The organism is Bradyrhizobium sp. CCBAU 51627, assembly GCF_028128765.1.
Taxonomy (GTDB): domain Bacteria; phylum Pseudomonadota; class Alphaproteobacteria; order Rhizobiales; family Xanthobacteraceae; genus Bradyrhizobium.
Genome location: NZ_LBJG01000086.1, coordinates 57,061 through 110,169, shown reverse-complemented (window position 1 = coordinate 110,169; position 53,109 = coordinate 57,061). Strand labels below are relative to the sequence as shown.

The window sequence follows — 53,109 nt, the reverse complement described above, 5'->3', positions numbered from 1 at the left end:
GCGGCGCCGAGGCCGCCGTGCAGCTCGCCGGCGGGCATATCGATTCCCATGTCAACAATCCCAGCGAGAGTCTGGGGCAATGGCGCGGCGGCACACAGCGTCCGCTCTGCGTCTTCAGCCCGAAGCGGCTCCCCGAGGGGCCCAAGATCACGGCGACCGAGGGCTGGAGCGATGTGCCCACCTGCGTCGAGCAGGGTCTCGACATCAAGCAATACGAGCAGCCGCGCACGGTCTGGCTGCCCGGCAAGGTCACGCCGGAGCAGGCCGCCTATTACGTCGACCTCATGAAGAAGGTGCAGGCGACGCCGGAATGGAAGGACTATATCGAGAAGACCTCCCAGGTGGACACCTTCCTGACCGGTGCCGAGTTCGACCAGTTCATCAAGCAGGATCTCGAGCACGTCAAACAGGTCGCGACCGAGCAGGGCTGGCTGGTCAAGTAGGGCGGGTATCGCACCATGATCTCACGCCGCGCCCTCGAGCTTGCCACCGCCATCCTGACCGGCAGTTTCGGTGTCGCGGTGGTGGTGCAGAGCCTGGACAACGGCATCGGCTGGTCGAGCGAGGGCGTCGATGCCGGCACGTTCCCGTTCCTGACCGGCATCATCATCCTCGCCGGCAGTCTCTACAATCTGGTGCGCGGAATCGTACCGGCCGCGACGCTGGCGAGTGTCCCCATCGCGATCACGTCGATCGAGCTGTGGCGGCTGGCCGGCCTGTTCGTGCCCGCCGCGATCTTCGTGGCGGTGATCCCGCTGCTCGGGATGTACATGGCCTCGGCGGCCTACGTCTTCGCGGTGCTCGCGTTCCCCCGGCATCAATCCGTGCCGTGGTCGGCGGCCACGGCCGTGGCGACGGCGCTCGCGCTCTACGTCGTGTTCGAGCGCATGTTCCAGGTCAGCCTGCCGCACGGCGCGCTCGCAGCAGTGCTCGGGTTCTGAGGGAGCGGGCAATGGGCAATCTCGCAGAGCTCCTGCACGGCTTCACCATCGCGGTCACCGTGCCGCATCTCGTCCTGATGGCCGTCGGCGTGCTGCTCGGCATTCTCGTTGGCGTGCTGCCGGGGCTGGGCGCCCCGAACGGGGTGTCGCTGCTGCTGCCGCTGACCTTCGGCATGCAGCCGGTCTCGGCGATTATCCTGCTCTCCAGCATGTATTGGGGCGCGCTGTTCGGCGGCTCGGTGACCTCGATCCTGTTCAACATCCCGGGCGAGCCGTCCTCGGTCGCAACCACTTTCGACGGCTATCCGATGGCGCGCGACGGCCGGCCGACCACGGCGCTCGCCACCGCCTTCGGCTCGGCCGCGTTCGGCGCGCTGATCGGCGTCATCCTGATCACCTTCCTGGCGTCATGGGTGGCGCAGGTCGCGCTCGCGTTCGGTCCACCGGAATATTTCGCGGTCTATTTCCTGGCTTTCGCGAGCTTCGTCGGCATGGGCGGCGCGGCGCCGATCAAGACCGTGGTGGCGCTCGCGATCGGCTTTGCCATCGCCGCGATCGGCATCGACACGGTGTCCGGCAGCGTCCGCCTCACCATGGGTATCGACGAGCTGGTCAAGGGCGTGAACTTCGTCGTCGCCGTCATGGGCCTGTTCGGCATCGGCGAGCTCCTGGTCGCGGTCGAAGAGGAGTTTCATGCCCGCGCCGTCTCCTCGAAGATCGATTGGCGCGAGGTGTTCCGCGCAGTCGGCCGCCTGCCGCGGCATAGCGTCGCGCTGCTGCGGAGCGCCGCGATCGGCTGCTGGATGGGGATCACGCCGGGCGGTCCGACCGCAGCCTCCTTCATGAGCTACGGCATCGCCCGCCGCTTCTCCCGCCGCGGCCGCTATTTCGGCACGGGCGAGGTCGAAGGCATCATCTCGCCGGAGACCGCCGATCATGCCGCCGGGACCAGCGCGCTGCTGCCGATGCTCTCGCTCGGCATTCCCGGCTCGGCGACCGCGGCCGTAATGATGGGCGGGCTGATGATCTGGGGCCTCAATCCAGGGCCGATGCTGTTCGTCGACCAGAAAGATTTCGTCTGGGGCCTGATCGCCTCGATGTATGTCGGCAACATCGTCGCGGTCGCGCTGGTGTTGCTGACCGTGCCTGTTTTCGCCGCCTTGATGCGGATTCCGTTCGTGGTGATCGCGCCACTGATCGTGATCATCTGCGTCGTCGGCGCATATTCGGTGTCGAACTCCTATCTCGACGTGGTCATGATGCTCGGCTTCGGAATCGTCGGCTATCTCTTCAAGAAGCTGTTCTATCCCCTGGCGCCCCTGGTGCTCGCGATCGTCATCGGCGACAAGGCCGAGGACGCGTTCCGGCAATCGATGCTGATGTCGAAGGGATCGCTCGGGATCTTCTTCGCCAACAAGCTGGTGACGTGCCTGGTGGTGGCGGGGATTGCACTGCTGCTGCTGCCGCTGGTCTTGCAGCTTGCGCGCCCCTTCCGCAAATCCACGTCGCCCGCCGCCGAGACGGCGGCCCAGGAAAAGGTGATCATATGACTGCAAAGCCGCTCATTGCCCTGGCGATGGGAGACCCCGCCGGCATCAGCCCGGAGTTGACCGCAAAACTCGTGTCGCTCGATGAAATCCGCGTCCGCGCGCGGCTCGTCGTGATCGGCGACCGCCGCATCTTCGACGAGGGTGCGAAGATCGCGGGTGTCACGCCGGAACTGACGGCGGTCGAGCAGGGCGCCGATTTCGATGAGCTGCCTGATGATACGCTATTCCTTGATCTCGGCCATCTCGATCCCGCGCGGGTCGAGCGTGGCGTGGCGAGCCTTGCGGGCGGACAGTTTGCGCTGGCCAATTACCAGCGGGCGCTCGAATTCGGCAGGGACGGCCGGGTCGATGCCGTCTGCTTCACGCCGTTCAACAAAGCCGCGATGCGACTCGCGCGTGCCGACTATGACGACGAGATCGCGTTCTCCGCGGAAGTCGCCGGCCTGAAGACGCCGGCCAGCGAATTCAACGTGCTCGGAGAACTCTGGAATGCGCGCGTCACCTCGCACATTCCGCTGAGGGATGTGGCTACGAAACTGTCCGTCGAGCAGATCCAGCGGGCGCTGAAACTGACCGATGCCTGCATGCGGAAAGCAGGCTTTGCGCGGCCTCGCATTGCCGTGGCGGGCCTCAACCCGCATGCCGGCGACGGCGGCAATTTCGGCCGCGAGGAGATCGACGTCATCGCGCCTGTGGTCGAAGCCGGCAAGCGAGACGGCATGGCCGTCGAGGGCCCATTTCCCGCCGACACCGTGTTCCTGCGCGCCAAGGCCGGCGCATTCGATGCGGTGCTGACCATGTATCACGACCAGGGTCAGATCGCGATGAAGCTGATGGGGTTCGATCGCGGCGTGACCCTGCTCGGCGGCTTTCCGTTCCCGATCTGCACGCCCGCGCACGGCACGGCCTACGACATCGCGGGCCAGGGGATCGCCTCGATCGGCGCCAGTCGGGCTGCGGTGCTGCTCGCGGCGGAGATGACAGCGCGCCGGGCTGCCTGGTAGGCGCTGCGCTTTCGCCCTTCAGGAAAAACTGGAAACTTCCGCCGCCGAGCCGAGTTGCCAATCCGACGAACGTTCCCACGTCGGAGCTGGACCATGGCCGAGGCGAAGCCGCTGCACGCGGTCGCGAAAATTGCATTTGCAGTCACGCTGCTCGCCTTCACGGCCACCCCGGTGCTCGCCGCCCGCATGGATCCGGCCGCCATCGCGGCTGCCCAGCCATTGAAGAAGACCCTTTCGAAGGACAAGCCGACCCCGGCTGGGGTGCGCCTGCAGGTCCTGCTGGATCGGGCCCATTTCTCGCCGGGCGAGATCGACGGCAAGTTCGGCGAGAACGCCAGGAAAGCGCTTCGCGCCTTTGAGGAAGCGCGGCAACTGCCTGCTTCTGACGAGGTGTCTGACGATGTCTGGAAAGCCCTCCAGACGGACGACCGGCCGCTGACGACCACCTACACCATCACCGACAAGGACGTCGCAGGTCCCTTCCTGCGCAAGCTTCCGGCCAAGATGGAGGACATGAAGGACATTCCGAAGCTCGGCTACACCAGCCCGCGCGAGGAATTGGCCGAGAAGTTTCACATGAGCGAGCAGCTGCTGGCGTCGCTCAATCCGGGGCGCCATTTCGACCGTGCCGGCGAGATCATCGCTGTGGTCGACACCAGCGAGGGCGGCAGCGCTCCGCCCGTTAAGGCCGACAGGGTCGAGATCGACAAGGTCAGGCAGACCGTCAAGTTGTTCGACAAGTCGAATGCGCTGATCGGCTTCTATCCGGCGAGCGTCGGCAGCGAGGAGAAGCCATCACCGTCAGGCACGCTGAAGGTCACCGAGATCGATCAAAACCCGACCTACCGCTATAATCCGGCCTATCACTTCAAGGGCGTTCATTCCCGAAAACCCTTCAAGATCATGCCCGGGCCGAACAACCCGGTCGGCACGGTGTGGATCAACCTGTCCGCCGAGGGTTACGGCATCCATGGTACGCCGTCCCCGCAGAACATCTCCAAGGGCCAATCGCATGGCTGCGTGCGGCTGACGAATTGGGACGCGCAGCGCGTCGCAGCAAGCGTCTCGAAGGGCACACCGGTCGTTTTCGTCGAGGGCACCAGCTGATCCTCACCCATGATGTACACGCTGCCGCAGCATTGACTGTGGGCTCCCTGTCCCGCTTGCTTGAGGGAGAGGGTTGGGGAGGGTGTCTCCGCGTCGGGATTGTCGAGGATTACGGCGGGCGTCATCGCGCGGCGAGAGCCCTTACCCGCCGCGCGCGGGACGGCTTTGCAGCGCCCCGGGGCTCTCTCGCAGGCTTTGGCGCAGGGCTGACGATGCAAGTTATTTCGACTATCCTTCGATGCAGACCGCGGCGGGCAGGACAGGGCGCACGAGGGGAAATCGATGACCACAGTAAGAAGCGCTCTGGCTCAGAAGAGTAGTGCCCTGACCCATGTTCGTTCCGGCGACATGGTCGTCGAAGCTTTACGCCAGATGCGCGACAACCGGGTCCGGTCAGTGCTGGTCATCGACGACGACGTGCTGGTCGGCATCGTGACCCAGGGTGACTGCGCTATCAAAGTGCTGCTGCCCGGGCTCGATGCGAAGCAGACGCCGGTGGGCCAAGTGATGACGGCCAACCCGGTGACGGTCAAGCCGGACGATCAGCTGGAAGGCTGCATGGCAATGATGGCTCAGCGCAGCTTTCGTCACCTGCCGGTGCTGGACGCGGGCAAGGTCGTGGGCGTGATCTCGATCGGAGACGTCGTCAAGAACGTCATCCGGGATTTGGAGCACAACGTGGACGACCTGATGGGCTACATCATGAAGGACGGCCCCGGAGGCTGACAAACGAACCGCGCGATAACATCGGCCCCGCGGAGGTCTGCAGGCCCTCATTGGACGTCTCGCGGATCAGGGCGCACGGACCTGTCCCCTTTCGAGGTCTACACCAACTTGGTGGTGTCGCCTGGATGAACGGGCCGATCCTACGAGCTGATAAAGGTGGCGATGCCCGCTTTCAGGGGACGAGCGGTCGTGACAGGCTGGCGGCCGCCCGCGCTCTTGGACCAGTGTCCAAACCTGCTTATCATCACCCACAGATATTGAGTTGGGGCCGGCAATGAAGCGACGCGAGCTCATCGGACTGATCGGCGGAGCGGCGGCGTGGCCGCCGGCGGCACGGTCTCAGCAGGCTGCGAGCCTGGCGCTCGTCGCTGTCCTAGTCATGGCGACTGAGGAAATTGCAACCGCAAGGAGCGCCAGTATTCGGGAGGGTCTCAAGCGCTCCGGCCTCATCGAAGGCAAGGACTATGTGATGACGGTGCGCTTCGCCGAGGGCGACTACGCGCGACTGCCTGAAATTGTCAAGGAACTGGATGGCTTGAAGCCCCGCGTCTATGTCACCGTGGCCAGTGGTCCTAAGCCAATCCACAGGCAAGTACCGAACGCGCCGGTGGTCTTCACGGGCATTGCAATCGATCCGGTCGCGTACGGCTGGGTAGAGAGCTATGCAAGGCCGGGCGGCATGGTGACTGGCAACGTCCAGAACGCCATGGGTGGGTTAGAGAGCCTGATGAGCAAGCAATTTCAATTTTTCAAGGATCTGGTGCCGAACCTGACGCGGCTTGGGTTCATTGGTCTTACCGACACTGCTCGTCAATTTCCCGTCGAGCGGACTGCCGTACAAAAGGTAGCCCAGCAATTGGGCTTCGCGGTTTCCATGTATGAGGTGCCGACGCTCGCTGACGTCGACAGCGCCATTGGGTCAGGGCAACGCGACGACGTCAGCGCGTTCTTTCTGTCCCTTGAACCAAGATTCGTGGCCCGCATCCCCCAAATTGTGGCCTCTCTCGCAAAGACCGGTAAACCGGCGTTCGGTCCCACCCCCGTCTGGACGCGGGGCGGGCTATTGATGTCATACTATACCGATTTCGATGAGCAGGCGCGCCGCGCCGGCGGCCAAGTCGCCCAAATCCTGAGGGGAGCGAAGCCCGGCGATCTGCCCATCGAGCAGGCCGACAAATTCACACTCATTTTGAACCTGAAAACGGCGAAGCGGTTGGGCATCACGGTGCCGCCAGCGCTGCTGGCGCAGGCCGACGAGGTGATCGAATAGAAATCGTGATTGCTGCGTTGCATGAGTCCGGTTGTGGCCCGCTGCAAAGTACCCCGTCTACCGGAGGTCCGCTCATCGCGCCCCAACCGACAAGATTTGCTCTACCTGAGCGGGCCTCGTGGACTGTTAACAAATCCGCTACCGACGCGAAACCCATGCCAGCATGCGCATCCTGATCGCTTCTATTGCAACTTTGGCACTGAGCCGCGTAGCGTTGGCGCTTGACGTTCAGGTAGGCGATCATGTTGTCGCGGTTAACGACGGCATCGGTTGCTCGGATTGGACCTCCTTTGAAGCTCTTCGCGATACTGATCCACGAGCGCTGAAGAGCAAGCTCCCCGCTGGATGTCTAATAGTACACGGCGCGCCGCCCGCTAGACGGTAGGTCGCGTAGTCCCCACTACGCGGCCCCACCCAAGCCGTCGGCTTCCCCAAGGCTGGCGGCTTTCTTTTGTCCCGCCTTCCGCTGTTACGGCTGTTACGGTGACAGTGCTGGACTGTAATCACCGTGGCTATGATGCCGACTGGATAAGAGAACTGGCCGTGAAAAAGGGAGCCTGGGCCAACATCCTCCGAAAAGCAATCGCAGCGATCTGATCTGCTTCAGCCCGTATCTTAATCGCGACCGCAACCAGGTCGAACGGTTCTTCAACAGGATCAAACAACGTCGTCGTGTGGCGCGCTACGACAGGCTTGCGGGAACTTACCTTGCCTACGTCCAACTCGCATCTCTCCGGCTATGGTTGTGGCTCCGAGAGATCTACGTCCTGCCCGCTCGGATTTGGCATCGGACAAATGCCTCGTTGGGAGCATCGGTGGTACGGCGTTTCGACCACCAACTCTTGCCGTCGGGCGAGATGCCGCCTCCGTTTTGCAGAGCGCAGAGACAGCCGAGCCGATCATGCATCCTGTCACATCGAGCATCTCCGCTCGGCTGTTGCGCCTGCTTGGCCGAACGCGATTGGTCCTCGCGCCTGACCATTGGCGAGGGCGAATTGGTCGAGAGCTCCTTCGGCTTTTGTGGGTGCTCCTTAGTATTTGAGGGAGAACTCACCGCCAGTGTTGGCTTGACTAACTGCCAGACCGGATAGAGATCGATGGTTGGCTGCTCTGTGGGATGATCGGGATTTGAATTCGATAAGCTAATTACGTTCTTTGCGTCGAATTTTACAGTGATCGTCTCGCGGTATTTCATCGAGAAAGCGTCTTTGTCAATGTACTCCGCGAACCGGGAGTAACCCGCAGGCGTTTTCACCCAGGATGATTTCGTGGGTGGCCCCCAGAGATAGAACCCGGTGGCTAGGCCGGTCGCCGAGACATCAGTAATGATCAGCATTGCATGTCGGCCTTTGCCGTCGCCCCATCCTTTCTTGCTGGACCACACTCCGACGAACTTCGAGTTCGCTCCCGCTGAATCCGACTTGCTGGGCGTGATGGTGAATTCCGGCATTTTCAATTGCTGTTTGGTCGCTATTGCCGTTACGCGTTGACCATCCTCGGGTGAGAACGCGCCGCGATCAGTAATGACTGCGCTGGCGGTCGGGGCTTGCTTTTGCGTGCTGTTGTCAGTGTTGGGTTTGGGCTCGAGGGGCGTAGGAACAACAGGTGAGGCCGGGACGCCTGAAGCCGGAGCATTGGGAGGACTCGCGGTCGGTCCTTTAAGATAAATCTCCTCTTTTGACAGTGACCCGTACACAAAGGGCTGCTGCTCGCGCTTGGTCGCGGTCATGACATCATCGCGAACTCGACGGAAAAGGAATGAGATCTCCAATCCGGGTGTCTCGATGTGTCGAAGAAGCGCAGTCGTGAAAGGGCTGTTCCTTCCGTCCCCATCACTTGCGGTAGTCCCGTCGCGAGCAGCATATGCAATGAGTACATTGTCTGTTGGTTCTGTCGGGGCCAGTCCACGGGCAACTGCGCGGCTGGCCAAGGACCGCCTCATCTTTGCTTCAAAAGGGTTGTTGCGGCACGCGTCCAGAATGATCAATCCCAACTGTCGCGCCTTGCTCACCTGGAGATTCACAGACCTCAGACTGACTGCTTCGCTCTCGACATCTGTGTCGCTCCTCAATTCGGCATCCGTTGGAATCAGCCAATTTTCTCCTCCGGCCTCCATGCCGTGGCCAGCGTAAAAAACGACGGCCATCATCGAGCCTTCGGCAGCGCGGCCAAACTCGACGATTGCTTTGCGCATGTCGACGGCAGTGCCATTGGTTACTTGAGTGACCTTGAAGTCGAGGCGCTCCAAAGCGCGAGCAACGTCAGCCGCATCTCGTGTTGGATTCGGAAGAGCTGGTACCGTCATGTACGCACCATTGCCAATTACCAACGCAACCCGCTCGGTGCCAAGTGCCGGTAGTGTTGTCAGGAGCAAGACTGAAATTAAGAAAGTAAAGCGTCCCAACATCGTTTCCACCCCCCGCAAGGCTGCACCTTGCTTTCAGCCCCTTCCGGTCGTCGTACACTAAACGGTGAATCGAGCTAGCGCCAACAAATGGAGCAGCCAAAGGTCTGCATCATCCAAATTTCAGCTTCAGGTGTTCTCCTTCGCTCGGCACCAACAGCCGGTCAGGAACGTTCCACTTCCGCGCTCCACCAGGGAGATGTGGGTCCGGTCAACACCGGCCTCTGGCGCATGTCATCTTGGGACAGGCCAGAACGTTCCGGCGCGCTCATCGTGGTTCATGTGCTGGAACGGACCGGGCGGGCCGACGTTCTCTGCTTCGACATCTGGGTGGGCGACATCAATGGACGACTGTCGTGACCTCGTGACGGTCAGTCTTGTGCTGCTCTGCGCCGGCATCATGCTGGTGGCAGGCCAGCTTTACATCGAGCGTCATGCGCCGGACTTCGGGCGCAAGGAGATCGAGACACCAGCCCAGCCGGCACCGCCGCCCATGGTCTCGCACGCGCTGCAGCCGAACGTCAGCGAGCCCGTCCAGGGTCTTATCGGAAAGCGGCCGACCTGACGCGGCGAGCAAGGTGCTCGCCGGCCGCAATAGGCTGGCAAATGCTGCGATAATGCCATTCTGCCAGTGTTTTGCCCGACGAGTCAAACGTCCCGCCAGTGCGATCGGGCGCACCGGGCCGTTGCGATCAGCTAACCCTTGCGGCGCTTGGTGCCGATCCATCGAAAGACGGCCGCTCGAAAAACCTTGTCGCCACAACAGTCCGGCTACTGTGCATGGGGTTGTTTTCGCGAACTGACGGGCTTCGGCTCACGCCCCGCAAACGATGACGCCGTACCAGCCGAGCCCGCGATAGGTCTCGTAGCCGGGCGTTGCATGGAATGCGATCATCGCGCCTGACCGGTCGTGGTAGAAGCCCGCGCGCTGGCCGCCCAGCGCCAGGGCGATGCGCTCGCTCAGAATGCCCTGGCCGTCGGAGGCGGCGATCACGCGGAAGTTCGAGTCGACCAGCAGCACGCGCGCCTTGTCATGGTCGCCGACGCGCACGCCCTGAACGATGGCGCGGGCCTGCGGCTCCCAGTCGAAATGGATGGCGAGCACGCCGATCGGCGCGCCATGGGCCTGGCCGCCGGCGCGAACGCTGGCGCAATAGGTTGCGACCTGCGCGTTGCCGAGCAGCGGCTGGTTCTCGACGTCGCCGGCGACATAGTCGTCGCCGGAACGCAAGGTTTTCGCCTCGCGAAACCATTTGGTGTGGGCGACGTTCTGGCCGACGACGCGGGAGCGGTCGGCGCGGCCGTTGGCGATGACATTGCCGTCGAGGTCGCAGAGCCAGAGGTCGAGATAGACGGTGTAGGCGCCGAGGATGACGCCGAGCCGCTGCGAGGCATAGGCGACGGCGGCCGGGGCCGGCGAGGCCGCGCAATCGACCACGGCGGAATCGGTCGCCCACCAGCGCACGTCGCAGGTGCGCTCATAGAGGTTGCGGTCGATCAATTCGACCGCGTTGAGCGACAGATCCATCATGCGCTCGCCGCGTGAACGCTGGCTCATACGCTCGATCGAGGCGACCAGGTCGCCGGTGCGTTTCGTCAGCTGGGTCTCGAGCTCGCGCGCGATGGTCTCGACCTGCTGGCCGACGCCGCGCACCTCCTGCGCCACCACGGCGAATCCCGCGCCTTGTGCGCCGGCACGCGAACTCTCGATCAACGCGTTCAGCGCCAGCATCTTCATCTGGTTGGTGATCTGCTGGATCGATTTGGTCTTGTCGACCGCGATCTGGTTGACCTCCGCGGTCAGGCGGTTGATCAGCGCGGAGATGTCGGAATCGTCGTCGCGGGGGCCGGTGGTGACAGGCTTGGTTTTCAGACCCAGCGCAGCAGACATCGGGGACTTCCCTTGGCAATGCGGTCTGATCTGCAATGAACTGGGAACAACGGGTTACAGATCGAATAAGACTCGTTGTCGAAGATTCCGGCTAACGCCCACTTAATTTGCTGGGCGTGCGGCTGCTCAAATGGTAGTCAATCCGCTCGGTGTTCCGGCAATCCACCGCTTTCTGGGCCGCTGACATTGCAAATGGCCGAGGATTCCCGCCGAATCCTGAAAAGATGCGGCCATCGCCGCTGCCAGGCCCGTACCACTCGAACCCGCGAATCATGACGCCGCCCGCCATCGCCTTACCTGTCGAAATGCCCCAGACCTTTCTGGGCGTGGCGCGCTCGCTCACCGACAAGCTCTGGCGCGACCGGCTGGATGCGCGCGGCGCGGCCAAGGCGCTCGCTATCGTGCAGCAGCACCAATTGCCGGAGCTGCTGGCGCGGGTGCTGGCCGGCCGCGGCGTCGATATCGACGCCGTACCCGATTTCCTCGATCCGACCATCCGCAAGCTCATGCCCGATCCGTTCACGGTGACGGAGATGGAGGCCGCCGCGAAACGCATCGCGGATGCGGCCGCGAAGAGTGAGACTGTTGCGATCTTCGGCGACTACGACGTCGACGGCGCCACCTCGGCGGCGCTGCTCGCCTGGCACCTGCGCCATTGCGGGCTCGATCCGCTGATCCACATTCCCGATCGCATTTTCGAAGGCTACGGCCCGAACGTCGAAGCCGTGCGTGGACTCGCGGCGAAGGGCGCGACACTGCTCGTCACCGTCGATTGCGGCACCACCAGCATCGAGCCGCTCGCCGAAGCGAAGCGTCTCGGCATGTCCGTGGTTGTGATCGATCATCACCAGGCCGGCACCGAGCTGCCGGAGGTGGATGCACTGGTCAATCCGAACCGGCTCGACGATCTCTCCGGCCTCGGTCATCTCGCCGCTGTCGGCCTCGTGCTAGTGACGCTGGTCGCGGTCAACAGAGAGCTGCGCCAGCGCAGCTTCTGGACGGCGGAGATGCCCGAGCCCGATTTGCTCGGTATGCTGCATCACGTCGCGCTCGGCACCGTCGCGGATGTCGCACCTCTGATCGGCCTGAACCGCGCCTTCGTCGCCAAAGGGCTGATCGCGATGCGGCGGCGCGACCATGTCGGTCATACCGCGCTGATGGATGTGGCGCGGCTCAATGGTCCGCCGGAGGCCTGGCATCTCGGCTTCATGCTGGGGCCGCGCGTCAATGCCGGCGGCCGCATCGGCCGGGCCGACCTCGGCGTACGGCTCCTGCTGGAAGGCGACAGCGTCGAGGCTGCGCGGATCGCCGCCGAGCTCGACCGCCTCAACAGCGAGCGACGCGTCATCGAGCAGGCGGCCGAAGCGCAGGCCGACGCCGAGGCGCTGGCATCGATCGGGCTGGAGGACAAGCTCGGCGTGATCGTCACCGCGTCCGAAGGCTGGCACCCTGGCGTGGTCGGCCTCGTCGCCTCGCGGCTGAAGGAGAAGTTCTCACGGCCGGCTTTTGCGATTGCGCTCGAGCCCGGCGGCATCGGCACCGGATCGGGCCGCTCCATCGCCGGCGTCGATCTCGGCAAGGTGGTTCGGCAAGCGGTCACTGATGGCATTCTGCTCAAGGGCGGCGGCCACGCGATGGCCGCGGGCGTGACGCTGCGGAAAGAGAAGCTGGCCGAATTCCGCGCCTATCTCGAGAACGCGCTGGCAAGGGATGTTGCCGAGGCGCGCCATGTCAACGAGCTCTATATCGATGGCGCAGTCTCGGCGCGGGCGGTAACGACGGAGCTTGCGACCACACTCAATCGTGCCGGTCCCTTCGGCAGCGGCAACCCGGAGCCGGTGCTGACGCTGCCGGCGCATCAACTGGTCTTCGCCGACGAGGTCGGCCAGGCGCATCTGCGCCTTCGCTTCAAGTCCGGCGACGGTGCCATCGTCAATGGCATCGCGTTCCGTTCAGTCGGGCAAAAGCTCGGCAATGCCTTGCTCGCCAATCGCGGCCAGCAACTGCATGTCGCGGGCTCCCTGTCGGTCGATCGCTATCAGGGTGCCGAGCGCGTGCAATTTCGCGTCATCGACGTCGCGCTACCGGATCAGGGGCCGTCCACGATTAGATGACGACCCCAAACGGCATAAACAACAAAGAAGAAAGGGAGTGAACATGGCAGGGCAGGTTGAGGGCAAGGTCGCGCTGGTTACAGGCGGCGCGTCCGGCATAGGCGAGGCGATCGTCGAGCTGTTCGCGCGCGAAGGCGCGACGGTCGTCATCACCGATATCGACGAACTGCGCGGCCCCGAACTCGCCGCGCGCGTGGCAAAAGCCGGCGGCAAGGCGATCTTCCTGGAGCAGGACGTGACCAGCGAGGAGCGATGGATCGAGGTCGTTGCCGAGATCGCCAAACGCTACGGCCGGCTCGACATCATGGTCTCCAATGCCGGCATCGGCATCGCCGTGCCCTCGATCACCGACATGACGCTCTCCGACTGGCGCAGGCAGAACGCGATCAATCTCGACGGCGTCTTTCTTTCGGTCAAGCATTGCCTGCCTTTGATGCGCAAGCATGGCGGCGGCTCGATCGTCATGATGTCCTCGCTCGCGGGCCTGCGCGGCGCGCCGGGCCTGTCGGCCTATTCGGCCACCAAGGGCGGCGTCCGGCTGTTCGCCAAGTCGATCGCGATGGAATGCGCGGCCGCCGGCGACGGCATCCGCGTCAACTCGGTCCATCCCGGCATCATCGACACGCCGATCTGGGGCAAGATCCCGACGGGCGCGACCGGCGCAGGCCAGAACGCGCCGATCGATCCCGAGGAGCGGGCCAGGATGGCAACGCCGCTCGGCCGTGCCGGGCAGGCGGCGGAGATTGCCTCCGGCGTGCTGTATCTGGCCTCAGATGCCTCTCGCTATGTCACCGGCAGCGAGCTCGTGATCGACGGCGGAATGAACGCCGGCGGCGTGCCGCGGCGGGCGTAACACGCAGGCCAGGGGCGCCGCAGGGGCTGACGCGCAGGCGCAGCCCCTGTACAAGGTGGGTAGCTTCCGACCGACAAAGGTGTCCTTCGCCATGGCGCACAGCCTTCACTCTTCTTCGTCAGCCGCGCCATTCCGTTCGAACCGGCCGGACCTTGCCACGGAAGCGATCCGCACAGCGCGCGAGGACCTCGCCGCCTGCTTCCGCATGGCGGCCCGCAACGGGTTTGAGGAGGGAATCTGCAATCACTTCTCGGCGGTGGTGCCGGGCCACGACGATCTGTTCCTCGTCAACCCTTACGGTTACGCCTTTCGTGAGTTGACGGCGTCAAAGCTCCTGATCTGCGACTTTCATGGCAACGTGCTCGACGGCGAGGGCGTGCCCGAAGCGACCGCGTTCTACATCCATGCCGAAATGCACAAGCGACTGCCGCGCGCGAAGGTCGCCTTCCACACCCACATGCCCTACGCCACCGCTTTGTCGATGACCGAGGGCGATCCCCTGATCTGGGCCGGCCAGACCGCGCTGAAATTCTACGGCCGCACGGCGATCGATCGCGATTACAACGGCCTCGCGCTCGACGTCAGCGAAGGCGCGCGCATCGCCTCTGCGGTGGGCGACGCCGACATCGTCTTCATGAAGCATCACGGCGTGATGGTACTGGCGCCGACGATCGCGGAAGCCTGGGACGATCTCTACTATCTTGAACGCGCCGCCGAAGTGCAGGTGCTGGCGATGTCGACGGGACGGAAAGTGCTGCCGGTCGATCCCGCGATCGCAGCCGCGACCTACAAGCAGATGCGCGAGGGCGATGCCGAATCGGCGCGGCTGCATCTCGCCGCGATTCGTCGCCAGCTCGATGCCGAAGAGCCGCAGTACCGGCACTGAAGGTGGCTTAAGATCCATGCCGCAGCTTGGCCAGCACTTTCAGTCCGCCATAACCATCGGCCGGCGTGATTCCGGCGCGTAGCTGGAAATCCTTGATCGCTTTCATGGTGTCATTGCCGACGCGGCCGTCGGTGCCACCGGTATCGAACCCGGCCCTGGTCAGTCGCGTCTGCATTTCCTGAACCTCGGCGAGCGTCAGCACGCGCTCTGAACCGGGAAACGGCTGGATGAAAGGCGGTGCACCCAGGCAGCGATCGCCCAGATGGCAGATCGCCAGTGCATAGTTCATCGAGGGATTGTAGCTCTTCACCGAGTAGAAATTGGGCCCCAGCAGGAAAGTCGGCCCGCCCGCGACCGGTGTCCACATCTGTGCCGATGCATTCGGCTGCGGAAAGGCCTGGCCGTCGGCGCGGGTGACGCCGGCCGCCTGCCATGCCGCGTAGGTTCGGCTGCCGCTCATCTCACCCGGCGCGCGCACCTCGTAGCCCCAATGCTCGCCGCGATGCCACTTGCCGCGATTGACGAGATATTTTGCGGTCGAACCCAGCGCGTCGTCGGGCTTACCGAACGGCGACACCTTGCCGTCGCCGTCGTAGTCGATGCCGACATTGAGCCAGACCTCCGGCATCCATTGCGAATGGCCCATCGCCCCGGCCCACGAGCCGCGCATCTCCTCGGGCGTGCTCCAGCCCTTGTCGACGATCCGTAGCGCATTGAGCAGCTCCGCCTCCCAATAGGCTTTTCGCCGCGGCTCATTCCAGGCGAGCGCGGCGAGCGAGGGAAACACCGGCGTCATGTGGTTCTGCTGCACGAGGGGATCGCCGTAAGCCGACTCCACGCCCCACAGCGCGAGCAGCGTGCCGCGCTCGACGCCGAAATCGCGCTCGATGCGCGCGAACAGCGCCTCGTTGTTCTTCAGCGCGATCTTGCCGTTGACGATGCGCCAGTCCGATACGCGGCGGTTGATGTATTGCCAGATCTGCTCGTGGAATTCCGGTTGGTTGCGCATCTGCTTGAACACGCTGATGTCGGGCTCGATGCGTGCCATCGCGCGCTGCCAGGTCGCAGCCGAAATGCCCTTGGCCATTGCGCGAGCGCGAAAACCCTCACGCCATTCGTCGAAGCCGGGAGGCGAGGCGAGGACGCGTGCCGGGAAGGTCAGCAGCGCGGCTGCACCGAGGGTGGATTGGAGCAGGGCGCGGCGGGTGCGGTGGACCGAGGAATCAGCGTGTCTCATGAAGCTATTCTAGCGGGAAACAGGGCTGCTGGGAGCTGGTTACTGGAACGCGGGAACAGTTGTTCCTCCGGAACAAACTGTCGCAGTGCTGCATTCCCTTCGCACGATATTGGAGGAGAGCGGAATGAGGAAATGTCTGTTTGCCGCTGCCATGGTCACAGCTATCGCGGCGCCGGCGTTTGCCGATGAAGTTGGTGTTCACGTCGGTCCGGTCGGCGCCGGCGTGACGGTCGGCGAATCCCACCAGTATCGTGATCGCGATCGCGATCGGACTACCGTCATCAAGGAGCGCGAGCCCGCCGACCGCACCACTGTGATGAAGAAGGAGGATGAATTCGGTAACCGCAGCAAGACCGTGATTCATCACGACAACGATTGAATGAGCGGGGTCCCGGCCAATCCATACCGGGGGCCGTCTTCTTCAGTAAGACCTCGAGGTTGAATGAAAATTCGCGCGCATGCGGAAAGCCATGTCGTCGAGCTCGACGACGGATCGTGCTGGCGGATTTTCCCCGGCGATCTCGCAGCAACGCTGAGCTGGAAACCTGAAACGGATTTGCGCCTGGAGTCGAGCGGCGACCGGGTGAGTTCGCATGTGCTGATCAATGACGCGGACCGCAGCCGCGTCCGTGTGATCGCCGCCGGCGAAAGCTGGCACGACGGTGAAGTCAAGAAAGTCTTGAAGGGCGAGGAGTAGCGAGGCGACGAGACTCGCCTAGTTCTCCTGTAGCTCCGTCGCAACGTTGGCGAGCCAGCGGCGAATGCTTGTCTCGGCTTTGGCATCGAGGCCACTGGCCAGACGCTTCTCCAATTCGATGACTCGTTCCCGACACGCTTTGAGCAAAGTCACGCCGCGCGGCGTCAATGTCCATTGCTGGATGCGACCGTGGACGGGATGGGGCGTCATCACAATCGCGCCGTCTCGCTCGAGGTTGCGAATGATTACTCCGACGGTCTGCGGTGTCAGGAAGGTGAGACGGGCAACGTCGGCACCTGATAGTCCAGGATAAGCATTCAGCATGGTCAGCACGGCGAATTGCGGCGAGGTCACGCCGAGATCGGCCAGCGTGCGTTCCATCTTCAGCCGGACCGCAGCATGGGCCTGGCGCAGGAGATAGCCGAGATAACCCTGCTCGCCGCGCTTGCCTTCGCCGGGGGCGGGCAGGTGCACCGGGCGGTCCTTGGTAGGGACAGGCGTTTTCCGTTCCGATGGCGATCTTGTGATGCCGGCTGGCTTGCGCGTCATATAAGAGCTCTTATAATATCTAAGCATTCTTATAATAAAACAAGGTGAACGGCAATGTCACACGCCCGCAGCGAATACGAAGATTTCAAGAGGATTGCGCCGGATGCGTATGATCTGGTGCTGGCGCTGGGGCAGGTCGCAGCCAAGGCCGGCCTCGACAAGCAGCTCCTCGAACTTGTGAAGCTACGTGCCTCACAGATCAACGGCTGTGCCTTTTGCGTGCAGCATCACGTCCTGCTCTCGGAGCGGCTTGGAGTGCCCGTCGACAAGCTTCATCTTGTCGCTGTCTGGCGCGAGGCGCCGATCTACTCGGCGCGGGAGCGCGCGGCGTTGGCTTGGGCCGAGGCTCTGACTCTGCTTCCCGACGGCTTCGGCGACGAGGTGTATGCGGAAGTGCGGCGCGAGTTCTCCGAGACCGAGCTGATGTACCTGACGTCCGCAATTGCCTCGATCAATGTCTGGAATCGGTTCGGCGCAGCCTTCCAATGGACGCCGGCGAAGCGACCGGCCGTGGCGTCCTGATCTGAACAAGAGGAGGTGTCATGACTGCCATGACATTAGCTACGTCACTGCGCCCGATGCCATTGCGCTCGGTGACGCTGGCCGTTGTCGGCGGGCTGGCCTGCGCGCTCGCGATTGGCAAAGCGCTGCCGGTGACGATGGACACGGTCTCCGGCGCACTCGCGCCACTCTGCGCCACCGCCGCTGATAGCTCGCCGCTCGACAAGGTCGAGCCGATCGCTTCCTATGCGCTGCCCAACGTTCCGGGAAAGCGTGTCACCATCGTGCGCGTGTTCTATGGCCCAGGCGGCTTTTCGCGGCCGCATCGGCATGCCGGCTCGGTGACGGCTTACGTCACAAAGGGCGAGATCCGCTCCCAGCTTAGCGGCGGTCCGGTCGAGACGTTTGCTGTCGGCCAGTCGTTTTTCGAGCCGCCGGGCGCCACGCATCTGATCTCGGCCAATGCCAGCACCACGGAGCCTGCCGAACTGATCGCCGTGTTCGTGGCCGATGAGGGCGCACAGCTGACGACCTATCTGGAATAATCGGCAACGGTATCCCGGATGTTGCGGCGCTCATCCGGGATCCGATCGCGCCGTCCGCTTCAATTCTCTTCGGCGCTCGATCCCTCGCGCAGATCGGGCTTGACCACGTCCTCGGGCAGCGCATGGGCGACCGGTTGCGGGGTGCCGGCGATCTCCGGGCCAATCTCGCGGCCGCGGGCGCGGATCAGACGCTCATAGGCCGAGACCAGCGTGGCGTAGGGGCTGACCCAGATCCAGCCGTCGCGGGTGAACACCTGGACGTCGAAATGCAGATGCATCGACGTGCCGGCTGGATGATCGAGGTAGTTCGAGACCACGCCGATCTTCTCGCCCTCGGTAACCATGCGGCCATTGAGCAGGCCGCTTGCGTTCAACGCGTGTGGGTTCATGTGCATGTAGCGGAAGCGGATGTGCTCGGTCCGGCTGTTGACCTCGAGCGTCGCGGCCTGGTCGCTCGGCGCGCGGATCACGACGGCGTCGCGTACGGCAACGACTCCGCGCTGCCTGGGATCGCAGGGATCGTGACCGTCACCGGAGGAGGGACAGTTGGCAGCACGGATGTCCTCGCCCTGGTGACCATAGCCGCCGGCGCACTGCCAGACCTCGAAGCTGCGCGACTCGCAGAAATTGTCGCGCCAGGGATAGGCGGTCGGCCCATCGACCTTGTCGCGTTTGGCATAGGATTGCGAATGCACGAAAGCCGGCGCTTTCTCGAGCGGGAAGCGAATCTGGGCGTAGGCCATCTCGTCAGGATGACCACCCTGCTTGCGATATCCGGTGTTCGGGATGATGTCGCCGCTCGGCCGGTAGCTGAAATCCGTGGACCGATCGGTGGGACGCTCGATCAATTCGGAAGCGACGTCCGGGAGCGGCCGCATGCGCTGGCCGCCAGCCACGTGCAACGCCTTCAGGAAACGCTCGGCAACAGGATAGGCCTCCTTGCAGGCAAGTCGGCGCGCCTTGGCGACGCTGTCCAGGCACTGGATCGACACTACATAAGCGACGCCGAAACGCGTGAAGGCATAGCGCACATAGCCTTCGCGGATGAACTTGCGCAGGTCGGGATAGATGGTCGCAAGCGGTTTGACCGGCTCGCCCTTGCCGCCGGCAGGATCGGCGATGTCGTAGACCAGCGCCGATCCCGTGATCTGAACCTCGACGGGCTTTGCGTAAATGCGTGTCGGCATGCCGTCGCCGGCGCCAGGCTCGAGCGAAAACGTCGCGCTGTAGCCGGCAGGGCCAGCGTCGAACATGTCGACGGGATTGAAATCGGCCTGGCTGCGCGGCAGCGCGAGCGTCGTGCCCGCAGCGCTGCTGCGCTGCGCCTCAAGATAGGCGGCGGCATCGAACGGCAACAGTACAGGAACCGAGCTGCGGGTAATGCCGGTGAAGAATTGCGATGAAACCGCGTTGAGCTGCACCAGTGCCGGCATTGCGCGGGAATCGAAGCGCGCCACCGAACGACGCGGCACGAAGGTGAAATCGGCTGCGACCGCGGGGTGGCTGTTGATCTCGGTGCGAAGCTGGTCGAGCGCTGCGCGCCAATCGACGCGCAGAGCCGTGAGGGACGGGCTGCGGATTTCGTCCGCAGCCAGCGGTGTGGCGGTCAAGAGCGACAGCGACGCCAGGAGCTGCGAGACGAAGCGGAAACTTTTCCCAACCACTGTCTCGCCCCCCGGCGGCACCTGCTCAGATCCCTTGCTTAGTCCTTAGCGCGCTCGGAGTAGGAGCCGTCTTCGGTCATTACCACGATGCGGGTGCCGACCGAGATGTGCGGGGGCACGGTGGTGCGGACGCCATTGGAGAGCACGGCCGGCTTGTAGGAGGACGAAGCGGTCTGGCCCTTGGTCACCGGCTCGGTCTCGACGACTTCCAGCGTCACGCGCTGCGGCAGAGCGAGCGAGACAACGTTGACATCGTGCAATGACAGCTTGACGGTCATGTCTGGCTGAAGATAGGCGGCCGCATCGCCGACGACGTCTTTGGGGACCTGGACCTGATCGTAGGTCTCGGGGTTCATGAAGTGGAAGCCGTCGCCATCTTCATACAGGAACGTGTAGTTGCGCTCTTCGATCGTGGCCTTTTCGACCTGATCGGTGGTCTTGTAGCGTTCGGAGATCTTTACCCCGTCCGAGATTCGGCGCATTTCGATCTGGCTGACCGGAGTGCCCTTGCCGGGATGGATGTTCTCGGCGCTCACGACGACATAGAGCTTGCCGTCTTGCTCGATCACGTTGCCCTTGCGAATAGAACTGGCGATGACTCTCAAAGCTATATTTCCTGCTTGCTTGGCCCGGCACCGGCCAGGACGTGGTCAAATCGATGGGGGACTTGGGGCCTCAAATCAGACCTCGGCACCCGTTTCGGGCCGCAACATACTGATTTTGCCGTTCGATGCCAGCACTTTGCTGGCCGGGGGGGCGGTCGGTTAATGGCAGGGGACAAGCCGATTTCGCCGTTCTGGTCACCCGGAAGCCACCTCGACCGGCGCCCGTTCCTGCAGGCCAGGGGCGCCATCACTGGGGCTATCAGGGGCTTTTTCGCCGAGCAGGGGTTCGTTGAGGTCGAAACCTCCGTCCTCCAGGTCTCCCCCAGCAACGAGACCCATCTGCACGCTCCCCGGACCGAGATCATGCGGCCGGACGGCAGCCGTGCCAGCCGGTACTTGCGGACCTCGCCCGAATTCGCCTGCAAGAAGCTGCTGGCGGCCGGGGAGGAGCGGATTTTCGAGTTTGCCCGGGTCTTCCGCGACCGCGAGCGCGGCGACCTGCATCTGCCCGAATTCACCATGCTCGAATGGTACCGGGCCGCCACTCCCTATGACGCCATCATGGCAGATACGGTGGTCGTCATCGCCACGGCCGCGCAGGCAACCGGAATCGGGACTTTCTCGTTCCGGGGCCGGACCGCCGACCCCTTCGCCGAACCGGAACTGCTGACGGTTGCCGGCGCCTTCGGCCGGTTCGCCGGGATCGACCTGCTATCGACAATCTCGGGCAACGAGGGTAACCGTGCCGCGCTCGCCCAGGCGGCCGGCGGCAAGGTCCGCGTGGCCGAGGACGACACCTGGTCGGACATTTTCAGCAAGGTCCTCGTCGAGCATGTGGAGCCGCATCTCGGGCAGGGGCGTTTGACCATTCTGTTCGAATACCCATCTCCCGAGGCGGCGCTGGCGCGGACGAAGGCTGGCGATCCCAGGGTCGCCGAGCGGTTCGAGGTCTACGCCTGCGGCGTCGAGCTCGCCAACGGCTTTGGCGAGCTCACCGACGCCGAGGAGCAGCGCAGGCGCTTCAAGGAGTCCATGGCGGAGAAGCAGCGCCGCTACGGCGAGGCCTATCCGCTCGACGAGGACTTTTTGGCTGCGGTCGCCGCAATGCCGGAGGCGAGCGGTGTCGCGCTCGGGTTCGACCGGCTGGTGATGCTGGCAAGCGGCGCAACACGGATTGACCAGGTGGTGTGGACACCGCCTGCGGGTGAGAGATGACGAAAACCAATCTTGCACGAACATTGCGAGGGCCGGCCGAGCTCGTAGCTACGGACCTCGCTCCCGCGACCTCATTGCCCTCGCTCGAGAGAGTCGCTGCGCGCTATGCGGTTGCGATCACGCCTGCGCTGGTCGAACTCATCGACACCTCGGATCCCGACGACCCGATCGCCCGTCAGTTCGTTCCGACGGCCGCGGAGCTGGAGATGCAACCGGGCGAGGACGCCGATCCGATCGGAGACCATCCGCATTCGCCGGTTCCAGGGATCGTGCATCGTTATCCCGACCGCGTGCTGTTCAAGCTCGTTCACGTCTGCGCGGTCTATTGCCGTTTCTGTTTCCGCCGAGAGATGGTGGGGCCCGGCAAGGAGAGCGCACTCTCGGACGGGGCCTATCGCGCGGCGATCGACTATATCCGCGCGCATAGCGAGATCTGGGAGGTGATCCTGACCGGCGGCGATCCCTTGATGCTGTCGCCGCGACGGATGAGCGAGATCATGGCGGATCTCGCTGCGATCGAACACGTCAAGATCATCCGTATTCATACCCGTGTGCCTGTGGCTGAACCCTCGCGCATCTCTGACGAGATGGTGACTGCGCTTAAAGTCGAGGGCGCCACCACCTGGGTCGCGCTGCACGCCAACCATGCGCGCGAGCTGACGGGGCCGGCCCGCGCCGCGTGCGCCCAGCTGGTCGATGCCGGCATCCCCATGGTGAGCCAGTCCGTGCTGTTGCGCGGCGTCAATGACAGCGTCACGGCTCTGTCGGATTTGATGCGGGCTTTCGTCGAGTGCCGGATCAAGCCGTACTACCTCCATCACGGCGATCTCGCGCCGGGCACGGCGCATCTGCGCACGACGCTGGCGCATGGACAGGACTTGATGCGAGAGCTGCGCGGACGGGTGTCAGGACTGTGTCAACCGGAATACGTGATCGACATTCCCGGCGGCGCCGGCAAATCCCCGGTGGGGCCGAATTATGTGTTGGCAGCACAAAATACCGCAGCCGACGCGGGTGATGCGGTCACCGAAACGCGCTATCGTATCGTCGACTACTGCGGCGACGTTCATCTCTATCCGCCCGAAATCTGAGTGGTCGCGGAGGAGACGTCGGGCTTGAGGAATGGAGGATCGGATATGAAGAAGATCATGGTGGCAGCATCGCTCGTGGTCTTGCTCGGCGGTGCGGCGATTGCCCAAACCGCTACCAAGGGAGCGCCGTCGGGCGGGGCCTCGTCGGGGACGGTGCCGCAGGCGCCTGTCGGTCATCGCCAGCCGCGCGCCAGCGACGTGCCGAGCGAGAAAACTCTGAGCGATCCGAACAATCCCGTGAACAAGGAAGACGCGCTCCTCGACAAGAAGATCAAGAGCATCTGCCGCGGTTGCTAGGGTCGAATTTCGGACGACGGGCAGCGCGCGAACAGCATCGCCCCGCCCGCCTTTGACCTCGTTCTATGCCGAGCGCTCGTGTCGTCCGGCGCGCGCGGTGTTGCGGCGGACTTCGACCGCATCCGCGAGCTGCTCGAGCACGCCTGCCGTGGTCGCCCAATCGATGCATCCATCGGTGATGCTCTGGCCGTACACGAGCGGCTTGCCCGCCACGACGTCCTGGCGGCCGGCGACAAGGTTGCTCTCGATCATCACGCCCATGATGCGGTTCTCGCCGCCGGAGATCTGGCCCGCAATGTCGGCCATGACCAGCGGCTGGTTCTCCGGCTTCTTGCTCGAATTGGCGTGGCTCGCATCCACCATCACCAGCGGCGCGACGCCGGATTTCGTCAGCTCGTTGCAGGCCGCCGCGACGCTCGCCGCGTCAAAGTTCGGCTTGCTGCCGCCGCGTAGAATGATGTGACAGTCCTCGTTGCCGGCGGTCGAGGCGATCGCCGAGCGGCCGAGTTTTGTGACGGCCATGAAATGATGTGGATGCGAGGCCGATTTCACCGCATCTGCGGCAATGCGAACATTGCCATCGGTGCCGTTCTTGAAGCCGACCGGGCACGACAGCCCCGAAGCCAGCTCGCGGTGAATCTGGCTCTCGGTCGTGCGCGCACCAATCGCGGCCCAGGAGACGAGATCGGCGATGTATTGCGGCGTCGTCATGTCCAGGAATTCGGTGCCGGCGGGCAGGCCGAGATTGTTCACGGCCGACAGCACGTTGCGTGCGAGCCGAAGGCCCTTGTTGATGTCGAAACTGCCATCGAGATCGGGATCGTTGATCAGTCCCTTCCAGCCGACCGTGGTGCGCGGCTTCTCGAAATAGACCCGCATGACGATCTCGAGCTGATCGGCGAGGTCCTCACGCAGTTTGGCGAGACGCTCGGCATAGTCCAGCGCGGCCCTGGGATCATGCACCGAGCAGGGGCCGACCACGACCAGCAGCCGGTCGTCCTGGCCGTTGAGAATGGCGTGGATGGCGTTACGGGCCGCCATTACCACACGGGTGGCCGTGAGGGTGCGCGGGACTTCCCGCATCACATCCTCAGGCGTGCTCAGCTCTTTCAGTTCGCGGATACGAAGATCGTCAGTCGTGCTCAGCACGGCGGGCTCCTGTCTGTTTCTCGAACCTGCCGGCCAATAAAAAAGCCGCCAGGTCTGGCGGCTGTTCGGACGTTTGCTTCAATATTTCAGATTGAGCGCGATCCTCCTGCCGCCAGCGAGCTGTCGTAGCTAAAGTACCAAAAATAGCTGGTGGCGACGGTGATCATGGCAGGCCATATAGCGCGCGATGGACGCCTTGTCACCCCCCAAAGGGCGTGAGGGATGCCGAGGCGCCTCAACTGTTGCTTTTGCGCGCCGCCAGGGCCATGCCGATCAAGGTGGCGCCGCCAAACAGCAGATTGATACCGACGAGCACGCCGATGGCCCATTCCGCCGAGCTCGGCAGTCCGGTGATCACCATGAACGCAATCGCGATGTCGACCAGGCCGGAGACTAGGAGCCACGACCAGCGGCCGCTGAGCTCGCGGCGGTGCTCGAGCGCATACATGATGGTGGTGACGCCCTCGGCGAGGAAGTAGGCGCCGAGCACGATCGTCAGCGTCAGCACCGCCTGCATCGGGCGCGCCAGGAGGAGCATGCCGGTCAGCGTGGCGAGGGCCGCCGAGATCAGCGACCACCAGAAGCCCGGCGCGCTGCGCGCCCAATAGGTTGCGATCAGTCCGCCGATGCCGCTGATCAGAAACATCCAGCCGAGGAAGATCGCGGTCGCAAGGCTTGCGAGCGGCGGCAGGACCAGCGCGGCAACACCGAGGATGGCGAGCAGGATGCCCTCGAACAGAAACGCTTTCCAATGCGCCTTGACCGCCTGGCTCATGGCGGACTGCAACCGTGAAAACTCCTCGGGCGATGTCATTGGCAGGCTCCAGATCGACGGGCGTGTGTTCAATCTAGTATGCGCGTGACGCGCTCGCCATCCCGCGGGCTTACCCGCCGCCGGGTGCCGAGGAAAAACCTTCGGCGCTGGTCCGGATGCGGTTGCGGCCAAGAACATAGATCGCGGTTGTGACAATCAGAAGCGCAAGGCCGAGCAGGATCGAGGTGAGCCCGATCGGGATCAGGGCCAATGTCAGATTGCGCTCGGGGTTGATCAGCCAGTGATGGATCGAGGTCAGCACGAAGGCGAGGCCGAGAAAGCCGATGCCGCCGCCGGCGAGCAGCAGTGCCCACATCCGCCGCAACTGGCTGAGCCGCTCCCGCGCGATGTCGGTCCGTGGCGCGTGGTGGCGAGCGACGCGCCGGACCAGGCGGATGGCGAAGGCAATCGAGCTGAAGCCGATCAGCAGGCTCGCGCCGCCCAGCCACATCCGCAGCGTCGGATCGAGATCCGGCATCTTTTGCAGGGTGAGCAGCGGGAAGTCGAAGGCCGAATGCAGCGCCAGCGGGCCCGCCAGCATCAATAGCCGACTGGAGAGACGGGCCCAGTCGCGATGACGACGGTTCGCGCCCAGTGCGGTGCCGGCGCGGGCGATCGTGAGGTAAGCGCCGGCAATGATGCCGAGCGCACCATGGAACGGCACAGTGAGCACGCTGCGCAGCGCCGCCAGCGAGCGCCACATCTCGGCATGCTGCACGAGATAAGCGAGATTCTCGTAGGCAGCGAAACCAAGCCCGACGGCGGCGCCGTAGACCACGGTATCCATCGGATTGGCGAAGGTCCGCCGCTTGGTCGAGGAGACCAGCACGATCGCGATGACCTTGACCGCTTCCTCCGGCAGCGCAACGCCGAAGATCGAATGCATGGCGAGCGCCGCCCAGGGGTTGTCGGGCGAGTCGATCATCCTGGCGAAGGGGGCGCGTGCAAGGCCCAGCAACGAGATGCTGGCCGCACCGAGCAGGAACGCAGTCCAGACCTGAGCCGGCGGCCCCGGGCGTTCCTCGGCGGCAATGACGAGCCACAGCATCAGCAGCGCCGGGGCGATGGCGGCCGTTCCGATGACGGTGGGTAACGCTTCAATCAGGTACATCGGCGCCGAAAATAGGTTCCCTTGGTCCGGTAATCTACGTCCACCGATGCGACCATCTGTCATGCACTCGCTGTCTCCTCGCTTAACAAGCGCGACAGCTCGCGTTCATCAATCCCGGCCGTTCGGGCAGAATGCAAGCGCAATCAATTGTATGGCAGGGCCTTTTCGTCATCCATGGTAGCGATCGCCGCCGCGCCGGTGGGAAGCGATTGCCAAGTCGGATCAACGAAATACGAAATCCGGAGGCTTCTTCGATTCAGTGCGTCGTGAGGGGCGATGGTGCATCGGGAGCGACATCGAAGGCGCCGAGGTGGAATTCCTCGCCGATCAATTCGTCAGGGGCACCATGTTGCGCGAGCAGTGTGAACGCCGCCTGCGGGTATTGCTTCCAGATTTCGAGGTCGCCGGCTGTGATGGTGAGCCAGCCGAACGTGTACATATAGCGCCCGGGCTCGGTGACCCGGCCGACCCTGTCCCAAGTGATTTTGTTGACTGCCATTCGGTCCCCCGATCGCAAGTCAGCGATAGTGCCCGGCCGTGGCGCGGACCCTTGAATGCTGATCCCGCAATGGGGCGGCGGTAGGGCAACGTTGGAAGGGGGGCTTAGGCCGATTGCAGCACGGGCTGGCGGACGATCAAGCGGACAAGGTCGTCGCGCTGCTGCTTCTCGGCGAATTTGACCGCAAAGCCATTGTCGAATTTGCGGATGACGCGCCCGACGCAGGCGCCGACCGCCAGCGCGGTTCCGATCGGCGGATCGTATTCACACGAGATCGCGACGCCGGCCATGGAGACGTCAATGATGAAGCAGGAATAGCTGCTGCCGTCGGCGAGTGTCAGGACGGTGTGTGAGGCCTGCGGGACGAAGCGTGCGTCGCGCCGCAGCTCCCGAATACTGTCGTCCTTCTGCTTTTTTTCGAGCCAGGTCAACTTTTCCGACATCCAGGCGCGACGCGCACGCGTCATATCGAGCTCCATCAGGAAGCCCGACTTTAGCGTCGCACTGATCGTGCATTGGAATTCGCCGAAGTCCTGGAAATAGGAGGTCACGCGTTCGCCGACCTTGCCGACGACGGGCACGTCCACAATCATGCGAAACGGCGAAACGCGCTTGGTGCGGCACGCGAAATTTCGCAGCCTGCCCTCACAATCGTACCAGCGATGCAGCGAATAGCTGCCGTCCACGCTGACTTCCACTGCGCGCTGCCTGAGGAACTCTGCGACGGACATGGGCGCTAAATCGTGCTTCTGGTTGTTTCCATAATTCCACGGTAGCAAGCAAATTCTTAGCAAATGATACCCGGACTGAGGAGCAGGGGTAAATTTCCGGTAAACGGGCGAGGCAGTAGTGTGCCGGGGGCGGCGACAAAACGTCCCGATTATCAGAGGCGCACATTCACAACCGCGTCATTTGCACCCGGGACGGCCGAGCGGCATCACGAGCACCAGCGCGCCGATCGCGATAAGGAATTTGATCGTCCCTTTCGAACCACAGTCGTGCACGCCGCGTCGCGATCGATCCGGGCGCCTCGACCACGGTGAGCGCAAGCGCAATGACGGCGATGAAAACCGACGCCTGCGGCGCGGCGGCTTTCCCGGGCGAACGGTGAGGGGAACGAGGACTGCGTGGCGCTCCCTAGCGGAATCGAACCGCTCTCTCCACCGTGAAAGGGTGGCGTCCTAACCGATAGACGAAGGGAGCAAACGCAAGGCCTGATCGCATGGGGCAACAGGCCCGCTGGCCGGCCGAGTCGTGCCCGGCGGCTTGCAGCGGGCGAACGTATAGTGACCTTTGGGCCCGCGGGCAAGCCGTTCCGGAACGCTCTTTTGGCGGCGGTGGATAGCCTGCCCCGGGACTGTTCGGGCCGCGATTTCAACCGTTTCTTAGGGTTCCCTGAGCTAGCGCTGGTGCAGGAGATTTTCGCCGATGCCAACGCCCAAGAAGCGCGCTGCCCGCAAACTGCTGTCGCAGCATGCCTGGATCACGCTCGACGGCGGATTCGCGGCGCGGCATTGCCTGGTCCAGGACATCTCGGCCTCGGGCGCCAGGATCACGATGGATGAGGATGCGAGCCAGCTTCCGGGCGTGATCCGGATGGCCTTTGCACGGGACGCGCGGACCGGGCGGAGCTGCCAGGTGGTCTGGCGCCGCGGCAAGTCGGCCGGCGTCAGGTTCCTCTGAAGTCCAGGCGGTCCGGATAGCGCCTGCCACCGGTCCGGGCTACAAGGCGGGCATGCGCCTTTCTGTCCTCGTCCCAATCTCCCTCGTACTGACCTCCGCAGCGGGCGCCGAGACCTTGCGCCTGCCGGCGACCGCCCAGCCGCAATCCGGCAAGACGCTGCCACTCAAGGGCGCCGCCTCGGGGGCCGCGAAGGCGAGCAGCTGCGGCTCCTATGGCCGAGGCTTCTATATGGTGGAGGCCACCGGGACCTGCGTGAAGATCGGCGGCTCGATCAGCGTCGACACGGCGATCCGGCGCTGAGGGATCGCATGTCGCCGGACCTGTTGCGCCCCGAGCTGCTCATTCCCGCGCTGATGTATCTCGTCATGATCTGGTGGGTCGGCCGCCGGCTGTCATGGACCGCAAAGCTCGCCACCGTCGGCGTCACGCTGGGGCTGATCGCCATCGTCGTGGCGGTCGAGCGCGCCTGGCACTAGGGGTCCCCAACAAAAACGCGAAAACAACCCCATGCACAGTAGAAGCGGGTGCCGCCGATTTTGCGCGGCCACGGCAATTCCGCACGCTCGCACCGCACCTTACGCCGCCTCAGCGGCTCACGACATCGGCGGCGCCACGTGCTGGGCAAATCCCACCCGCCTGCCGAGCTCGGCGAGCCACCGTGTCAGGTTCGGCTGCGCCGGCCGGGTGATGCCCTCGACCCCTAACCAGCGCCGCGCATAGGCGCCCACGGCGATATCGGCGAGCGTGAACGCATCGCCCTCCATGAACGGCCTCGTGGACAGCAGGCGATCGGCGATCGCCCAGACCTCGGCCGCCGCATCGGCATCCTGCTGCACCTTGATCATGTCGCGCTCGGCGGGCGCCGTGCGCACAATGCCCCAGAACACCGGACGGTCGACCGGCTGCACTGTCGACAGCGTCCAGTCGAGCCAGCGGTCGACGCCGGCGCGGATCTTCGGCGCGTCGGGATAGATCGGCGTGCCGCGTCCATGCGCGAGGCAGAGATAGCGCATGATCGAATTGGATTCCCACAAGCTGAAATCGCCCTCGACCAGCGTCGGGATCCGCGCATTCGGGTTCATCGCGAGATAGTCAGGCTCGCGCGTCTTGCCGTATTGCATGCCGGCGTCGATGCGCTGATAGGGCAGGCCGAGCTCGGCGAGGCACCACAGCACCTTCTGTACGTTGACCGAATTGGCGCGGCCCCAGATCGTCAGCTGTGTGTCCGGCATCGAGCCTCTCCCGCGGCGTTGATTAGTCGCGGGTGATAGCGGAATTTTGCGCACGAAGGGATGCGCCTTGCCGCGCCCCTCTCATGCAAAAAGCTCCGCTTTGGAAGCGGAGCTTTCATTGCAGAGCAACCGGCGCGACATCAGCAAGATGCGTTCGCGCCGATCTCAGTGGCCGAAGAACAGCCACAGCAGAATGATCACCGGAATCGGCACACCCAGCAGCCACAACAAAATTCCGCGTCCCATCGCGTCCTCCTCCATCGCATTTGTCGGAGGGACAACACGGGCAAGGCGGCCTTGTTCCTGTGGCGCGGCCTTTACCAATGGCCGGTGTTGGGCATCGACGCCCACGGCTCCTGCGGCGGCTTCGGCTCGCCCTTCTGCAACAGCTCGATCGAGTGCAGGTCGGGCGAGCGGACGAACGCCATGTTGCCGTCGCGCGGCGGCCGGTTGATGGTGACGCCGGCCTTCTGCAGCTTCTCGCAAGTGGCGTAGATGTCGTCGACCTCATAGGCGAGATGGCCGAAGAAGCGGTCCTCGCCGTACGTCTCCTCGTCCCAGTTGTAAGTGAGCTCGACCAGCGGCGCGCCGCGCGTCGGCGGCTGCTTCTTCAACGCCTCGAAGTCGTCCGGCGAGCACAGGAACACAAGCGTGAACCGCCCCTTGTCGTTCTCGATCCGCCGCACCTCCTTCAGCCCCAGCGCATCCTGGTAAAACTTGAGCGCGACATCGAGATTGCGCACGCGCAGCATGGTGTGGAGATAACGCATGGTTGTTGCTCCCTTTGGACGGTGGGGTTTTGCTTTGGGCCGGGATGGCGGGGGAGAGATAGCAGGAAACGGGGAGAAGGGGCAGGGGGCGGGCGGCAGGCGACGACGTGACCTGAAAAAAGTGCCAGCCAAAAGTTGTGGGTGGCTCGCGATGGCCTATATTCAGACTTCCCGTTACGTTCACCAGAGGAGGTTCGATCTTGGGCCACATTTTGATGAACTCGGAAAACCTCGCAACGTGAGGTCACGGCCCTCCGGGGAAGCGATTGCTAGGAGATCGCCAAGGGCAAGCCCGTTTCGGCGGGTTCAAGTGTTTCTGTAATGGAGCGTGGAGCTGGCCAGCCAGCGTGAGTGTTCGTAGGCGAACGTTTTTTTACCATGAGGATGGGCTTCCTAGTCTTCCCATCCACAAAGAGCCCGGTGCAATTCCGGGCCCTTTTTACGTTGTGCGGTCAAGCCGCCTGACGCAGCAATTACCGTCGACCGAAACCGCATGGCTGGCGAGGTGATGATGGCGAATGAGTTTGGTGCACTGTCACCGCAATTCTGAAATGCCTGTCACCGCAATTACCGTGTCTCACTTCAGGGGGCAGTCCAGCACTGTCACCGTAATTTCGTAGGATGGGTTGAGCTCTTGCGAAACCCATCGCTCTTGTTGCGTTGTAAAGTCTCGGCATGACCGTGGACCGTCGCAACCTCGTTCCGAGTGGAGGCTTCTTCACGGTCAATCCGGCCGAGCGGACGCCGACGTTGCTGATGGGTCCTGTCCGGCTTAGGGAGAGCGACGATCGAGAAGAGATGAGTTTCGCAAGGGCTCAACCCATCCTACGAGCTTTCTTGGCATTCACCGCCATACCTTGGCGCCGGAGAGCCGCGGTCACCCGCCGATAGCCGTAGAAGACGTGCTTGAGGCAGATGCGCTGGATCACGTCGCGCAGCTCGCACTCGGCTGTCTCGCTGCTGCGTTTGGCGAGATGACGGTAATACGTCGCGCGCGGCAGACCCGCGAGGCGGCATAGTCGCTGCACGTCGACGTTTGGATTTGTTGCTTGCGAAGTCATCGCTTGGATGACTTCGATGATGCGGATGCGGATGCGGATTTGCCTTGCGCTGCCGGCCGCTCCAAGGCGCGCAAGGCTTGCCGAAAAAAAATCGAGGTCCATCTGCTGGCGACCCACCAGCCCTTCAAGCTCGGCGATACGCGCTTTGGCGAGTACGAGGGCGGAGCGCTTGTCGTTGTACGTCGCTGGCGGCTTCAGCTTGCGGGGGCCAGGCTTAGGCCCGCGCTTGCGGTTCAGCCCGTCTGGCCCATCGGTCTTCCACGCCTTGATCCAGTCGTGGAGAATCTTGCGGGAAATTCCGAGTTCACGGGCTACGGGCAGAACGCCGTCACCTCTCTCAACCCGCTTGATCGCCTTTATCTTGTAGGCCGTCGGAAACTGACGGTTCTTCTTCCCTTGTACTGCCACAGGTCATCCTTGAAATGCCTGTCACTGTAATTATCGTGTCTCACTTCAGGGGTGCAGTCCAGTACTGTCCCCGTAGTTCGATGCGGAGTTCTGAACACGCTTCGCAGAGAGCTTGCTCCCCTACTTGCACTCAAAACTCGCCGCGCTCTCCGGATCGCCTTGGCCCTTGTACTGCGCGTGTTGCGGATAGGCGCAAAGCGGGCGGCTGCGGCCGGGGAAGGCTGGTCCTGTCGCGACCACCGCATCGGGCGCCTTGCCGTCTTCCACCCAGTTCACGACCGCGCTGAGGAGATCGAAGCGATCGAGCGTTGCGCCGCTCGAGCAGTGACCCATGCCCGGCACCAGGAAGGCCCGGCTCGATGTCTCCCGCACCGTCTCCATGCCGCCGGAATCCGCCGCCATGCGCTCGTAGTAGTTCACGGTGTCTTCAGCCGAGAACCAGGGATCGCTCACGCCGTGGTAGAACAGCAGCTTGCCGCCGTGGCCGAAATAGCTCGAAAGGTTGGTCCAGTAGGCGGTGTTGGTGAGGCGTTCCAACCCGCTGGCGTTGACCCGGTCTTCGAGTTGATCGACGTTGATGCTTTCCCAAACAGGCGGTCCGACCGGACTGCGCGCGCCTGTGGTGAGGATGCCGGGAATGGCAACGCCTTCGGCTGCCACGCCGCTGTCCCACGGGAACGGCGGGTAGACTGAAGTGCCGCGTGAATTCTTCGGTCCGGCAAAAGCTTTCCTGAGGGCATCGACCTGCGGCGGCGCCAGGCAGGCCTCCGTCTTGTTGCCGTCGCAGGTGAGGACCGCGGGATCGAATTGACAGGCCTTAGCGTCGAAGATCAGGCCATCCTTGACGCCGTCCTTGGCGTCGCAGGCATAGAGGATCGCGTTCGTGATCAGCTTGCGCTCATCAGCGGAAAAAGTCCTGGCGGGCTCCGGCTTGCCGGAGGCATCTTTCGGCGCGATCTGGCTGAAGGCCGCGTTGGCCCAGGCGAGACCGATATTGGAGTTGCCGGTGCGCATCGCAGGCGCGCCGGCGACGATGCCGTCGAATTGTTCGGGATAGCGCGCGGACGCCAGCATGCCTTCGCGGCCTCCGGTCGAGCACCCCGTGAAATAGGAACGTTTTGCGGGCTGGCCATAGTAATGCGCGACGATCGCCTTGGCGGCATCGGTCACCTTGCCGACGGATGCAGTGGCGAAGTTGAGCGCGGCTTCCTGGTCCTTCAGGAACGAGGCATCGAACACCGCGCCCTGATGACCGCTATCGGTCGAAACAACGGCAAAGCCGCGCGCCAGCGCCGGCACCTCGCCGGCCGCCTGGTAACCCAGCGGCGGCCGGATCGAGCCGTTCAAACCGCCGCCGCCCTGAAACAAGAACCGGCCGTTCCAGCGATCGGGCAGGGCGACGGCAAAGCCGATCGCGTAGGACTTGCCCTCGACTCCCACGCGCTGATCGATCACGCCATCCGCGCGGCAGTTCGGCGGCAGCGCCACCGATATTGTGGCCGGCGCCGGCGGCGACGGCTGCACGGTCCCCGGCGGCGCCTCCGGCACCACTTCGGCCCTGGTGACAGACGCCGTCGATCCCGGCATCGTCCAGCCGGTCAAGTCAGCGCATTTGAGCGCAGGTGTTATGTTGGCTGAATCGTCGGCGCTTGCCGGCGAGATCGCAACGACCATGACGGCCGCTCCCAGAGCCAGGCAAGCCATGGCACCATCAAGCGCCACATTGCTTTTTCGCTGCATCGTTCTTCCCTGCCGTTTTCCGAATTTTATCGCGGGACACGTCACTCACGCTGGCCCCCGGACGATGTGGTGCACCGACACTGAAACTATCTTGAGATATTCGGGAGGTGCAGTCCAGCGGCGCAGGCTTTCAACCGCTCTCGCCCTTCGCCCTTGCCGATGAAGTCGATCGAACATGACGGCGGATGCTACGCCGCTTGCAGACGTCGGCTACAGAACGACGCTGCAATTCTTCCAGTCTCCGTGAACTGAAAGTGAATTTGGATTACGGTGGCAGCACCGTGATCGACTTTATTTCGGAAGGCACGCCACATTGTAGGCGATGATGATCTGGGCGGGATCGGCCTTCCCGATGCTCTTCAGGTCCTCCAAGCCGCTTCTCAGCCTGGCTCCCGCATCCTGCAAGCTCCCCTCAAGTGCCGACTTGGCCGCTTTGCATCGCTCTTCGCTCGTGAACTCCTGAAACACCACCGTCGGAAGGAGCCTCCACTCCGCCTTGTCGCTGGTCGCGGCCGGGCTGACCGAGTAGGAAAACACGTACATCAGCACCCACATTGGCACCCCCTTGCTGCGTCTGCGATGACGACATGTGCAAAGCCGGATAGCTAAGCCGGATACCTAAGCCGGATACCTGGCGAGAGAGTCCGCTTCGCGCCTATTTGAACGTCGGCCGTTCGACCTCGCGGGGGCAGTATGGCGTCTGCCGCCCGCGCGCGATCGATTTCGTCAGTAGCGGTATCCGTAAGGATATTGGCCCGGACAAACGTAGTTGCCATAGGTGTCGTAGTAGCAGCCGCTGTTGTAGTTGTTGTAGTAGCCGTAAGCTCCTGCAGCAGCTGCTGCTCCTACAGCGGCGGCACCGTAGCCCCAACCCGGGCGATAGTAGCCGCCACCATATCCGGGGTAGCCGGCGATTGGACGGCCCGGACGGCCTGCGATCGGACGGCCCGGATAGCCGGGACGGCCGGGACGGCCCGCGATCGGATGCGACGGCCGAGGACCTCCGGCGACGCGGTAGCCGCGGCCACCGTGGATGCGCCCGGCGTGAACGCCACCGCCGCGGACGTGGGATGCGCGCATGCCACCGCCATGAAAGCCCCCGGCACGCATGCCACCACCACCGCGGTACCCGCCACCACCGCCACCTCGCCGGGCGAGCGCGTCATCGGGAATGAGACTGGCAGTCACCAGAATGAGAGCTGCCAAAGCAGTGAGGATGTATCGAAGCATGATCTATCTCCACGTTGCTGACTCTAATCGTCGTCATCCTGAGCTTCGAGGCTGTGCTCGATCACATCGTGCATGCCCCGCATGACGACATACGAAGCAAAAGACATTCTCCTCTTCTGATCATCGCTCAATGTTTTGTAGAGTGGCTCCCAGGCATCGGCGAGCTTCTTGAGATCGGCTCCGCGCTGAATCAGCCGGTCCGCTCTGCGTTGCATGAGCTCGACCGGGTTGGTTTGGTGGAGGGGATCCATTGCGTCGTCACGCAATTCGGCGACCCGCTCCAGGCGAGCCTGCCGGTTCTTCGCCCTGTTGCGGATGGCCTCCTCGACGGCTGGCCAGAGTTTTTCCTGGTCGGGCGTCAATTGCAAGGCGGCCTTGACCATGCCGACACGCATGTCCGTCAGGCTTTTCAGGTCGGCGGCGCTCGGCTGCGCTACTCCCACCGTCGATGGCACCTCGGCTGCGTAGGCGAGAGAGGAAGTTGTCGCCAGCAGCGCGATCGCCGCAAAGCTTGCTTTGCTGCTCATTGCAGGCTCCTGAGCTTTGTATCCCCCGCCCCGAGTAGAAGGAGCTATGCGGGCGGGCGCTATGTTGACCTAAGTCAAAGGGCAGGTAGCAGGTCTATGGACGTGCTTCTGACGGTTCCCTGGAGCGGTCGAAATCGCGTTCCCGTCGGTCGCGCGCGGCACCGGAAAAACTGAATTCACATGCGCCAGGCTGATGTGAGCCGCACGGGTTCACGGGCTGCGGCATGGTTGAGTGCATTGTCACCGTCGCGGCACATTTGCCTTCGAGGGCTCGGCTGTTTTGCCGGGGATCTTGTGCGTCACCGGGATTACGGTGACAGCATTGGACTGCACCCCTGAAGTGAGACACGATAATTACAGTGACAGGCATTTCGAAGATGACCTGTGGCAGGACGAGGAAAGAACCGCCAGTTTCCGACGGCCAACAAATTGAAGGCGATCAAGCGGGATACCCTCTCCTTTCATGACAAATCTGCTTTTCCGACCAACGTCGGACTCGACTCTTCGTTCCGTTTTTGTTCTCATGGTCATCTTCACATCATGAGGCGGACCATGCCGGACCTGAACCAGCTCAGGCGGGACATCGAGCACATGCGGGGCCAGCTTGGGCGGCAGCGGAAGGAGATCCTGATGCTGCAGCGGGCGCGCATCGGCACGGCCGCGGCCGAGGCGCTGCTCTCGCGCATGCAGGCCAGGATCGAAACCCTCTGCGCTCAGCGGGATGCGCTGAAAGGCGCGGAGCCGCCGCGCAAGGGCAGGGTGCTCGGAGGACGTAATTGGTGAAAGAGCCCCTCAGGTATTTTATCGACGAGCCCGAACTTTCGCCGTTCCTCGCGGCGCTTCACGATGTCCGGTGTAGGGCGACGCGTGAAGGATGGTGCTATGCGCACGTCCAGGCCATCATCGTTGCCATCGACCAATACGCCGAAGCTGCAACGGGCAATCGCGATTATTTTCTCAATAAGCCGCACTCGATCGGCAGGCCGCGACGGAGCGAGGTGCCTTAGACTACGGGGACGAAGCGAGGCGCGACAGCCCGCGCATTTGATGGGCTGTCATCGCGAAGCGATGTTCGAAATGCGCGATGCTCTCTCCGCGCGACAATCGGAAACCGCAATTGCAGATCCAGCACCAAAGAGGCCGCCAACGCGACGGCCTCCGACTTTCGCGGTGACGACGGGAAAAACGACATCACAGGGGCGGCGGCTGGCCCGGTCCCGACCCCGAGCCGAACGGGCCGGGAAAACATCCTGGGCCTCGCAAGCCGCCGGCGATGATGCCGCCGACCCACTCGACGGCATGAACGATTGCGTTGCCGATCGCGCGGAAGGCGTCGCCCAGCCAGTTGCCGCCGACGATCATTTCGAGCTCGGCATCCGTCAGCTCGGTCATTCCAGGGTTCGTATGATCACTGTTCTGCATGGTTCTGCTCCTGATGAGATCCGGCGGCGGACCATTCCGCCGTCGACGGGGAGCGCGCTCCCCTTGCACCTGTGATCGCAGGAGTACGCCGAACGGCTGTTGGCCTGCTGTGACCGTCGTCACAAAGCAGATGGCTCGACCTCCGAACCCGCACGAGGGTAGCGGCGACCAACGGCTGCAAACGAGGACATCTCGCCGTGAGCTGGTTCAAACGACATCTGGTGGTGGGCTGCCTGATCGCGGTGGTCTTCTTCGCCGTCCTCGATGCCTACAGGTGGCCGGGCGAAGATGCGCATCTGGCGACGATCCTGGTTGCGTCCGCGGGCTGGCCTGTCTTCGCTGCACTGGTCGTGGGCGGCGCGATCGGCGACGTGGTGCATGGCATGAAGTCCGGCAAGGCAGGGTGAGCCACCATGCTCGACGCCTTGCTCGGCTTCGTCTTCGAAATGGTCCTCAACGTGGTCGGGACCGCCATCGTCAAATTGTTCGGCGTGGACAACGCCGCTGAAGTCGCGAGCGTCGTCATCGGCCTCGGCATTCTCGTGCTCGGCGTCATCCTCGTCGTGTGGGGGCATTGAAGAGCGATCGCCCGCGGCGATGATGGGCTGTATCGCGACCTGCTCGCGGCGAATTGCAGGGCCGCCGACGTGGAGGTGGGGGCCTGGTGCCTGATGCCCAATCCCGCGCCAATCTATCCTGGTGCCGTCCGACCCGCGGGGGTCATGCACAGCGGGAATGAACCAAAAATTCAATTAAAGATAGATTCGGGCACCAGCTGCGAACGGACGCAATGATTCCTTTAAGTTGTTCCGCTTACAAAGCGCCACGGCAAAAACTGTGGAAGCAAAATGTCCGTCGAGGCAATTCGCGAAAATGCTTTTCGCCTTTATCGACTTAACTGGATCGCCCTCGGAGTACTTGCGCTCTTCGATGGTGTTTTCAATCCCATCGTCGGCTTCTCCTTGGAACTTGACCGGGAGGCGTGGGCCGGATTGTCGTTTTCTGCAGCGTTGGTCGCATCCGGTCACTTCTTGCTCCGGCGAAATTATTCCCGGCTTGCTTTTGTCGCCCTGTCCGTCGCTCAGCTTGGCTTCCTCGGGCTGCTTGCAGCCATGCTGACCTACATTGCAGCATCGGTGAATTTGCCGCTGCAGGACGAAATGCTCGACCGTTGGGACAAGATGCTCGGTATGGATTGGGCCGCGTATTACAAATTCATGGTATCCCGGCCGGAGTTGCTGCCATACTTTTATCTGGCCTATTTGGCGCTCGCACTGCCTCCTTTCGGTGTTCCGATCGTTCTCGGTCTCACCAAGAACTATGTGCGGCTTCAACGCTTCACGCTCGCGACCTTTCTCACGATCTTCGTTGTCGCTTTCTTGTCTGCGCTCATGCCCGCTATCGGCACGTATCAAATGTATGGTCTACCAACGGAGTTCGCGGGTTTCAAAGCCAGTGGCTATTTGATCCAGCTTGAGCGCTTGCCCGGAATCAGGAGCGGCGACCTGCATATCTTCAACATCTCGCAGATCGGCGGAGTCGTAACGTTTCCCAGCTTCCACGCCGCCGCAGCCGGCCTGGCCTTGTGGGCATGGTGGGGTGTCTGGTGGATGCGCCCCTGGGCGTTCATGATGAGCGCAATGATGTTGATCGCGACGCCGCTGGTCGGCGGGCACTATTTCGTGGACGTATTTGCTGGCCTGGCGATCGCGAGCCTCGCAATCATCCTGGTGTCGTCGATCACGACACAACCATTCTCCGTCCCATCGAAGGCGAGGGCTCTTTCGCCGATCACGAGCGCATGAATCGCCTGCTTCTGTCGCGGTTGGCGCAGGCACCGCGCTCAAAGAGCGTAGTGCACATCCTCGCCCTCGGCTTCGTCGTCGCCATGTGGGGGCATCGAAGAGCGACTGCCTGCGACGACGATCGCTCGCTGTGGCCGCGCTGACCGGCTACGCCGCGATCTGCTGCTCGACCGGCGCCGTCAGGTACTTCAGCACTTCGGCATGCTCGAGGTCGGGAACCGCGATCGCCGTGTGGCTGTAGGTCGCGTGGCTGCGCGACTTTGCGATCTTGTCGAGGATCTCTTTGCCTTTGATGACGTGCAGGCCCATGCCGTCTCCCGACGGGAAGATCGCCAGCACGACGTCATAGGCGGCGATGATGGTTCTGAGCGCCGCGGCTTTGTCTTCCGCGACATCGACAAATACGCGAACATCGGCTGCGAGTTCACGCAGCTCGTCAAAATTCAGCACTTTCTGGGTACTCCAACGCAACAGGACTGCATGGAGAGTGGCGGCGTTGGGTTACCAGAGTCTGAACAACATCGATCGAGATGAAAGTTTCACGATGAGGTGACGCATCGTGTGGAAAACTCCGCTGGGGAATATTCGGGGCTCTCTTCAGCCGCCCACGTCACCTCGCCAGCGCATCGGGAGAACCCCGTTCTCCCTGAAGCTGGCGAGGAAGCGAAAGCGCTTCGCGTGCGGATTGGCGCGGGCTTCGATGGTGTTTCCGAGGATCTGCACGATCTCGCGCTCGTCATAGGCCGGCCAGAACGGCAGGCCGGATCCATTGGGATTGCCTGATGTCGCGAAGTTCACCCAATAGCTCATCATGGTCTGCGCCAGCGCGCGGTCGGCTTCATCGGGCGGCGCGGCGCAGCCGATCACCCGCTGCGGCGTCAGCGTGCCGAAGACGAAGGGGATCTCGGTCACGTGCGAGGCGATCGGCGTGTAGGGCGAGGTGTAGACGAAGTGGTAGCCATAGACCGGTGCGCGCGTGCTGCTGCGATGCAGACGCAGCGCCTGCCAGCACTGCTCGCCGACCACCATGTCGCCGGTGAGCGCGGCGGCGGACGCCTTGGCCTCTGCGTCGGTATCGGCGGGGTAGTGGCTGAGAAAGTCCGCCAGCCGGTCTTTGCCGAACAGCTCTTCGGCCGCCGCGCGAAACGCCCGCGGCTGATGATGGGGAAGCGATTGCGACATGAAGGGGAAGCCCTCCGCGCCGTTCCAGCCGGCGAGCAGGGGAATGTGCATCTGCTCGCCGCGCAGGAAGCGCCGCGCGGGCGCATCCGGGACCAGATGATGATCGATGCTGGGCGAGAACGCTGCCGTGACGTGATCGCGCGCAAAACTCCAGGGCGCGGCTGCATTCAACGGCTCGGCCGGCATGGCGCGCAGGGCTGCGATCGACGCACCGCCTAGCCGGCGCGCAAACGCAAGGCCCCGTGCGCGCGCTTCGTCATGAGTTTGCAGCGGCCCGTGCCGGCCGTCCCAGAACGCGCCGCTCTGGGCGATTGCCTTGTGGAACAGCCCGCGCGCGAGCCGCGATGCCATCAGGAGGCCGAGGGCCATGGCGCCGGCGGATTCGCCGAACAGGGTGACGTTGTCGGGGTCACCGCCGAATGCAGCGATATTGGCCTGGACCCAGCGCAGCGCCGCGAGTTGGTCCTGCAGGCCGTAATTGCCCGATGGCGCTTCCGCGTCGAGCTCGGGATGGGCGAGGAAGCCGAAGATGCCCAGGCGATAGTTGAAGCTGACAACGACGACGCCCTTCGCCGCCAGCGCGCGGCCGTCGGTGGCGGGATTGGCCGAGGAGCCGAACTGAAAGCCGCCGCCGTGAATCCACACCATCACCGGCCGCTTCTCGTCAGCCTCGTGCGCGGCGGTCCACACATTGAGCGAGAGGCAATCCTCGGCGCACGGTCCCGGCCGTGGATCGTTTTCGAGCGACGACAGGCTTGCAGCGCCGAAAGCGGACGCATCGCGCACGCCGCGCCACGGCGCCGGTGGCTGCGGCGCGCACCAGCGCAATGGGCCGACCGGAGGAGCTGCGTAGGGGATGCCCTTGAACGCGAGCACGCCGCTGTCGTCGCGCGGCCGGCCGCGGACCTGGCCGGCTTGCGTGCGCACCTGCCGGCCCAGCCGGGCCGCTTGAAAGCTTATCGAGCCATGCACGGTCGCATCTCCTTGGTTGGGGCGACTGAAAAACTAGCGACTTTGCCGCGCGATGAATTCGCATATAATTCCAATCGATAGCTAAAAACGATCAATGATCAGGCAAAAGCTCCGATACCCTCTTCGTTATCCCTGGCTCGACCTGGATGTGGACGACCGGTCCGCGCCTATCATTGCCGTGCGTGTCGATGCCGACGGGACCAAAGGGGAGGTACCCGAGCACAGCCACCGCAAGGGACAGCTCGTGGCCTCGCTCGGAGGCGGCGTGACGTGTCGCGTTCCCAGCGGCCTGTGGATGGTGCCGCCGCATTGCGCGGTCTGGATCCCCTCCGGCATGCCGCACAGCAATCGTGCGACTGCGAATGCGCGGCTGTTCTTCGTCTACATCGAGGCGGACCTGGTCGATCTGCCGGATCGCTGCTGCACCATCTCGATCTCGCCCCTGCTGCGCGAGTTGATCGTCGAGCTGTCCGACGGCGCACAGCATGACGAGGCAAGGCGGGAGCGCCTGATCGGCGTGCTGCTCGGCGAGTTGCCGCGCATGCCCGTGCAGCAATTGCATCTGCCGCTCTCGCGCGAGCCGCGCGTCAAGCGCATCGCGGCCGCGCTGGCGGACAATCCCGCCGACCGCCGCACGCTGGCGCAATGGGCCGATCACGTCGCGCTCAGCGAAAGCAGCCTTGCACGCCTCGTCGTCAGGGAGACCGGCCTGACGTTTGGACGTTGGCGTCAGCAATTGCATCTGATCGTCGCGATCCGCGAGCTCGCCTCGGGGGCGAGCGTGCAGCAGGTCTCCGCCGATCTCGGCTATGAATCGGTCACGGCCTTCATCACGATGTTCAGGAAGGCGCTGGGCAAGCCGCCAGCCAGATATCTCGCCAGTATGGCCCAGGAGAAATAGCGCCAGGAATTAGCCAGACATGACGGAACTCACGTCGAACTGCTGCTTGCGTTTTCGGCCTCAATGGGTTCTAAGCCCGGCTGCTTCATGGCCACCGGCCTGAACCGACGCGCTGCCCGCGTAGTTTTACCGCTTCCCGGACAAAGCTACACCGCGGCTCGCGCGCACCCAATTCAGAGGAAATCCAGACATGGCGAAGATGACCAAGACCCAGTTGATTGATGCAATTGCGGAAGGCACGCAGCTTGCGAAGAACGATGTGAAGTCGGTCATCGAGTACATGGCGACGGTCGGTTACAAGGAGCTCAACGAGTCCGGTGAGTTCGTCATTCCCGGCTTCGTGAAAATGTCGGTGGTCAACAAGCCCGCGACCGAGGCCCGCATGGGCATCAACCCTTTCACCAAGGAGCCGATGCAGTTCGCGGCGAAGCCGGCGAGCAAGTCGGTCAAGGCCTCGCCGCTGAAGGTGGCCAAGGACGCCGTCTGATCCGGCCGTCGCGCGCCGTCTGCGCGGCTCCAGCAGCACGGTCTCCCAAAAGAAAACCCCGCGCTTGCGCACGGGGCTCTCTAGCTGACGGCGATGGGATTTCAGCGCCTGGCCGTCAGCAGTAGCTCTAACGTAAGGTTGAAAATCCAAAAGGCAACCGCGCGGTGACGGACCATGTTCGTCGCTCGCGGCGCTGCCGTATCGACTGCTGAAATCCCCAACCTCGATGGGTCAATGGCGTGCCGAAAAGGTTCAACGCCACGAGCAGGGGAAATCCGGTGCGAGAGGCTGGACTTTTTGTTCTCAGTTTGTTCTAGTGAGTCATCCGCTTTGGAGGTGACTCATGACCATCGAGAAACAGCGCGAAGTGATCCGGCTCTGGAATCAACTTCGGAAAGTCGAGGGCCCGGCCGCAGAGGAGCTCCGCATTCAGATCCTGGAATGCTTCTCCGAGAAGAGCAACGCCAGGCGCGCTGCAGCTTGAGCGTTCAAGACTTGAGGCGACGGCGTAACGGCGCGCCGCTTCATCGATCGTTAGGAACGGCGTCGTGCTGATTGTTCGAATCCGATTCGTTCTCGGAGAACGAAATGGAGTCGGATGCAGAACAGCTCGCTCCTCTTCAGAATTTCGTCCGAGGGGGTGTCTCAAAACCAGTCAGCGCGATACTTTGCGTGATGGTGTCGTTGTTGTAGCGGCCGCGATCGATGCTTGCGGCGGTTCTGTCTCTCATTTGCATGCGAACGATTTGTTAAGACGTGCCGCATGCTGATTTCGGGGAGTCCGATTCGTTCTTCGCGAACGAAACGGCGGCGAAGCCGGAACAAAGCGAATTCGGAACAAACAAGATCAACCAAGCTGGCGCGCGCGCACTAGCGCTTGCTGCCGTAGACCTCGTCGTCGTCGGGCTCGCGCGGGCACGCGACGCCGCTGGTCGCCAGCGCCACGAAGCCGGCATAGCCAGACAGGTTGAGCAGGACTTCGAGCCAAGCGGGCATGACAAGCCTCTTCTCGTAGAACGGCTGCAACGCGCGCGAGAGATGCTTGTTCCCCTCTGAAAAAGAATCGCGAGTTAGAGCGGCGAGGTGGGATCGAGCCGCCGGCCCAGCGCTGCAACCGATTCCGTCGAGGGCGAGTCCTTGAGGAACTCGGCGATGGCACGGGCGAGCTCGCCGTCGCTCATCGGAGACGGCGGCGGGCGCAGCGCGCCGACACCGAAACTGCGGACGATCTCGTCGTAATGTCGCGCATTCTTCTTGGGAACAAGCCTGCGAATGCGGGCCAGCAAAGCGGATATCGGCACTCTCTCCTCCTCGACCTCCGCCCCGTTTGGCAGCGATGCATGTCTGCTGCCATTTTTGTCGTTCCAAACTGAAAACCCCGCCAGCACCGCGGAGATGCTGACGGGGCTTCGTGCTGTCGCCTCGAGCCGGAGGGCGGAGGCTCCCGCACTTGGAAGTCCAATCCGCGTTTCCGGGCATTGTTCCTCGCTGGTGAGATTTTTTCTGCGCAGTGCAGTTCCGGGCGACGCGAACCATTGCGGAGAGTCTGCGTTGTCCCCGCGAAACGCGAAGGAGGAAATCATGAGGAAGACACTCGCAGTTCTGGCGACCGTTGCGGCTGTCGGCGTGACCGCGGTCGCGGCACCGGCACCTGCGGCGGCGCGAGGCATTGGGCCGGGCCTGGCGTTCGGTCTGGCCGCCGGCGCGATCACTGCGGGCGCGGTCGCGGCGTCCCATCCGTACGGCTATTACGGTCCGTATGACTATTACGGCGGCCCCGTGTACTACGATGACTACGGCCCTGGCCCGTATGTCTATTACCGCCCCTATTACCGGCACCACTATTACTATCGCCACTACTGGTAACGGGCGACGAATCGAAAAGCCCGGAGCGACGCTCCGGGCTTTTTCGTGCGCACAAATGTCTGCGCGATGGCTTACGGCCAGAGCGAGGGCCGTTCCACCTTGCGGGCGCTCTCGAGCGTCGAGACAAAATACTCTTCGCGCTCGCGCTTGAATTTTTCCTGGGTGGCACGGAAGGCGGCGACTCGGGCGGCGATCTCTTCGCGTTCGCGGATTTTGCGTTGTTCGTCTTCGGTCATGTCAAATCCCCACTACACCGGAGTATGTGTGCACTTCCAACTCAAGCACTGCCGCCGCAATCACGTTGAGTCGCGTTAACACATGCATTGGCGCTCCTGATTGGGGCGTCAATGGGGAGGAGGCATTGCAGGATTGTGATAAGGGAAGATCGGAAAAAATTGCCACCCGATTGCGCTCGCGACTTGCACGGCGGTGGATAAGAGCGTCAACAATCTTGTCGCTTGCATGTGTGCGGCTGGCGCGAAAATAAATCGGGAGGCGGCGCATGATTGCAGAGGACCTTCAGAGCGGCGTCGAACGACTCGGCGACATGATCGCAAGAGCCAAGATCATCGTGCCGTTCACCGGCGCCGGCATCTCGACCGAATGCGGCATCCCGGACTTCCGCTCGCCGGGCGGAATTTGGACGCGCAATCGCCCGATCGAGTTCGGCGAGTTCGTCGCCAGCCAGTCCGCCCGCGACGAATCCTGGCGCCGCCGTTTTGCGATGCAGGAGGTGTTCGCCGCAGCGAAGCCCGGCCGCGGCCATCGCGCGCTGGCTTCGTTACATCGCGCCGGCAAGATCCCCGCGGTCATCACCCAGAACATCGACAATCTGCACCAGGCCTCAGGCTTCGCTCCCGATCGCGTGATTGAACTTCATGGCAATACCACTTACGCGCGCTGCATCGGATGCGGGCAGGTCTATCAGCTTGACTGGGTGAAGCGCCGGTTCGACCGGGACGGCGCCGCGCCGAACTGCAGCGCATGCGACGAGCCGGTCAAAACCGCAACGATCTCATTCGGTCAGGCGATGCCGGAAGATGAAATGCAGCGTGCGACCGAACTGTCACGGGCTTGCGATCTCTTCATCGCCATCGGTTCCTCGCTCGTGGTGTGGCCGGCGGCGGGCTTTCCGATGATGGCGAAGGAGGCCGGTGCGCGCCTGGCGATCATCAATCGCGAGCCGACCGAGCAGGACAACATCGCCGATCTCGTCATCCGCCATGACATCGGCGAAACGCTCGGACCCTTTGTTGGCAATTGAGGCGTTAGTTTGATTCGCGGCTGTGCAAGCTGTTCATAGGTTCCGGCGAATCTCTTTTTTGTCTATGCGTCGCAACCGGGAGTGTTATCTTTTGAGTCGAAAGATTCGCGTCGCGTCGAAGTGAGAAGATTCTCTTAAGACGCGTGATTCGAGCGCCGCCAATGTGGCGGGTTGCATGGCATGTGTGGGGTCCGGGGTTATGGGGTCGTCGGACGGATTTGAGTCCAAGAAACTGGGAGTTCCCGTGTCAGGCGAACACGGCGGCGGTCGTGACAATGCGCTCGGTCCTTTCACCGGGCTAGGTGAGGGTAGCGCCAACCTCGTCGAGGTTCATGGCGTCATCAAATGGTTCGACGCCTCAAAGGGCTACGGCTTCATCGTCCCTGACAATGGCTGGCCCGACGTGCTCCTGCATGTTACCGTGCTGAGGCGCGACGGCTTCCAGACCGCCTATGAGGGAGCGCGCATTGTCGTCGAGTGCATCCAGCGCGCCAAGGGCTATCAGGCCTTCCGCGTGGTTTCGATGGACGAGTCGACCGCGATCCATCCCGCGCAGATGCTGCCGCCGCGCACCCACGTCACGGTCACACCGACCAGCGGGCTGGAGCGCGCGCAGGTCAAATGGTTCAACCGGCTGCGCGGCTTCGGCTTCCTGACGTGCGGAGAGGGCACCCCCGACATCTTCGTGCACATGGAAACGCTGCGTCGTTTCGGGATGACCGAATTGCGGCCAGGCCAGTATGTGCTGGTCCGGTTCGGGCCGGGCTCCAAGGGCATGATGGCGGCCGAGATCCATCCCGAGACGGGTTCGCCGGGGCTCCAGTCGCACTAGCGGCTTCAAATTTCCGTATTCGTGAGCAGAAGCGCGCGGCTTGGCCTGCGCGCTTCTGGCTTTTCGGACGGTGGCCGCGTAAGGATGTCGCCATCCGAAGCCGTTTGGCCCAATCCCTGTCGTTCAGAATTTCCCTGCCGAGTTTCCCGCCCATGCGCTTTGATCGAAAGGCCGCCAGGTCCCGTGCCCAGGGCTGGCTTGCTGCCGTTCTCGTCATTGTCGGTTTCGCGGTCGCCGGCGCGCCCGCTCGCGCCGCCGGCTTCCAGCCGCTCGAGATCGTCACCAGGAACGGAGTACAGGTGTTCTCGGTGGAAATGGCGACCACGGAGGAGGAGAAGCAGACCGGGCTGATGTACCGCAAGGAATTGGCCGACGGCAAAGGGATGCTGTTCGACTTCAATCCCGAGCAGGAAGTGTCGATGTGGATGAAGAACACTTATGTCCCGCTCGATATGATCTTCATCCGCGCCGACGGCCGGATCCTGCGCATCGCGGAAAATACCGAGCCGCTCTCGACCAGGATTATTTCGTCACGAGGGCCTGCCCGGGCCGTCCTGGAGGTGGTGGCGGGAACAGCGCAGAAATACGGCATTCGCGTCGGCGATCGGGTCGGCCACCCCCTGTTCGGCAACAAATAGGTCCTGCGGACTTGGCCGCCCGGGCTGGCCGCTTGCTGGCTCTCTTGGAAGCGTGTATCGACAGGGCTCGCCGGACATTCGGGGTATAGCGCAGCCTGGTAGCGCGGCAGTTTTGGGTACTGCAGGTCGTTGGTTCGAATCCAGCTGCCCCGACCACTCCCGACGTTGATTCTCCTAAACTTTTTCCCTGTGATTCTGACGTGATTCTGACACGCGGTTCTTACGTTGTTCGTGCGCGCTCGGCCGCGGCGAGCGCGGCCTGCGCATCTTCCATGACCTCGCGGTAGAGCTTGCCGCCGCTCAGCTTCTGCAGCAGCTCAAGGATGTTCGAGCAGCGGATAGAGCAGGTCGTAGATCTGCAGGTCGAACTCGGCCGCTGCACGATACTTCGACTTGGACGTGCGCGTTCGCCAGCGCCAGCCCGGCACCTTCTCCCAGGTGAAGAAGCCCGCCCAGGTCTCGTTCTCCACGTGCAAGATCTCGATGCCGGTCGGAAATTTCGCATCGGCCTTGCGTGGCGACCATTTGCCGATGATGTCGCCCTGGCGCAGCATCAGCTGGAACTGCGCGGCAACGCCGATCGACATATAGAGCGCGCGATCGCGCGGGATGAAGTCCTTGGCGGCCAGGTCGCGCGCGGCACGAAGGAAGTCGCGAACGTGCTGATAGGTCCGCTCCTGCTCGCGCGCGCCCTCGCGCTCGAACTGCACCTTCCTCGGCCAGGAGCTTGCAGTCGGCATGGCGCAGCGCAGCCATGAAGCGGATCACGGTTCGCAGCATCGCGATTGTATTGTCCGGCCCTCGCCAGCGCTCGCCGTCCTCGTCGACATACTCCGCGCCCTTGCGCCACTCCCGATAGAAGGCCTGACAGTCCAGCACGGTGACGTTCTTGACGCGACGATGCCCCACGCTCTCGATGATGACCTTGAGGTCCGCCAGATATCCTCGGCGCGTCGTGTGGCTGATGTTGTAGTTGAACGGGGAGTTCGGGTGCTCCTGGTAGATCTGGCACGCCGTCTTGATCGTCCCGTCGTAGCGGGTCTTGGTCAGTGAAGGCTCGTCCGTCGCGAGCTTCTTCTTCTCGGCCTCGATGTGTGCCCGCAGTTGCGCCGTGTAGCCGCGACATAGCTCCCCGATCTCTTCGTCAGTCGCGCCCGGTGGCAACGGAATGCAGGTGTCGGGAAACCCCATGGGGTCGCGGGTGACCTGGTTGGCCAGCCAGTATCCCAGATTGTTGCGGCCGATCTTGAACCCGCCTTTCTCCGCGGCGGGGCATGTCGGAAGGGCTCTTCGTCCTGGACGTCTGGTGAGGGGGCGACCCGCTCATCTGTTCTCACCTCGTTGTCCGAGTCCAGCCACCGCGCCACCTTCGGCCAGTAGAAACCGCCCCACGTCTCGCGGAACGGTGGAAAGTCGATCAGCGAGCAGGCCTCGAGCACGATGCTCAAGATGGAATGGATCATCCCCGGCGGCCTGGTCGGGCAGGAGCTGGCGCTCAAGCTCTGGGCCTATTTCGGAGAGCGCGGGCGATATGCCGTCATCGAGCCCGGCGCCCGCGAGAAGGCGATGCTGCTGCAGGGCACCCAGCGCAACTCGCCGCTGAACCTCGCGCTGCGCCTGTTGATGCAGTTCAAGCAATTCCCGGCGACGATGCTGACCAGGACCTGGGAGACCGAGCTGCGCGGCGGCGGCCGGCGCATGGACAAGGTCGCCGGGATCACCGAGCTGATCGTCGGCACCACGCTCGCCGGCGCAATGGCGAACTATCTGAACGCGATCTTCAAGGGTCAGGATCCCAACGCGCAATGGCGCAGCCAGCCGCGCGACGCGCTGATGGCCGCGTTCCTGCGCGGCGGCGCCGCCTCGATCTACGGCGACTACCTGCTCGGCGAATATTCCCGCCACGGCATGAACTTCCTGGAGGGCCTCGCCGGCCCGACGCTCGGCCAGGCCAACCGGCTGGTCGAGCTCTACAACCTGTTGAAGCAGGACGCCCGCGACGCCGCCTTCGACCAGGACAAGCACAAGGGCAGCCAGACCGCCGCGCTCGCGGTGAAGACGGCGCGCGACAATCTGCCCTTCATGAACATGATCTACACGCGCGCGGCGTTCGATTACCTCGTCACCAACCGCCTGCTCAATCCCGGCTATCTCGACCGGATGGAGCAGGGGATGAAGCAGCGCTCGGGAATCGAGTTCTGGCTAAGCCCCCGCAAGGTCAACAGCCAGGGCCTCGCGCCGGCGCTGGGCCAGGCGATCGGCGGGCGCTAGCGGACGCAATCGAAGATCGCGCGCGGTCCTTCCATCCGGTTGAAGCGCGCCGCCTTGCTGAACTGCTTGCAATGCTGGTCGGCCAGCGGCAGGGCGTCCATCTCGTTCCAGACATTGGAGACCGTCACATAGGTCTCGTTGCCGACGACGCGCTGCCCGAACGCGCCGCCGTAAATGTTCGCGTCAGCCCCGGCCGTTTGACAGCCCGACAGCGCGCATAGCGCGCCCAGCAGCATCAGTCTTTTCATTTTGCCTACCCCCGGTTGCGCGACGATTCCACGACCGCGGCGCCAGGGCAAGCGACTAGCGGAGATTCCCCCACATGGCCACCACGGACCGCCGGGGCGTCAGCGTCGACGCCACGGACACCGCCATTGCCGGCAGCCCGAATCCGGGCCTCGCCATCAAGGCGCCGTGCCTGGTCGCGACCACTGCCAACATCACGCTCTCCGGCCTGCAGACGGTCGACGGGGTGGCGCTGGCGGCCGGGAACCGCGTGCTGGTGCGGGCGCAGACGGACCAGACAACGAACGGCATCTACAACGCCTCCACCGGCCCATGGACGCGGGCGATCGACGCCAACAACAATTCCGACTGGGCGAGCGGCCTGCTCGTCATGGCGGCGCAGGGCGCGACCTTCAGCACCATGCTGTTCGAATGCCCGAGCGCCGATCCGATCGTGCTTGGCACCAGCGCGATCGTTTTCAATGCCAACAACGTCCCGGCCGCGCGCAACATCAACACCGCGGCGCCACTCGCCGGCGGCGGCAATCTTTCGGCCGACCGCACGCTGTCGCTCACGATCAACGGCAGCCTGCAGGTCACGGCCGGCGCGCTGGCGGTGGCGCAGGCCACGGGCGCCGCGCATCAGTGGGTGGCCGGACCTTCCACCGCCGATGTGCGGCCAGACTTTGAGTGGGGTTACAGGACGTCGGTAAGAGGTCCGTAGCGGAGCTACAAGGACACGCTTGGCCTTCCTTCGACCGAAGGAGTGCGGTCCACTCGATAGCGCCTACCGGGTCCAGCTTGGCGTCCTCGCTCGGGGCCAGTGCGAAACAACGGGTATCCGCAGAATTTACACCAGCACATGGAACTCCTGCCAGTTGCTCCAGATCGCGCCGTCGCTGGCTCTAACCCAGAGATCGTCCGACACGGTGCCGCTTTGGAAACTTGTCGCCGCGAGCTGAGCCGCACTGACGTTGATTGCAGTGTTGGTTGGCTGGGCGGCCCCGGAAACGGACCAGTGGCCGCTTGCGGCCGCGGGCGTGGAATCCCAGAACTGATACTGCGAGATGCTGTCGCCATCTGCGTCCGATACCGAGAACAGGGATGATGCCGCAACGCTCTGATTGGGCGTGGCGTGGAAGTCGGCAGCTGTGACCACGGGCGCGCGATCCAGCGGGGCGTTGACATGAAATTCCTTCCATGCGCCCCAGGCGATGCCGTCGTAAGCGCGAGCCCAGAGATCATCTGAGCCTGATCCACTCTGGAAAGTCGTGGTCGAGAGCTGCGCTGCCGTGACGCCAATAGCGACGTTGGCGGCCTGCACTGTGCCCCCGACCACCCAATGGCCGCTGCTCGGGTCAGCCGTCGAGTCCCACAGCTGATAGTTCGTGACAGCGTCTCCATCCGCATCAGAGGTCGAGAACAGAGTTGAAGCTGCCACATTCTGATTGTGGGTCGCCGTGAAATCCGATGCAGTGACGACCGGGGGATTGTCCAGCGGAGCGTTGACGTGGAACTCCTTCCAGCTGCTCCATTTCGTCCCGTCGAAGGCACGAACCCACAGGTCATCCGATCCTGAGCCGCTCTGGAATGACGTATTCGCCAGCTGGGCGGCGCTGACATCTATGCTCTGGTTCGACGGCTGTGCAGCACCAGCGACCACAAAATGCCCGCTCGCGGAATCGGCGGTCGAATCCCAAAACTGGTAGCCGGTGATCGTATCGTGATCGGCATCGCTGGCCGTGAACAGGCTGGCAGCAGCGATGTTCTGTCCGTGGGTCGCGTTCATATCCGATGCATTGACCACGGGAGCGTTGTCGATCGGAGCATTGACGTGGAACTCCTTCCACGCACCCCATAGCGTGCCGTCATTGGCCCGCACCCACAAATCATCGGATCCGGAGCCGCTCTGGAACGTCGTATTTGCCAGCTGCGCGGCGCTGACGTCGATGGCGACATTCGAACTCTGCGATACGCCGCCGACAACCCAGTGACCGCTGGACGGATCCGTTGTCGAGTCCCAGAGCTGGTAGTTGATGATCGTATCCCCATCCGCATCAGTTACAGTGAATAGGCCGGAGGCCGCGATGTTTTGGTTGTGGATTGCATTATAGTCGGCAGCAGTGACAAGGGGTGCGTGGTCAACTGGGGCGTTGACGTGGAACTCCTTCCACGCGCCCCATTCAAAACCGTCATAGGCGCGTACCCACAGGTCGTCCGAGCCGGAACCACTCTGGAAGCTGGTGCTGCCCAACTGGGCTGCGGAGACGTTGATGGCGATGTTGGCGTCTTGAGCGATCCCGCCGATCACCCAGTGCCCGCTAGCCGGATCGCCGGTTGAATCCCATAGCTGGTAGTTTGTAATCGTATCGTTGTCCGCGTCGGTGACCGAAAAAAGGCTTGAAGCCGCAACGTTCTGGCCATGCGTCGCGGTGAAATCCGAGGCAGAGACCAAGGGCGCGTTGTCGGTTGGCCCTACGACCGTGAGTCCCTGCCAGCCTGTCAGAGTGTCGTCGTTTTCCAGCAATCTTGCCCACAACGTATCTGTGCCGCCAAATGCGCCGACGTCAAATACGGTGTTGGCAATATCGGCTGGGCTCACATCGATTTCATGGCCGCCCGTTTGCGCCAGGCCGTTGACCACGAACTGACCGCTTGCCACTGTGCCATTCGAGTCCCACAGCTCGGTTTTTGATAGCTGAGGCCGTTCGGATCTGAAACCGTCACCAAGGTGGACAGAGGTATAACTTGGGCTCGCGTCGCGACCAGGACGTTGTGTACGGTCAGAGTTGGCGGTTGAAGAGACACTGAGAACTGCTGCCAGGGAGTAAGCGTTCCATCGTTCTCCAAAAGCCGCGCCCATAAAGTGTCCGAACCCGTCCCGGTACCTACATGAAAGACAGTGTTCGCAACATCGCCGGGTGCAACGTCAATCTCATGACCTCCGGATTGGGCCACCCCATTTACAACAAATTGGCCGCCCGATGCCGAGCCATTCGCATCCCACAGCTCCAGCTTTTGATAGCCCTTGTGCGCTGGATCAGAAATCGTGACGAGAGATGACAATGGTAAAGTCTGGCCGCGGATAGCGGCTGAGTCGCTGACCACTGACACGGCAGGCGGAGGTGGCGGGAGATCAGTAAGACCAAGCGCGTTGAGTACGATGATATCCGCGCTAGATAGCGTACTAAAATTACTTCCATCCAGGCTGAATGGATCCGGTAACCCAGCAGACCAATCCCAGGGATCAACTCCCGTAGAATCGAAGTTCTGAAGATTTGTATTACCTCCGTCGATAGAAAAGTACCCAGCGGCGGTCGTGAAATCCAGAACACCGGGCGACGAAAATTTGTACAAATTCAGGATGGTATCTGCGGTATTGGAGCTATTGCCAGCTCTGCCCATTGCATGCGTAATTTCATGTAGCGCTACGCCAAGATAACTGCTCCAGCCAACGCCAAAGCCGACATAGCCGTCAGTTGCTGTGTCGTTGGAGGGCAGCATCCCGAATAGCTTTTCCTGGGTGTTGCTGAGCAATACACCCGACTGATTGGTAGGATTATTGATTGGCAAACTATTGGCCGCTGCAATCGCGTAGGGCGCAGTCGCATTACTTACAAGAAGTGATCGAACGCTTGAGTATGAAAGATATTGACCCCAAGCCGGGCCTCCCTCAGAAAAACCGCTCGGTAGCGCAACGTCGGCGCCATTCTCGAAAATTTCACCGTAGCCAACCTCGATATTGACGGTGATTGGAGCCGGAAGCACAGCGTCCAAGATCTGTGCGGCTGCATTCAAATCAGAGAAAAAATATGCAGGTGCGCTATTAGCGCTGGCCTCATAACTCAAATTAATTATCATCCAATGGCGCC

The 53,109-nt window shown here is 63.0% G+C and carries 63 protein-coding genes, 2 tRNA genes and 2 pseudogenes (1 of these 67 only partly in view); 37 read left to right on the top strand and 30 right to left on the bottom strand.

The window, feature by feature from the left end:
- The 8 genes and pseudogenes from XH88_RS31290 to XH88_RS31255 form a co-directional block, all read left to right on the top strand.
- Nucleotides 1–443: the 3' portion of a Bug family tripartite tricarboxylate transporter substrate binding protein gene (locus tag XH88_RS31290; RefSeq protein WP_271672078.1), read on the top strand. It extends 550 nt beyond the left edge of the window; only the last 443 of its 993 coding nucleotides appear in the window; its start codon lies off the left edge, out of view; its stop codon occupies nt 441–443.
- Between the two features lie 15 nt (nt 444–458).
- Nucleotides 459–941, top strand: coding sequence for a tripartite tricarboxylate transporter TctB family protein (locus XH88_RS31285; RefSeq protein ID WP_271672077.1), 483 nt, complete (start codon nt 459–461; stop codon nt 939–941).
- A gap of 11 nt (nt 942–952) precedes the next feature.
- Nucleotides 953–2,491: a tripartite tricarboxylate transporter permease gene (locus XH88_RS31280; RefSeq protein ID WP_271672076.1), complete on the top strand. Its 1,539-nt coding sequence runs from the start codon at nt 953–955 to the stop codon at nt 2,489–2,491.
- Complete coding sequence (locus XH88_RS31275; RefSeq protein ID WP_271672075.1) at nt 2,488–3,495, top strand: 4-hydroxythreonine-4-phosphate dehydrogenase PdxA; 1,008 nt, start codon at nt 2,488–2,490, stop codon at nt 3,493–3,495. The genes XH88_RS31280 and XH88_RS31275 overlap by 4 nt, the downstream gene beginning before the upstream one ends.
- Before the next feature lie 186 nt (nt 3,496–3,681).
- Nucleotides 3,682–4,602, top strand: coding sequence for a L,D-transpeptidase family protein (locus XH88_RS31270; RefSeq protein ID WP_442868498.1), 921 nt, complete (start codon nt 3,682–3,684; stop codon nt 4,600–4,602).
- Nucleotides 4,603–4,884: 282 nt separating this feature from the next.
- Nucleotides 4,885–5,328, top strand: a complete 444-nt coding sequence (locus tag XH88_RS31265; RefSeq protein ID WP_271672073.1) for a CBS domain-containing protein — start codon at nt 4,885–4,887, stop codon at nt 5,326–5,328.
- 274 nt (nt 5,329–5,602) lie between these two features.
- Complete coding sequence (locus XH88_RS31260; protein ID WP_271672072.1) at nt 5,603–6,598, top strand: ABC transporter substrate-binding protein; 996 nt, start codon at nt 5,603–5,605, stop codon at nt 6,596–6,598.
- Nucleotides 6,599–7,105: 507 nt separating this feature from the next.
- Nucleotides 7,106–7,353, top strand: a pseudogene (locus tag XH88_RS31255) (IS5/IS1182 family transposase); the annotation flags it as partial.
- 5 nt (nt 7,354–7,358) lie between these two features.
- On the opposite strand, the gene XH88_RS31250 reads toward XH88_RS31255, so the two are convergent.
- Nucleotides 7,359–9,005, bottom strand: a complete 1,647-nt coding sequence (locus XH88_RS31250) for a caspase family protein (RefSeq protein ID WP_271672071.1) — start codon at nt 9,003–9,005, stop codon at nt 7,359–7,361.
- A gap of 87 nt (nt 9,006–9,092) precedes the next feature.
- Between XH88_RS31250 and XH88_RS31245 the strand changes: the two genes are divergently transcribed.
- Both XH88_RS31245 and XH88_RS31240 read left to right on the top strand, forming a co-directional pair.
- Nucleotides 9,093–9,362: a hypothetical protein gene (locus XH88_RS31245; RefSeq protein WP_271672070.1), complete on the top strand. Its 270-nt coding sequence runs from the start codon at nt 9,093–9,095 to the stop codon at nt 9,360–9,362.
- The gene (locus tag XH88_RS31240) at nt 9,346–9,567 is read left to right on the top strand and encodes a hypothetical protein (protein WP_271672069.1); all 222 of its coding nucleotides are present in this window, start codon (nt 9,346–9,348) and stop codon (nt 9,565–9,567) included. Before XH88_RS31245 ends, XH88_RS31240 begins: the two co-directional genes overlap by 17 nt.
- A 249-nt stretch (nt 9,568–9,816) precedes the next feature.
- Here the strand turns inward: XH88_RS31240 and XH88_RS31235 are convergent, their stop codons facing one another.
- Nucleotides 9,817–10,893, bottom strand: coding sequence for a methyl-accepting chemotaxis protein (locus XH88_RS31235; RefSeq protein ID WP_271672068.1), 1,077 nt, complete (start codon nt 10,891–10,893; stop codon nt 9,817–9,819).
- Nucleotides 10,894–11,165: 272 nt separating this feature from the next.
- On the opposite strand from XH88_RS31235, the gene recJ reads away from it, so the two are divergent.
- The 3 genes from recJ (at nt 11,166) to XH88_RS31220 (ending at nt 14,746) form a co-directional block, all read left to right on the top strand.
- The gene (gene recJ, locus XH88_RS31230; protein WP_271672067.1) at nt 11,166–13,007 is read left to right on the top strand and encodes a single-stranded-DNA-specific exonuclease RecJ; all 1,842 of its coding nucleotides are present in this window, start codon (nt 11,166–11,168) and stop codon (nt 13,005–13,007) included.
- 43 nt (nt 13,008–13,050) lie between these two features.
- Nucleotides 13,051–13,860: an SDR family NAD(P)-dependent oxidoreductase gene (locus XH88_RS31225; protein WP_271672066.1), complete on the top strand. Its 810-nt coding sequence runs from the start codon at nt 13,051–13,053 to the stop codon at nt 13,858–13,860.
- Nucleotides 13,861–13,951: 91 nt separating this feature from the next.
- On the top strand, nt 13,952–14,746 hold the full coding sequence (locus tag XH88_RS31220; protein ID WP_271672065.1) for an aldolase: 795 nt from the start codon (nt 13,952–13,954) through the stop codon (nt 14,744–14,746).
- 7 nt (nt 14,747–14,753) lie between these two features.
- Here the strand turns inward: XH88_RS31220 and XH88_RS31215 are convergent, their stop codons facing one another.
- A complete protein-coding gene (locus XH88_RS31215; RefSeq protein WP_271672064.1) occupies nt 14,754–15,983 on the bottom strand; it encodes a lytic murein transglycosylase in 1,230 nt (409 codons plus the stop codon).
- A 124-nt stretch (nt 15,984–16,107) separates the two neighbouring features.
- Between XH88_RS31215 and XH88_RS31210 the strand changes: the two genes are divergently transcribed.
- Both XH88_RS31210 and XH88_RS31205 read left to right on the top strand, forming a co-directional pair.
- Complete coding sequence (locus tag XH88_RS31210; RefSeq protein ID WP_271672063.1) at nt 16,108–16,362, top strand: hypothetical protein; 255 nt, start codon at nt 16,108–16,110, stop codon at nt 16,360–16,362.
- Between the two features lie 63 nt (nt 16,363–16,425).
- Nucleotides 16,426–16,680 (top strand): hypothetical protein, encoded by a 255-nt coding sequence (locus XH88_RS31205; RefSeq protein ID WP_271672062.1) that lies wholly within the window; start codon nt 16,426–16,428, stop codon nt 16,678–16,680.
- Nucleotides 16,681–16,698: 18 nt separating this feature from the next.
- On the opposite strand, the gene XH88_RS31200 is transcribed toward XH88_RS31205, so the two are convergent.
- Nucleotides 16,699–17,229: a MarR family winged helix-turn-helix transcriptional regulator gene (locus XH88_RS31200; RefSeq protein ID WP_271672061.1), complete on the bottom strand. Its 531-nt coding sequence runs from the start codon at nt 17,227–17,229 to the stop codon at nt 16,699–16,701.
- 54 nt (nt 17,230–17,283) lie between these two features.
- Here XH88_RS31200 and XH88_RS31195 point away from each other — a divergent pair, with 54 nt between their 5' ends.
- Both XH88_RS31195 and XH88_RS31190 read left to right on the top strand, forming a co-directional pair.
- Nucleotides 17,284–17,751: a carboxymuconolactone decarboxylase family protein gene (locus XH88_RS31195; protein ID WP_271672060.1), complete on the top strand. Its 468-nt coding sequence runs from the start codon at nt 17,284–17,286 to the stop codon at nt 17,749–17,751.
- A 20-nt stretch (nt 17,752–17,771) separates the two neighbouring features.
- Complete coding sequence (locus XH88_RS31190) at nt 17,772–18,275, top strand: cupin domain-containing protein (RefSeq protein ID WP_271672059.1); 504 nt, start codon at nt 17,772–17,774, stop codon at nt 18,273–18,275.
- Nucleotides 18,276–18,334: 59 nt separating this feature from the next.
- Here the strand turns inward: XH88_RS31190 and XH88_RS31185 are convergent, their stop codons facing one another.
- Both XH88_RS31185 and efp read right to left on the bottom strand, forming a co-directional pair.
- Entirely contained in the window at nt 18,335–19,960 is a 1,626-nt protein-coding gene (locus XH88_RS31185; protein ID WP_271672058.1) for a M23 family peptidase, read from the bottom strand.
- 17 nt (nt 19,961–19,977) lie between these two features.
- Nucleotides 19,978–20,544 (bottom strand): elongation factor P, encoded by a 567-nt coding sequence (gene efp, locus XH88_RS31180; RefSeq protein ID WP_188105837.1) that lies wholly within the window; start codon nt 20,542–20,544, stop codon nt 19,978–19,980.
- 162 nt (nt 20,545–20,706) lie between these two features.
- Here efp and epmA point away from each other — a divergent pair, with 162 nt between their 5' ends.
- From epmA to XH88_RS31165, 3 genes are read left to right on the top strand one after another with little or no spacing between them, the layout of a single operon-like run.
- Nucleotides 20,707–21,759 carry an EF-P lysine aminoacylase EpmA gene (gene epmA, locus XH88_RS31175; RefSeq protein WP_271672057.1) on the top strand — a complete coding sequence of 351 codons (1,053 nt, stop codon included), beginning with the start codon at nt 20,707–20,709 and terminating at the stop codon, nt 21,757–21,759.
- Nucleotides 21,756–22,850: a lysine-2,3-aminomutase-like protein gene (locus XH88_RS31170; protein WP_271672056.1), complete on the top strand. Its 1,095-nt coding sequence runs from the start codon at nt 21,756–21,758 to the stop codon at nt 22,848–22,850. Before epmA ends, XH88_RS31170 begins: the two co-directional genes overlap by 4 nt.
- Before the next feature lie 45 nt (nt 22,851–22,895).
- On the top strand, nt 22,896–23,147 hold the full coding sequence (locus XH88_RS31165; protein WP_271672055.1) for a hypothetical protein: 252 nt from the start codon (nt 22,896–22,898) through the stop codon (nt 23,145–23,147).
- A 63-nt stretch (nt 23,148–23,210) separates the two neighbouring features.
- Here the strand turns inward: XH88_RS31165 and XH88_RS31160 are convergent, their stop codons facing one another.
- The 6 genes from XH88_RS31160 to XH88_RS31135 form a co-directional block, all read right to left on the bottom strand.
- Nucleotides 23,211–24,296, bottom strand: coding sequence for a 3-deoxy-7-phosphoheptulonate synthase (locus tag XH88_RS31160; RefSeq protein WP_271672054.1), 1,086 nt, complete (start codon nt 24,294–24,296; stop codon nt 23,211–23,213).
- Nucleotides 24,297–24,531: 235 nt separating this feature from the next.
- Nucleotides 24,532–25,110 (bottom strand): HdeD family acid-resistance protein, encoded by a 579-nt coding sequence (locus XH88_RS31155; protein ID WP_271672053.1) that lies wholly within the window; start codon nt 25,108–25,110, stop codon nt 24,532–24,534.
- A gap of 70 nt (nt 25,111–25,180) precedes the next feature.
- On the bottom strand, nt 25,181–26,221 hold the full coding sequence (locus XH88_RS31150; RefSeq protein ID WP_271672098.1) for a PrsW family intramembrane metalloprotease: 1,041 nt from the start codon (nt 26,219–26,221) through the stop codon (nt 25,181–25,183).
- A 256-nt stretch (nt 26,222–26,477) separates the two neighbouring features.
- Complete coding sequence (locus tag XH88_RS31145) at nt 26,478–26,720, bottom strand: hypothetical protein (protein WP_271672052.1); 243 nt, start codon at nt 26,718–26,720, stop codon at nt 26,478–26,480.
- A 104-nt stretch (nt 26,721–26,824) separates the two neighbouring features.
- The gene (locus XH88_RS31140) at nt 26,825–27,451 is read right to left on the bottom strand and encodes a PilZ domain-containing protein (RefSeq protein ID WP_271672051.1); all 627 of its coding nucleotides are present in this window, start codon (nt 27,449–27,451) and stop codon (nt 26,825–26,827) included.
- A 397-nt stretch (nt 27,452–27,848) separates the two neighbouring features.
- A tRNA-Glu gene (locus XH88_RS31135) sits at nt 27,849–27,923 on the bottom strand.
- Between the two features lie 225 nt (nt 27,924–28,148).
- Here XH88_RS31135 and XH88_RS31130 point away from each other — a divergent pair.
- Genes XH88_RS31130 through XH88_RS31120 form a run of 3 tightly spaced genes read left to right on the top strand, consistent with a single transcriptional unit; the run spans nt 28,149 to nt 28,880 of the window.
- Nucleotides 28,149–28,403 (top strand): PilZ domain-containing protein, encoded by a 255-nt coding sequence (locus tag XH88_RS31130; protein WP_271672050.1) that lies wholly within the window; start codon nt 28,149–28,151, stop codon nt 28,401–28,403.
- Nucleotides 28,404–28,455: 52 nt separating this feature from the next.
- Nucleotides 28,456–28,704, top strand: a complete 249-nt coding sequence (locus XH88_RS31125) for a hypothetical protein (protein WP_271672049.1) — start codon at nt 28,456–28,458, stop codon at nt 28,702–28,704.
- A gap of 8 nt (nt 28,705–28,712) precedes the next feature.
- On the top strand, nt 28,713–28,880 hold the full coding sequence (locus XH88_RS31120) for a hypothetical protein (protein WP_271672048.1): 168 nt from the start codon (nt 28,713–28,715) through the stop codon (nt 28,878–28,880).
- 117 nt (nt 28,881–28,997) lie between these two features.
- Here XH88_RS31120 and XH88_RS31115 read toward each other — a convergent pair whose 3' ends face one another.
- From XH88_RS31115 to XH88_RS31085, 8 genes and pseudogenes are all read right to left on the bottom strand, one after another.
- Nucleotides 28,998–29,636 (bottom strand): glutathione S-transferase family protein, encoded by a 639-nt coding sequence (locus XH88_RS31115; protein WP_271672047.1) that lies wholly within the window; start codon nt 29,634–29,636, stop codon nt 28,998–29,000.
- A gap of 317 nt (nt 29,637–29,953) precedes the next feature.
- On the bottom strand, nt 29,954–30,406 hold the full coding sequence (locus XH88_RS31110; protein ID WP_271672046.1) for a VOC family protein: 453 nt from the start codon (nt 30,404–30,406) through the stop codon (nt 29,954–29,956).
- Between the two features lie 815 nt (nt 30,407–31,221).
- Entirely contained in the window at nt 31,222–31,875 is a 654-nt protein-coding gene (locus XH88_RS31105) for a helix-turn-helix domain-containing protein (RefSeq protein ID WP_271672045.1), read from the bottom strand.
- Nucleotides 31,876–31,995: 120 nt separating this feature from the next.
- On the bottom strand, nt 31,996–32,535 hold the full coding sequence (locus XH88_RS39315; RefSeq protein WP_442868497.1) for a tannase/feruloyl esterase family alpha/beta hydrolase: 540 nt from the start codon (nt 32,533–32,535) through the stop codon (nt 31,996–31,998).
- Nucleotides 32,533–33,462, bottom strand: a pseudogene (locus tag XH88_RS39310) (tannase/feruloyl esterase family alpha/beta hydrolase); the annotation flags it as partial. The pseudogene XH88_RS39310 and the gene XH88_RS39315, both read right to left, overlap by 3 nt.
- Nucleotides 33,463–33,906: 444 nt before the next feature.
- Nucleotides 33,907–34,170, bottom strand: a complete 264-nt coding sequence (locus XH88_RS31095) for a hypothetical protein (RefSeq protein WP_271672043.1) — start codon at nt 34,168–34,170, stop codon at nt 33,907–33,909.
- Nucleotides 34,171–34,341: 171 nt separating this feature from the next.
- Nucleotides 34,342–34,845, bottom strand: coding sequence for a hypothetical protein (locus XH88_RS31090; RefSeq protein WP_271672042.1), 504 nt, complete (start codon nt 34,843–34,845; stop codon nt 34,342–34,344).
- Nucleotides 34,846–34,868: 23 nt separating this feature from the next.
- Nucleotides 34,869–35,372 carry a Spy/CpxP family protein refolding chaperone gene (locus tag XH88_RS31085; RefSeq protein ID WP_271672041.1) on the bottom strand — a complete coding sequence of 168 codons (504 nt, stop codon included), beginning with the start codon at nt 35,370–35,372 and terminating at the stop codon, nt 34,869–34,871.
- Between the two features lie 552 nt (nt 35,373–35,924).
- Between XH88_RS31085 and XH88_RS31080 the strand changes: the two genes are divergently transcribed.
- A complete protein-coding gene (locus tag XH88_RS31080; protein ID WP_271672040.1) occupies nt 35,925–36,155 on the top strand; it encodes a hypothetical protein in 231 nt (76 codons plus the stop codon).
- Between the two features lie 408 nt (nt 36,156–36,563).
- Here the strand turns inward: XH88_RS31080 and XH88_RS31070 are convergent, their stop codons facing one another.
- The gene (locus XH88_RS31070) at nt 36,564–36,794 is read right to left on the bottom strand and encodes a hypothetical protein (RefSeq protein ID WP_271672038.1); all 231 of its coding nucleotides are present in this window, start codon (nt 36,792–36,794) and stop codon (nt 36,564–36,566) included.
- Between the two features lie 197 nt (nt 36,795–36,991).
- Between XH88_RS31070 and XH88_RS31065 the strand changes: the two genes are divergently transcribed.
- The 3 genes from XH88_RS31065 (at nt 36,992) to XH88_RS31055 (ending at nt 38,599) form a co-directional block, all read left to right on the top strand.
- On the top strand, nt 36,992–37,201 hold the full coding sequence (locus XH88_RS31065) for a hypothetical protein (protein WP_271672037.1): 210 nt from the start codon (nt 36,992–36,994) through the stop codon (nt 37,199–37,201).
- Between the two features lie 6 nt (nt 37,202–37,207).
- Complete coding sequence (locus XH88_RS31060; RefSeq protein ID WP_271672036.1) at nt 37,208–37,372, top strand: hypothetical protein; 165 nt, start codon at nt 37,208–37,210, stop codon at nt 37,370–37,372.
- 270 nt (nt 37,373–37,642) lie between these two features.
- Nucleotides 37,643–38,599 (top strand): phosphatase PAP2 family protein, encoded by a 957-nt coding sequence (locus XH88_RS31055; protein ID WP_271672035.1) that lies wholly within the window; start codon nt 37,643–37,645, stop codon nt 38,597–38,599.
- A gap of 147 nt (nt 38,600–38,746) precedes the next feature.
- Here the strand turns inward: XH88_RS31055 and XH88_RS31050 are convergent, their stop codons facing one another.
- A complete protein-coding gene (locus XH88_RS31050; RefSeq protein WP_271672034.1) occupies nt 38,747–39,049 on the bottom strand; it encodes a hypothetical protein in 303 nt (100 codons plus the stop codon).
- Between the two features lie 147 nt (nt 39,050–39,196).
- Nucleotides 39,197–40,753 (bottom strand): carboxylesterase/lipase family protein, encoded by a 1,557-nt coding sequence (locus XH88_RS31045; RefSeq protein WP_271672033.1) that lies wholly within the window; start codon nt 40,751–40,753, stop codon nt 39,197–39,199.
- A gap of 94 nt (nt 40,754–40,847) precedes the next feature.
- Here XH88_RS31045 and XH88_RS31040 point away from each other — a divergent pair, with 94 nt between their 5' ends.
- The 3 genes from XH88_RS31040 (at nt 40,848) to XH88_RS31030 (ending at nt 42,625) form a co-directional block, all read left to right on the top strand.
- A complete protein-coding gene (locus XH88_RS31040; protein ID WP_271672032.1) occupies nt 40,848–41,654 on the top strand; it encodes an AraC family transcriptional regulator in 807 nt (268 codons plus the stop codon).
- Between the two features lie 190 nt (nt 41,655–41,844).
- A complete protein-coding gene (locus XH88_RS31035) occupies nt 41,845–42,141 on the top strand; it encodes an HU family DNA-binding protein (RefSeq protein ID WP_057754729.1) in 297 nt (98 codons plus the stop codon).
- A gap of 343 nt (nt 42,142–42,484) precedes the next feature.
- On the top strand, nt 42,485–42,625 hold the full coding sequence (locus tag XH88_RS31030; protein ID WP_271672031.1) for a hypothetical protein: 141 nt from the start codon (nt 42,485–42,487) through the stop codon (nt 42,623–42,625).
- Nucleotides 42,626–43,011: 386 nt separating this feature from the next.
- Here XH88_RS31030 and XH88_RS31025 read toward each other — a convergent pair whose 3' ends face one another.
- Together XH88_RS31025 and XH88_RS31020 are read right to left on the bottom strand one after the other, a co-directional pair.
- A complete protein-coding gene (locus XH88_RS31025) occupies nt 43,012–43,137 on the bottom strand; it encodes a hypothetical protein (protein WP_271672030.1) in 126 nt (41 codons plus the stop codon).
- Nucleotides 43,138–43,211: 74 nt separating this feature from the next.
- The gene (locus XH88_RS31020) at nt 43,212–43,724 is read right to left on the bottom strand and encodes a hypothetical protein (protein ID WP_271672029.1); all 513 of its coding nucleotides are present in this window, start codon (nt 43,722–43,724) and stop codon (nt 43,212–43,214) included.
- Here XH88_RS31020 and XH88_RS31015 point away from each other — a divergent pair.
- Complete coding sequence (locus tag XH88_RS31015) at nt 43,723–44,007, top strand: hypothetical protein (protein WP_271672028.1); 285 nt, start codon at nt 43,723–43,725, stop codon at nt 44,005–44,007. The genes XH88_RS31020 and XH88_RS31015 overlap by 2 nt on opposite strands.
- Before the next feature lie 71 nt (nt 44,008–44,078).
- On the opposite strand, the gene XH88_RS31010 is transcribed toward XH88_RS31015, so the two are convergent.
- A complete protein-coding gene (locus XH88_RS31010) occupies nt 44,079–44,243 on the bottom strand; it encodes a hypothetical protein (protein WP_271672027.1) in 165 nt (54 codons plus the stop codon).
- Nucleotides 44,244–44,509: 266 nt separating this feature from the next.
- Between XH88_RS31010 and XH88_RS31005 the strand changes: the two genes are divergently transcribed.
- The 4 genes from XH88_RS31005 (at nt 44,510) to XH88_RS30990 (ending at nt 46,897) form a co-directional block, all read left to right on the top strand.
- Nucleotides 44,510–45,271, top strand: a complete 762-nt coding sequence (locus XH88_RS31005; protein WP_271672026.1) for an SIR2 family NAD-dependent protein deacylase — start codon at nt 44,510–44,512, stop codon at nt 45,269–45,271.
- A 199-nt stretch (nt 45,272–45,470) separates the two neighbouring features.
- Nucleotides 45,471–46,103, top strand: coding sequence for a cold-shock protein (locus XH88_RS31000; RefSeq protein WP_271672025.1), 633 nt, complete (start codon nt 45,471–45,473; stop codon nt 46,101–46,103).
- Nucleotides 46,104–46,255: 152 nt separating this feature from the next.
- Nucleotides 46,256–46,741, top strand: a complete 486-nt coding sequence (locus XH88_RS30995) for a DUF192 domain-containing protein (RefSeq protein WP_271672024.1) — start codon at nt 46,256–46,258, stop codon at nt 46,739–46,741.
- Between the two features lie 79 nt (nt 46,742–46,820).
- Nucleotides 46,821–46,897, top strand: a tRNA-Pro gene (locus XH88_RS30990).
- 161 nt (nt 46,898–47,058) lie between these two features.
- Here the strand turns inward: XH88_RS30990 and XH88_RS30985 are convergent.
- Nucleotides 47,059–47,481 carry a hypothetical protein gene (locus XH88_RS30985; RefSeq protein WP_271672023.1) on the bottom strand — a complete coding sequence of 141 codons (423 nt, stop codon included), beginning with the start codon at nt 47,479–47,481 and terminating at the stop codon, nt 47,059–47,061.
- 709 nt (nt 47,482–48,190) lie between these two features.
- Between XH88_RS30985 and XH88_RS30980 the strand changes: the two genes are divergently transcribed.
- Nucleotides 48,191–49,012, top strand: a complete 822-nt coding sequence (locus XH88_RS30980; protein ID WP_271672022.1) for a hypothetical protein — start codon at nt 48,191–48,193, stop codon at nt 49,010–49,012.
- Here the strand turns inward: XH88_RS30980 and XH88_RS30975 are convergent.
- A complete protein-coding gene (locus XH88_RS30975) occupies nt 49,009–49,248 on the bottom strand; it encodes a hypothetical protein (RefSeq protein WP_271672021.1) in 240 nt (79 codons plus the stop codon). The two genes, XH88_RS30980 and XH88_RS30975, sit on opposite strands and share 4 nt — an antisense overlap.
- Nucleotides 49,249–49,334: 86 nt before the next feature.
- Between XH88_RS30975 and XH88_RS30970 the strand changes: the two genes are divergently transcribed.
- Nucleotides 49,335–49,961 (top strand): hypothetical protein, encoded by a 627-nt coding sequence (locus XH88_RS30970; RefSeq protein WP_271672020.1) that lies wholly within the window; start codon nt 49,335–49,337, stop codon nt 49,959–49,961.
- Between the two features lie 126 nt (nt 49,962–50,087).
- Here the strand turns inward: XH88_RS30970 and XH88_RS30965 are convergent, their stop codons facing one another.
- Nucleotides 50,088–51,899 (bottom strand): hypothetical protein, encoded by a 1,812-nt coding sequence (locus tag XH88_RS30965; RefSeq protein WP_271672019.1) that lies wholly within the window; start codon nt 51,897–51,899, stop codon nt 50,088–50,090.
- Nucleotides 51,836–53,086 carry an NF038122 family metalloprotease gene (locus XH88_RS30960; RefSeq protein WP_271672018.1) on the bottom strand — a complete coding sequence of 417 codons (1,251 nt, stop codon included), beginning with the start codon at nt 53,084–53,086 and terminating at the stop codon, nt 51,836–51,838. Before XH88_RS30960 ends, XH88_RS30965 begins: the two co-directional genes overlap by 64 nt.
- Nucleotides 53,087–53,109 lie beyond the last annotated feature (23 nt).

Coding starts and splice junctions, on each gene's coding strand:
- XH88_RS31205 (WP_271672062.1), top strand. CDS start 16,426: ATGAAAATTCGCGCGCATGCGGAAAGCCATGTCGTCGAGCTCGACGAC.
- XH88_RS30985 (WP_271672023.1), bottom strand. CDS start 47,481: ATGCCGACTGCAAGCTCCTGGCCGAGGAAGGTGCAGTTCGAGCGCGAG.
- XH88_RS30970 (WP_271672020.1), top strand. CDS start 49,335: ATGGCCACCACGGACCGCCGGGGCGTCAGCGTCGACGCCACGGACACC.
- XH88_RS31270 (WP_442868498.1), top strand. CDS start 3,682: ATGGATCCGGCCGCCATCGCGGCTGCCCAGCCATTGAAGAAGACCCTT.
- XH88_RS31130 (WP_271672050.1), top strand. CDS start 28,149: ATGCCAACGCCCAAGAAGCGCGCTGCCCGCAAACTGCTGTCGCAGCAT.
- XH88_RS31155 (WP_271672053.1), bottom strand. CDS start 25,110: ATGACATCGCCCGAGGAGTTTTCACGGTTGCAGTCCGCCATGAGCCAG.
- XH88_RS31020 (WP_271672029.1), bottom strand. CDS start 43,724: ATGATTTCCTCCTTCGCGTTTCGCGGGGACAACGCAGACTCTCCGCAA.
- XH88_RS31215 (WP_271672064.1), bottom strand. CDS start 15,983: ATGAGACACGCTGATTCCTCGGTCCACCGCACCCGCCGCGCCCTGCTC.
- XH88_RS31225 (WP_271672066.1), top strand. CDS start 13,051: ATGGCAGGGCAGGTTGAGGGCAAGGTCGCGCTGGTTACAGGCGGCGCG.
- recJ (WP_271672067.1), top strand. CDS start 11,166: ATGACGCCGCCCGCCATCGCCTTACCTGTCGAAATGCCCCAGACCTTT.
- XH88_RS31265 (WP_271672073.1), top strand. CDS start 4,885: ATGACCACAGTAAGAAGCGCTCTGGCTCAGAAGAGTAGTGCCCTGACC.
- XH88_RS31150 (WP_271672098.1), bottom strand. CDS start 26,221: ATGTACCTGATTGAAGCGTTACCCACCGTCATCGGAACGGCCGCCATC.
- XH88_RS31060 (WP_271672036.1), top strand. CDS start 37,208: ATGCTCGACGCCTTGCTCGGCTTCGTCTTCGAAATGGTCCTCAACGTG.
- XH88_RS31210 (WP_271672063.1), top strand. CDS start 16,108: ATGAGGAAATGTCTGTTTGCCGCTGCCATGGTCACAGCTATCGCGGCG.
- XH88_RS31115 (WP_271672047.1), bottom strand. CDS start 29,636: ATGCCGGACACACAGCTGACGATCTGGGGCCGCGCCAATTCGGTCAAC.
- XH88_RS31140 (WP_271672051.1), bottom strand. CDS start 27,451: ATGTCCGTCGCAGAGTTCCTCAGGCAGCGCGCAGTGGAAGTCAGCGTG.
- XH88_RS31085 (WP_271672041.1), bottom strand. CDS start 35,372: ATGAGCAGCAAAGCAAGCTTTGCGGCGATCGCGCTGCTGGCGACAACT.
- XH88_RS31245 (WP_271672070.1), top strand. CDS start 9,093: ATGGAGCAGCCAAAGGTCTGCATCATCCAAATTTCAGCTTCAGGTGTT.
- XH88_RS31070 (WP_271672038.1), bottom strand. CDS start 36,794: ATGCAGAACAGTGATCATACGAACCCTGGAATGACCGAGCTGACGGAT.
- XH88_RS30995 (WP_271672024.1), top strand. CDS start 46,256: ATGCGCTTTGATCGAAAGGCCGCCAGGTCCCGTGCCCAGGGCTGGCTT.
- epmA (WP_271672057.1), top strand. CDS start 20,707: ATGGCAGGGGACAAGCCGATTTCGCCGTTCTGGTCACCCGGAAGCCAC.
- XH88_RS31080 (WP_271672040.1), top strand. CDS start 35,925: ATGCCGGACCTGAACCAGCTCAGGCGGGACATCGAGCACATGCGGGGC.
- XH88_RS31280 (WP_271672076.1), top strand. CDS start 953: ATGGGCAATCTCGCAGAGCTCCTGCACGGCTTCACCATCGCGGTCACC.
- XH88_RS31275 (WP_271672075.1), top strand. CDS start 2,488: ATGACTGCAAAGCCGCTCATTGCCCTGGCGATGGGAGACCCCGCCGGC.
- XH88_RS31250 (WP_271672071.1), bottom strand. CDS start 9,005: ATGTTGGGACGCTTTACTTTCTTAATTTCAGTCTTGCTCCTGACAACA.
- XH88_RS31190 (WP_271672059.1), top strand. CDS start 17,772: ATGACTGCCATGACATTAGCTACGTCACTGCGCCCGATGCCATTGCGC.
- XH88_RS31110 (WP_271672046.1), bottom strand. CDS start 30,406: ATGCGTTATCTCCACACCATGCTGCGCGTGCGCAATCTCGATGTCGCG.
- XH88_RS31025 (WP_271672030.1), bottom strand. CDS start 43,137: ATGCCCGCTTGGCTCGAAGTCCTGCTCAACCTGTCTGGCTATGCCGGC.
- XH88_RS31090 (WP_271672042.1), bottom strand. CDS start 34,845: ATGCTTCGATACATCCTCACTGCTTTGGCAGCTCTCATTCTGGTGACT.
- XH88_RS31055 (WP_271672035.1), top strand. CDS start 37,643: ATGTCCGTCGAGGCAATTCGCGAAAATGCTTTTCGCCTTTATCGACTT.
- XH88_RS31165 (WP_271672055.1), top strand. CDS start 22,896: ATGAAGAAGATCATGGTGGCAGCATCGCTCGTGGTCTTGCTCGGCGGT.
- XH88_RS31125 (WP_271672049.1), top strand. CDS start 28,456: ATGCGCCTTTCTGTCCTCGTCCCAATCTCCCTCGTACTGACCTCCGCA.
- XH88_RS31200 (WP_271672061.1), bottom strand. CDS start 17,229: ATGACGCGCAAGCCAGCCGGCATCACAAGATCGCCATCGGAACGGAAA.
- XH88_RS31145 (WP_271672052.1), bottom strand. CDS start 26,720: ATGGCAGTCAACAAAATCACTTGGGACAGGGTCGGCCGGGTCACCGAG.
- XH88_RS31170 (WP_271672056.1), top strand. CDS start 21,756: ATGACGAAAACCAATCTTGCACGAACATTGCGAGGGCCGGCCGAGCTC.
- XH88_RS31220 (WP_271672065.1), top strand. CDS start 13,952: ATGGCGCACAGCCTTCACTCTTCTTCGTCAGCCGCGCCATTCCGTTCG.
- XH88_RS31010 (WP_271672027.1), bottom strand. CDS start 44,243: ATGACCGAAGACGAACAACGCAAAATCCGCGAACGCGAAGAGATCGCC.
- XH88_RS31240 (WP_271672069.1), top strand. CDS start 9,346: ATGGACGACTGTCGTGACCTCGTGACGGTCAGTCTTGTGCTGCTCTGC.
- XH88_RS31120 (WP_271672048.1), top strand. CDS start 28,713: ATGTCGCCGGACCTGTTGCGCCCCGAGCTGCTCATTCCCGCGCTGATG.
- XH88_RS31035 (WP_057754729.1), top strand. CDS start 41,845: ATGGCGAAGATGACCAAGACCCAGTTGATTGATGCAATTGCGGAAGGC.
- XH88_RS31015 (WP_271672028.1), top strand. CDS start 43,723: ATGAGGAAGACACTCGCAGTTCTGGCGACCGTTGCGGCTGTCGGCGTG.
- XH88_RS31285 (WP_271672077.1), top strand. CDS start 459: ATGATCTCACGCCGCGCCCTCGAGCTTGCCACCGCCATCCTGACCGGC.
- XH88_RS30975 (WP_271672021.1), bottom strand. CDS start 49,248: ATGCTGCTGGGCGCGCTATGCGCGCTGTCGGGCTGTCAAACGGCCGGG.
- XH88_RS31095 (WP_271672043.1), bottom strand. CDS start 34,170: ATGTGGGTGCTGATGTACGTGTTTTCCTACTCGGTCAGCCCGGCCGCG.
- XH88_RS31040 (WP_271672032.1), top strand. CDS start 40,848: ATGATCAGGCAAAAGCTCCGATACCCTCTTCGTTATCCCTGGCTCGAC.
- XH88_RS31005 (WP_271672026.1), top strand. CDS start 44,510: ATGATTGCAGAGGACCTTCAGAGCGGCGTCGAACGACTCGGCGACATG.
- XH88_RS30980 (WP_271672022.1), top strand. CDS start 48,191: ATGGAATGGATCATCCCCGGCGGCCTGGTCGGGCAGGAGCTGGCGCTC.
- XH88_RS31030 (WP_271672031.1), top strand. CDS start 42,485: ATGACCATCGAGAAACAGCGCGAAGTGATCCGGCTCTGGAATCAACTT.
- XH88_RS31000 (WP_271672025.1), top strand. CDS start 45,471: ATGGGGTCGTCGGACGGATTTGAGTCCAAGAAACTGGGAGTTCCCGTG.
- XH88_RS31235 (WP_271672068.1), bottom strand. CDS start 10,893: ATGTCTGCTGCGCTGGGTCTGAAAACCAAGCCTGTCACCACCGGCCCC.
- XH88_RS31260 (WP_271672072.1), top strand. CDS start 5,603: ATGAAGCGACGCGAGCTCATCGGACTGATCGGCGGAGCGGCGGCGTGG.
- XH88_RS31195 (WP_271672060.1), top strand. CDS start 17,284: ATGTCACACGCCCGCAGCGAATACGAAGATTTCAAGAGGATTGCGCCG.